Origin of the sequence: Pectinatus cerevisiiphilus (assembly GCF_004341685.1) — a bacterium.
GTDB lineage: Bacteria > Bacillota > Negativicutes > Selenomonadales > Selenomonadaceae > Pectinatus > Pectinatus cerevisiiphilus.
The window spans coordinates 1-57671 of record NZ_SMAA01000009.1; the positions used below are offsets into that span (position 1 = coordinate 1).

A 57671-nucleotide genomic window follows, 5' to 3' on the forward strand; every position below is an offset into this window, starting at 1 on the left:
TAAGCTGGCAGGCTTATTTACAGGTTAGCACATTAGGGTTCACCGCTTAAGCTCTCTGGAACCACGCGACTATCGCGTGGTTTTCTTTTATACAAAAAAAAACGACTGTCCTTTTAGACAGCCGTCTCTAAGCTATTCTTTAAAACGCTGGAACTATAGCACCTTTATATTTTTCTTCAATAAAGTTCTTAATCTTTTCTGATTGCAGTGCTGCTACAAGTTTTTTAATTTCAGGGCGATTTTCATCACCTTTTCTTACTGCAATTATGTTCACATATGGTGATGAGGAATCTTCAATCACCAGTGCGTCTTTGGTAGGCACCAAATCTGCCTGAACAGCAAAATTCGTATTAATTACTGCTGCATCAACATCATCAAGCGAACGAGGCAACTGTGCCGCTTCAATTTCCTGAATTTTAATATTCTTAGGATTATCAACAATATCCTGCACTGTAGCCTTTACGCCTATGCCATCTTTAAGCTTTATAAGGTTAGCCTGCTGTAATAAGAGCAATGCGCGGCCGCCGTTGGTAGGATCATTAGGAATAGCGATCTGGGCGCCGTCTTTGATTTCATCTAAATTTTTTATCTTATGTGAATAAAGTCCCATCGGTTCAATGTGTATTCCGCCTGCATTGACCAGTTCCATGCCATGTTCAGCATTAAAGTTTTCTAAATATGGTTCATGTTGGAAAAAGTTTGCATCCAATTCCTTATCATTAAGTGCCATATTAGGTTGTACATAATCATTAAATTCTGTGATCTGGAGATCAATGCCTTCTTTAGCAAGATCATCTTTTACCTGTTCCAGTATTTCTTCGTGCGGTACAGGAGTCGCGCCAACTTTCAAGACAGTTTTTTCTCCACTGCCCGAAGATGACGAACTATCTGCTGATTGATTAGTATTTGCTCCGCAGCCCGAAAAAACCAGCAACATCATAACAAAAGTAGATAACACAAATAGTATTTTCTTCACACAAAGTCCTCCCTCTATTAATTATAAGTATTTTGCTATCCATTGTACTCCATAATATACCATTTCGCAATATTATTTTTTATTCAACCGCATTGCTATCCGATTGCCAATAAACTGTACAAGTTGTACTACTACAATTAATATCACTACGGTCGCAAGCATGATATCAGGACGAAACCGCTGGTACCCATACCGTATCGCCAAATCCCCAATACCGCCGCCACCGATTGTTCCGGCCATCGCCGAAGCACCAATAAGGCCAATGATGACAGTAGTCAGCTGCGATACAATACTGGACAAAGCCTCCGGTAAAAGGACATGCCGGATTATCTGCAACGGAGTGGCACCAAGGGACTGGGCTGCCTCAATTAATCCGTATGGGACTTCCTTGATAGAATTTTCTACCTGCCGACCGATAAAGGGTATCGCTGCCAGCGTAAGCGGAACCATTGCTGCCGTTGTCCCTATGGAAGTGCCTACAATTATACGTGTAAAAGGTATTATTGCTACTAGCAAAATAATAAATGGTACTGAACGTACTGCATTGACTATACCTGCCAATACCCTATTAAATGCCACACATTCAAGTATTTGTCCCTTAGCCGTCGTAACGAGTAAAACTCCTAATGGTATGCCGATCAAAGCTGCTATGACCATCGATACTGAAACCATATATATTGTTTGTCCCAACGCTTCAAACAAGCGCAGTATCATTTCTTCTGACATAACCGATCACCTCTACTTTTAGTTCTTGTTTTTCCAGCCATTTTCTTGCCATTTCCACTTTCTCTGCACTGCCCTTCAGTCCTATTATCATCCTGCCATAAGGAATCGCCTGGATTTGGTCCAAATCACCAAACAATATACTCGCATCTATGTCTGGTGCATTTTTTATAAGCTGCATAATTACAGGTTCATCTGCCGATTCGCCAATAAAAGTCAAGCGCAGTAAAAGATGTCCTCCCTCAATAGGTTCTTTGGAAACAGGCTGCTGCCTAAAAGCACTCGGCAATTCGTCACTGAGCAGAACACTTATAAATTCACGTGTTATTGCTTGCTGAGGATTTATAAAGACATCTATGACAGGTCCTTTTTCAGCGATCACGCCATGATCAATGACAGCTACTTTCGTACATATATCCTTTATCACTTTCATTTCATGGGTGATTATAACAACAGTTATTTGTAACTCCCTATTTATCTTTTTTATAAGATTAAGTATTGCCTGTGTTGTCTGCGGGTCAAGTGCCGATGTAGCTTCATCACACAACAGGATAGACGGTCCACTTGCCAATGCCCGTGCTATGCCGACGCGCTGCTTTTGTCCGCCAGAGAGCTGCGCAGGATATTGCTGCGCCTTTTGTTCCAGACCAACCAGTTTAAGTAAAGGCATAACTTTTTCCCTAATGGTTTTCTTATCTGTTCCTGCCAGCTTTAATGGAAATGCGACATTTTCATATACGGTAGACGAAGAAAGCAGATTAAATTGTTGAAATATCATACCAATCTTTTTACGCACCGCACGCAGCTGTTTTTCATTCATTTTTGTCAAGTCTTGCCCATCAATTTCCACTGTCCCCTCGGTAGGACGTTCGAGCATATTAATACACCTGACTAAAGTTGACTTTCCTGCACCTGAAAGACCGATAATGCCATAGATCTCTCCCCGGTCAATAGTTAAGCTTACATCTTTAAGTGCTTGTAATGGTCCTGACGAAGTCTCATATATTTTCTTTATATGGGAAAGTTTTATCATTTATTTACACTTTCCTTTCTCAAAATAAATGTATTTGTAATATACATTGTTTATCATAAAAAAAACTTGCTGTCAATGCAACGCCTTATTTCCACCCGCAATTAATCCATAAACGGAATATATGAAAGCCAGCGTCACATTACAGATAGAAGCATTGACTTTAAAGATGATACAACGTAAAATAAATAAAGTTGACCGTAATTATTTTTTAATAAGGATGGAATTATAATGGGAATTTTTTCTCGCTTTTTCAATAAGCGTAACAACAAACAACCGGCACCTATAAAAAATACTGTGCCAGAAGAAAAAAAGACGATAAGAAAAGCTTTCGGCGTATATTGCCATGGTCATCACAACACCAGCGGCAAAATGCTGTGCCCTAAATGCAATGCGCTGCTCATGACAGCCATGACCAAGATTCAGCGTTGTCCATATGGTATAACCAAACCGCTTTGCCATATATGTGAAACACCTTGTTTCGGACAGAAACAGACTATAGCCTTCCGCAAGATAATGAAGAATTCACGAAAAGGCATGTTCCTGCGACACCCCATCATGTTTATCAAGCAAAAGTTGAAAGAATGGGGCTTTGCCTATATGAAACAGAAACAGTCCCAGAAGAAATAAATAAACCGCAGTATCAGCGAAGTATTGCCGATGCTGCGGTTTATTTATTTTTCAATCCTTTTTCGTTATATCTTTACCGAACCACTTCTCTGAAATCTGAGCCATTGTACCATCTTTTTTCATTTCATCTAAAACTTTTTGTACTTCATCCCGCAAGGACTTATTATCCATAGCAAAACCTATACCAAAACTAGTGACATCACCTATGACAATATCACGTGCTTCAAATTTATCAGGATGCTTATTCATATAATACCGGCCGGTTATTTCATCCCCTACAATAGCATCGATACGTCCATTTTCTAAATCCATAAAGGCTGCTATATAGTCAGGATATGCTTTTACTTCTTTAAGGGAATCCTTCAATGCCTGATCCTTATTTAAATTTTCTTCACCGGTAGAACCGCTTTGCGTGCCAACGGTTTTACCTTGTAAATCAGCTAAGGTATTAATGGATGAACCCTTTGTAACAAATAAAATCTGCCGGTTATCCATATACGGATCGCTGAAAAGCATGTTCTTTTTACGGTCTTCTGTTATATCCAAACCGTTCCAAAGCACATCAACACGGCCGCTTTTCAGTTCTGCTTCTTTACTCGACCAATCAATCGGTTTAAATTCAACTTCTCTATTCAAACGTTTAGCAGCTTCTTTTGCCAAATCAACATCAAAGCCTGTTATTTCATTGTTTTCATCCCTAAATCCCATAGGTGGGTAGTTATCATCAAGGCCGACAACGATCTTTCCCCCTTTATCAGAGCTGGAAGAAGATGAAGCGGCTTGGTTCTGGTCTTGCCCGCAGCCAGCCAAAAAAACGGCAGCAAGCATAACGGACAAACACGCCAGTACAATTTTTTTCATTAAAAGTGCCTCCTAAAATATATAAAATACTTGATTTATAAAGTTTTACGCGTAATAATTATATTATAATTTACGTTTTACTTTATTGCAATAAAAAATTACAAAGTGAAACTACGAAAGGAAAGAGAAAATATAAAAAATTTTTTATTTACGCTTGTCCTTGTGGCTTTCTTGCTCGTAACGCCGCTTGCGCATGCTCAATTTATGCAAAATTATGATGAACTGCACGAAGCTTATGCCGTCAGCAGTTGTCTGCATCCTGGCACCCCTTCTATTTCTCTCTACATACAGAAAATTTTCCCGATGGACGGTTCGCCCGTTTTTTACACATTCGCAGCTTATGACAATACTTGGCGAAATCTTTTTACAGTGGATTCATCCGTTACTTTTCTCATTGACGGGCAGTCTTTTTCTCCAAACGCAAGGCTATTTTCACGTCAGCTAAGAACTTTCCCCACTGTCCATAATGCTTCCCGAGTCGAATTTATCTTATCCGACGCACTGATTGCAGGCCTTTCTTATGCACAGGAGGTTTCCATTATTTCCGCTGATGGAAAAATTAATTACAAGCTTCCCCCAGAAGAAATAGACGAACTAAAAAATATCATAAACCAAAATCATTATTGAAGTTAATGCGGTTTCGTTTCTATTCCGCACCAACTTTATTCCAACTATAAAATCTAGTCTTTCAGGAGTAAATTTATGCACAGTATACTTAACACGATCACTTTAATGCTAGAAGGAACCGAAACTACACTACAGATATTTCTTATTACACTCGTTCTTTCCATTCCCATAGGCATGCTGGTTTCTTTAGCCAGGCTTTCACCATTAAAGCCGCTCAGCTGGCTTATGGAAATATACATCTGGATAATGCGTGGTACCCCACTGATGCTGCAATTATTATTCGTTTATTTCGCACTGCCAATGGCCGGCATAAAATTATCTGATATCGCCGCTGCACTGCTGGCCTTTACTTTAAATTACGCGGCATATTTTGCCGAAATATTCCGTGCCGGAATACAATCGATAAACCGCGGCCAATATGAAGCTGCCAAAACATTAGGAATGAGCTACCAACAGACAATGCGCCGCATAATACTACCACAAGTATTACGACGTGTCCTGCCGCCGATAAGCAATGAAACCATCAATTTGGTCAAGGACACCTCACTTATCTATATTTTAGCAATGAACGATTTGCTGCGCGTTGCAAGAACCATCGTCCAGCGTGAATTTGACATGACACCGTTTATGGTTGCTGCCGTCTTCTATCTTATAATGACATTCGTTCTGACATGGATTTTTAAACGCCTTGAAGCACATTACGGGAAATATGAGGTCTGATAAATGGAAAACAATACCACTATGATTCAAATGGATAATATATATAAAAGTTTTAACACTGTTCCCGTTTTAAAGGGAATCAGCTTAGAGGTAAAAAAAAGTGAGGTACTTGCCGTTATCGGTCCCTCAGGATCTGGAAAATCAACATTACTGCGTTGTCTAAATACACTTGAAACAATTGATGACGGTACTATCAAAATAAAAGACGAATACTTGGCAAAAAGTGTAGACCATAAAGCTGTATATGTCGATAAAAAAGCGCAAAAACGCATTTTGGGACATATGTGCATGGTTTTTCAACAATTTAATTTATTTCCGCATATGACCGTTCTTGAAAATCTCTTAGAGGCTCCTATCCATGTAAAAAAAATGGCAAAGACTGAAGTACTTCCCATTGCCGAAGAACTTTTACGCAAAATAGGCTTATTTGCCAAAAAAGATGCTTTTCCCAGCCGTCTTTCCGGTGGGCAGCAACAACGTGTCGCTATTGCCAGAGCACTTTGCATGTCTCCTGATATCATGCTTTTTGACGAACCCACATCAGCACTTGATCCAGAATTAACCGTGGGTGTTTTAAACACCATGCGGCAACTGGCTGAAGAACAAATGACAATGATCGTGGTAACGCATGAAATGGGATTTGCCCATGACGCTGCCAACAATGTCATCTTTATGGCAGATGGAAATATAATTGAAAAGGCTCCTCCGCAGGATTTTTTCAATAATCCACAGGAAGAACGAACCAAATCATTTTTAAAAAATATGCTTAAATAATTCTAGTTAAATATCTAAAAAAAACAGACCGGCTATCATATCAACTGATAGCCGGCCTGTTCTTTTTTCCACAATTGTCACTTACCATTTCCATAAGCCGCAATTATTTCCTTCACTTTTTCTTTTGTTGTTTTTTCTACAACTGCTGGTGCTGGTTTTTTATTTGCCGCAATTCCTGCTGCCTTAAGTTCTTCAGGCCTGATTTGGTCATGCTGCCGCTGCATTAACTCAGCTTTATGTGTCGTTGCATAATCAATGATAGTGTCATAAAAAATCTTATCCAAATTTTTATTTGACATCTTATCAAGGCTATCAACATTATCCTCCGCAACAGTCGCCAGAGGACTCCACCAAATATCCAAATATTCAGCTTGCACATAAGTTACCGTACGCGCACTAAGATCAATGTGCACTACTCCTGCAAATCCCCAGAGATTATTAAACTCACTAATATCTCCGTCGTTCCAGCGTCTCTTTTCTGTTACATCCTGTATTTCTATCCAATCGTACTGTTGCAAAACAGGCACTTCCAAAACATTTGTATCTGCCCAGCCGTCACTACCGATTGCATATTTCATTTCCGCCTTATTAAAATAGTAACCTATTCTTGGGGATGACTGTACCCACTGATATACATCACTTGGTATATCCTGCGCTGCTGCTGTCGGCAAGCTCACTGTCAACAACAAAACTGCTGCTGCAAAAAAGACAATTATTCTATGCACTTTCTTTATCAACCTCCTAAAGGTAACATGCTGATATTATACCATATCATTTATTTGGAAACAAAGCCCCAAAAATCCCTTACCGCAACAGATGCCAGCTTTATCTATGATTACCCTCCAAAACCAAAACTAACAGCGTTAATCTTTACTATTCCGGCAAAGGTTTCAATAAAAGAACTAAATATAAATAGATTTTTCCCCAAGACTTATAGAGGTTTATCCTCGAAGTTTTAAACCAATTTGATCGATTTATTGGCTTGTTACCATATTTCAGCTTGCCTAATTATTCCTCTTTTAGTACAATTAAGAAGTTATAAGATATGTATTATTACTTATCTTTATTATTTTTAGGAGGTTGATTTTTAATGTCTTTGAATGACAAATTCAAATTCACCGAGCGTAATACGACTTTGAATACTGAAATCATCGCTGGTATTACTACTTTCGTAACAATGTCTTACATTGTTATTGTAAACCCAAGTGTCCTGAGCAAAGCCGGTATGGATTTCAACGGTGTATTCATCGCAACGATTTTAGCTGCTATAATCGGTACGCTAATAATGGGCCTCATCGCAAATTACCCTATCGCCATCGCTCCTGGTCTTGGTCTCAATGCCTATTTTGCATTTGTGATAGTTCTTGGTATGGGCATTCCATGGCAATCCGCATTAGGCAGTGTTTTTATATCTTCAGTTGTCTTTCTGCTATTGTCTCTCACTAGTTTCCGACAAGCACTGATAGAAGCCATCCCCCGTTCCTTAAAAGCCGGCATAAGCGGCGGTATTGGTCTTTTCATCGCTTTTATCGGCATGCAGAACTCCCATATAGTTGCCCCTTCTCCTGCAACTATCATAACCCTAGGCAACTTTGCCGAACCAGTCGCCTATATGACTATTATCGGTCTTATTATTACGATCATACTGCTTGTAAATGACGTTCCCGCAGCAATTTTTCTAGGAATGTTGATAACAGCCATAGTTTCTTTCCTCATGGGCTATGTAACATTGCCTGATTCCATTTTCAGCCTTCCTACAGGTTTTGACAATACTTTTATGCACCTTGATATCGCTGGTGCATTTACGCCAAATCTATTTGCAATAATCTTTACCTTCTTCCTAGTAACCTTATTTGACACCACTGGTACCATGATTGGTGTAGCCGAACAGGCTGGTTTAATTAAAAACAACAAATTCCCGAATGTCAGAAGTGCTTTATTGGCAGATGCTTTTGCCAGTACTTTTGGTTCACTGCTGGGCACATCACCGACTTCTGCTTACATAGAATCAGGCGCAGGCGTAGCAGCAGGGGGACGTACTGGGTTTACTTCTGTAGTCGTCGCTATTTTATTCTTCTTTATGCTTTTTCTCGCACCTATCGCCCAAGTATTGGCAGCCGTTCCAGCAATAACTTCACCTGCTTTGATCATCGTTGGTTTTCTAATGATGGGTAGTCTCAACCAGGTCGATTGGAACAATATTGAAGAATCTTTACCTGCTTTTTTTGTCTTATTTTGGATGCCTTTATCCTACAGCATAACTAACGGTGTAGGCGCTGGCCTTATTCTTTATCCGCTCATAAAAATTTTCCGCGGTAAAATACGTGAGGTACATCCTTTACTATATGTATTTATGGTATTATTTATAATACAATTCATTATGATGAATCATTGACATCAGTAAGGAGGATTTGATTTCATTGTTTACATCAAAGAAAATCCTGCCTATCCTTTTTTTAGCGGCAGGATCATTTTCAATCATTCCTACAAGCAGCTGCTTTGCCAGTAAGTTTGCTGCTCCCCAGCATGACAGTAAAGCAAATACTGTTGTGACTATCAACGCTGACCAAGCGCACGTACAACAGACGCACATACAACAACCTCAACAGGCGTCCGATCAACAAACTGTTTCTGGAAGAATCCAAAAGATCTTGGATGATTACAACAAAAAAGATACAGCTACGGCTCCTGTTAATCCTATCCTGCCAAATAATGGTCTGGCCGGTTCTTATTCCATTCTTGGCAGTGCAGTGGCGACCCCTGAACAATGCGTTAGATATTTGTTGCGTGAAAACCCTAAACCTGAAATTACAGTCTCACCGCAGGAATTGGTTTCTTATTATTACCAAGAGGGCAGCAAAGAAGGCGTACGTCCTGATATAGCCTTTGCGCAAGCGATTGTAGAAACTGGCTTTTTCCGCTACGGCGGTACAGTTACTCCCGACCAAAACAATTACTGTGGTCTGGGAACAACTAACACGGTTGTCAAAGGTGCCTATTTCGCAACTCCAGAACTAGGTGTCAGAGCGCATATCCAACATTTATTGGCCTATGCGTCCGATATGCCACCACAGGCGCCTATTGTTGATCCCCGCTATTCATTGGTTAGATCCATCTATCAGCAACATACTCTGACCTCATGGCAGGACCTAAACGGCCGATGGGCTGTTCCAGGTGATACATATGGACAAAATATTCTTAGGATATACAATGCCATATTAAATTCCTAAAAGTTAATTTAATTAACTGATCAATAGCCCTGATAAAAACACCGCCAATACAAAAATATTATTGGCGGTATTTTTATGCTATAATAAGTGCTTGTGATACGGATACGTTCTTTTTCCTTCTTCTTACTTCATTTTCCATATGTTGTGCTTTCATTGACACAAAGATCTATATATAGTATAATTTCTTTCGTATTAAGTCACATTTTTTATCGCAGCCAGACACTTTCTAAATGTTTAATACCCCATTTGCAATCGAAATAAAATGAACGGGAGTAAAAAATGACTACTACAATTTCAATTAAAAAACGTACAGGCGACATCGTTGATTTTGATGCCCAAAAAATTTTCAATGCAATAAAAAAAGCCAATTTAGAATCTATCGATGATACCTTTTCGCAAGAAAAATTGCATAGCCTGACACAAAAAGTCATAGACGCTATAACTGCTTTTGCAATTCCTTCTGTCGAACAAATCCAAGACGCTGTAGAACGCGTATTGATCGCTGATAATTCGGCCAGTACAGCAAAAGCGTACATATTATATCGCGCCGAACATACTAAAATACGTGAAGCAAAAGTAAATTTGATGGATATTTATCGTGAACTTACCTTTAAGCAAGCTAAAGATGCTGATTTAAAAAGAGAAAATGCCAACATAGATGCCGATACAGCCATGGGCACTATGCTTAAATATGGTTCCGAAGGATCAAAATACTTTATTGATAACTATATTCTCCCAAAAGATATAGCCGTTGCCCATGTTGATGGAGATATACACATCCACGACATGGATTTTTATATGCTTACCGAAACCTGCTGCCAAATCGACTTGCTGAAATTATTTCACAATGGTTTTTCCACAGGACATGGAGCACTGCGTGAACCTAATGACATTCGCTCTTATGCTGCTCTTGCCTGCATTGCTATCCAGGCAAACCAAAATGAAATGCATGGTGGCCAGGCTGTTCCCAATTTTGAATATTCCATGGCACCCGGTGTAGGCAAGACTTTTATAAAACAATATTATAAAGCATTAACCCAATACCTCATCATAACTTTGGATGAAACTGAAGATGATTCACGGGCACTCGTCCAGAAAATAAAACAAGCCGTCCAGCCGAAGATTACAATGGCTTCTGCTGATGCTTTCGGCAATCATTTAATAAAGTTTTTTAATGACTATCATCAAGAAGCTTTATTTGCTCCCATTCCTCTCGATATAATCAAGGCAGCACACAGTTATGCCGTAAAGACGGCCATTTCCGAAACTGACGCCGCGACTTATCAGGCAATGGAAGCATTTATCCACAATTTGAATACAATGAATTCGCGCGCCGGTGCCCAAGTACCGTTCAGCTCAATAAATTATGGTACAGATACTTCGCTTGAAGGCCGCATGGTAATGAAAAATCTACTTCTTGCTACTGAAGCAGGCTTAGGCAATAACGAAACACCTATTTTCCCTGTGCAGATATTTAAAGTAAAAGAAGATGTAAATTATAACCCACAGGACCCCAATTACGATATTTTCCAATTGGCCATAAAAACTTCTGCCAAAAGGTTATTCCCTAATTTTAGTTTTCTTGATGCCCCTTTCAATAAACAATATTATAAAAAGGGAGATTATAATACAGAAGTGGCCTATATGGGCTGTCGTACACGTGTAATGTCCAATGTCTACGATCCGCAGCATGAAACTACCTGCGGACGTGGTAATCTAAGCTTTACCAGTATCAATCTACCCCGTCTTGGCATTGAAGCACACGGTGACATTGATAAGTTTTATCACGATCTCGATGCAATGATTGATCTTGTCATCAGACAGTTACTGCACAGATTTAAAATTCAATCTGCCAAATGCGGCCGTAACTATCCGTTCCTTATCGGTGAACATATCTGGCTTGATTCAGAAAAGATATCTCCCGATGATACAATCGGCGATATCTTAAAGCATGGCACTTTGACTATTGGTTTCATAGGTCTTGCCGAAACACTTAAAGCTCTGATAGGTAAACACCACGGTGAAAGCGAAGAAGCACAAAAGCTCGGTTTGGCAATCATTGGCCATATGCGGCAACGCATGGATGAAGAATCAGAACGCACACACCTCAACTTCTCGCTCATCGCCACTCCTGCAGAAGGCCTGAGCGGTCGTTTTGTAAAAATAGATGCTAAAAGATATGGCCGTATTCCCGGCGTAACAGACCGTGAATACTACACCAATTCTTTTCATATTCCCGTTTATTATCCGATAAGCGCTTATAAAAAAATTCAACTGGAAGGTCCTTACCACGAACTTACTAATGGTGGACACATCAGTTATATTGAAATGGACGGTGATCCGCTCAAAAACTTAAAAGCCTTTGAATCCATTATCCGCTGTATGCATGATAATGGTATAGGTTATGGTTCCGTAAACCATCCTGTCGACCGCGACCCTGTCTGCGGTTATACCGGCATAATAGATAATGTATGCCCAAAATGCGGACGCACTGAGGAAGAACATCTGCATCACATGGTCATCCCTCGTGCCAATTGTTTTTGCTGCTAAGCATATAGACAATTATAGTATGTTTAACATTTTATAAAACCAGTAAAAACAGGTTACCACTTATGAACTGGAAAAAGCAAAAGCAATACAACCTCACTAAAATAATAATTTAACAAAAACAAAGGAAGTGCCCACAATGTTAATAAAAGGTATAGAAATTAATGTAAACGGCGTAAACGATATTTCCGAAAAAGAAATAGTAAGCTACATTGACCGCATAGAAAATGAATCTGCCAAAAGATTGAAATCGCTCTCTATAACTGATGGAGGAAATGGTAATATAGCGCTTGACTATAAACTCCGCCCCGCCAAATTTGAACGTATCCGCCGCATTACCGGTTACCTTGTTGGCACTACAGACCGTTTCAATAATGCAAAACGCGCAGAGGAGCATGATCGTGTAAAACATGGTCTCAATTAAAATTGCTGGCACTGTCGATGATTCAATAGTAGATGGGGAAGGTTACCGTTTTACCATTTTTACACAAGGTTGTCCCCATAACTGCCCCGGCTGCCATAATCCCAATACCCATGCAGCTGACGGTGGTGTAACTGTTGACATTGATACCTTATTTGCCAAAATATGCCAAAATCCACTGTTATCTGGTGTTACATTCAGTGGCGGTGAACCTTTTTTGCAGGCAGGCGCACTTGCTGCCCTCGCCGAAAAAATTCACACGCGACCACTTCTTGATATAACCACTTACACAGGTTATACCTTAGAACAACTTACAGCGATGCATGACAGTGATGTCACACACTTGCTGGCAGCTACCGATATTCTCATAGACGGTCCATTTTTACAGGAAAAACGCGACCTGTCATTGATATTTCGTGGCAGCAGCAACCAACGTATTATTGATATGAATGCGACAAGAGAAAAAGGCTGTATTGTCCTAAAAAACTTTGATTAAACATTTATACTCCCCGACAGGAAACAGAGCAGAAACCATCTGCCTTGTTCCCTGTCTTTTTAATTTATTACTTCCGCATAGCTGCCGCTGTACGGCTTTTTGCTGACCCTTATCTGCTTATCTATACGCTGTTTCAGTTCTCCCACATGGGAGATTATGCCTACTAGTTTATTTCCTTCAGCAAGTGAATTGAGTACACTAATAGCATATTCCAAGGACTCTTCATCCAAAGAACCAAAACCTTCATCGACAAACATCGTATCAAGCTGAATACCACCTGCCGATGACTGAATTTCATCAGCTAAGCCCAATGCTAAAGATAACGACGCCTTAAAAGATTCCCCGCCTGACAAAGTTTTTACACTGCGCCGGCTACCATTATAGTGATCAATGACATCCAACTCCAATCCACTCTGACTTCGTAAATCCTGCCCAGCCACTTTCCGTACCAGTTCATACTGCCCTGCACTCATAACCATAAACCTGCTATTAGCGCGTTCTATTATTCTATCGAAATATTTCATCTGAATATATGTTTCCAAAGTAATCTTACTCTTACCACTCTGCATACCGCTTACAGTCTGCGCCAAATCAAGCTGCCAGATATATTTTGCTGTCAAATCTTCATAAATATCCTTCTGCTTAGTAATATCTGCCAAAGCCTTCCCATTAGCAGCCATTCTTATATTAAACACCATCAGCTGTTCTGCTAAATCTGTTTTTTTAGCTAAAAGTCTATCATGTTCTTCCTGTAATTGGGGCAAATCGCCATTACTGCTATTTGCCAATTGCTTATTTAAAGCAGCTAATTTTGCTTTTTCGTTATTTATTAAATTTTCTTTTTCCAAAAAATTTTTCTGTGCTATATCAACATTTTTTACCAGAGAAGCTGCATAACTTTCTTGCGCTTTTAATGCCTGTACGGCTTCTTGCTTATTAGCATAAAGAAGCAATTTTACCTTTTCCGCTTTTTTCCCTTTAATATTTTCTATATTAGCAGATAACACCGCTATTTCCTGTTGCCAAGCTCTTACTTTCTCACCGCTGTCTTCATATTCCTGCTCCAATGCAGGTACTTCTTTATCCAACTTTTCTTTTAAAACAATCTTTTTTTGCAGCTCCAGCAATTTTTGTTGAAGAGCTTTTTTCTCCTCAGCCAATCTTGTGCATAATGCTGCTGTTTTTGCTTTTATTTCACCACGTTCGCAATTTTTGAACAGGTATTGGGCTTTTTCCAATACCTGTTTTTCTATTGCACCCAACTGCCCTTTTAGATCACCCGCCTGCACACTTAGCCTGCTCACTTGTTCATCCAGCCGCTGCCGTCTTTTCTTTATTTCTTCCACTTGCGCTTTTGTTGGCGCCTTTGCTAATAGAACCGCCGGATGTGGATGCTGCTTTGAACCACATACAGGGCACGGCACATTATCTTCCAATGAAGCGGCTATAATTCCAGCTTGCTCATCCAGATACATTCTTTCCATTTTGTCAGCTTCAGCATGTACAAGCAGCTGGGCGGCCTGTTCTTTTTTATATGTATCACGTGCTTTTTTATATTTGAGCAGGATGGCATTATAGTCCTCCGTCTTTACCGCTAAGTCCTGCAAATCTTCAAACTGTTTTTGCAAGACATCTTCCTGGCGTTTACATTCTTCTTTTTGCACCAAAACATTCTGTAAAAGAGTTTGTTGCTTTTTACCCTCTACAATTTTTTCTTTAAGTTTTTTTACCTTTTCCGCTGCATTTTGAGTTTCTTTAGAAAGTATATTAATGCGGGTATTGGCCTTCTTCTCTTCCTGTAAAATATTTTCAAATTCATCATATGCGGGTAAATTATCCTTTATACCTGTTACAACTTCTATTATTTTGGCATATTCATTATCATATTTTTGTTTTATTTGTTCATAATTATCTCTTAAAGACCGTACCAACGATGTATTCTTTTGTATATTTCCCTGACATAAAATCGCTTCTTTACGCATTTTCTCCAAAGAAGCAGCATATCCCAATTTTGTGTTATTTTCGGCTAGCCCTTTATCATTAACATCGATTTCTTTATGTAATTTTTTTAAAAGTTCCTGATCTTCATTCATATAAGCACCCATAGCTGCGATAAAATCGGCTATGATAGGTATGACCGGTAATTCTCTATCGGCTTGCAACTGTATATTTTTCTTATCGTGCTCGATATTTCTTTTTACTGTTTCAAGCTTTTTGGCAGTTTCCTCAGACTCCTTCTTCAGCCTGTCCTGAAGTTTACGGTATAAGCCTGTATTAAAGATCTTGCGGAATATATCACTGCGTTCCTTTGTAGGCGAAAGCAGCAGGCGCAAAAAATCTCCCTGGGCAATCATAGCGATCTGGGTAAATTGTTCCCTATCAAGCCCGATTAATTCCGTCACCGCCTGTGTAACTTCCTTCAACCCGCTTATTATTTCCCCATCCGGCAGGTTTAATACTGCCGCAGGTTTTTCCAGCACCATTTTACTGCCTCGTTTGGCAGGTCGTTCATACTCTGGATTACGCTGTAATCTATAATCCTTGTTTCTATAGTGGAAAATCAATTCCACATAAGTTTCTGTTCCAGCGGTCGCATATTTACTGCGGAACATATTACTTTCACGTACGGAACCGCTGGCTTCACCGTATAAAGCATAGACTAACGCATCAAAAATAGTTGTTTTTCCGGCGCCTGTATCTCCACTTATAAGATAAATCCCTTTTTCTCCCAATTTACTAAAATCAATTTCTACCACTCCGGCATAAGGACCAAAAGCTGACAATATAAGTTTTTTAGGTCTCATCAGTGTTCCTCCCAAATCTGCCTTATCAAGTTTTCCGCAAAATGTTGCTGCTCGTCACTAAAGGTTTTATTATTCTGTAAAAAATAGAAATCTTTCAACATATCAATGGGTTGTTTATGTTCTTGCGTATCCGCTGTGATAATATTATTTGTCTGTGTCCTTTTATTATCATAATTTATTTTCATTATATTCGGATAAATAACCCGCAATTTATTTATTGCATCCGGTATTTCATTCTCATCGGTCAACGTGATTGCTAAATAATCCTGTGTATTGGTTGTTTCATAATTTTTCCGCAAAGTCAGTTCAGCATAAGTCCCGCGCAATTGGCGCATATCGTGCAATGGATGTAAATTTTTGAATTGAATATCTATATTATTTTTTTCTTTAAGCTCCACAATCGTGAGTACTTTTTGATGATTGCATTCAGAAAATGAATATTTTAACGGTGTTCCGGCATAGCGTATCTTTGCGCTTCCTATTTTTTGCGGCCTGTGGATATGTCCTAAAGCAGCATAATCAAACGGCGCAAATATTTCTGCTGAAATATTATCGAGTCCGCCTATACTGAGTTCTTCAGAATCGCTTGTCTGCGCGCCTGTCACAAATTGATGCGCAATTATCACATTTCGTTGTTCGCAGTCAATATGCATTTTTGCTACGGCAATTCTAATAGCGTCATCATACGTCTGAATATTTTCCTCTGGCCATATTTTTCTCGCGTATATTGGTTTTAAAAATGGCAACATATATATATTCACCATACCGTACCGATCATGGATTTTCACGGGCAGCTCTTTTCCCGTAAATACAGAGGTTATATACACGCCGCTCTTCATCAGCAATTCAGTGCCAAAAGACAAGCGCTCTGCGGAATCATGATTGCCGCTTATGATGAATACAGACACATGCATCGCTGCCAACTCAGTGAGAAATTTATCTAAAAGCCGTACCGCTTCAACTGGGGGGAGCGGTGTATCATAGATATCACCAGCAATAAAAACCGCATCCACTTTCTCTTTTTCTAAAAGCGCAATAATTTCCGCCAGCACATATTTTTGCTCTTCAATCATAGAGAAATTATTTATTCGTTTACCAATATGCAAATCAGCCAAATGCGCAAATTTCATAAAAACCTCCATAAAAAAATTCTCATTTCAGCCGCAAGCCCAGCTAAAATGAGAATTTACTTCTTCGCCAAGTAATACGACATCATTCCTTGGACTATATTATATCATGAATTAAAAGGTCTTCTATAGAAGAAAGGGCGGTGGTTTTCATAGCCCATCTCGCGATAGTTCAACACCGCTTCTGTTCCTCCTACGAATAAAATACCACCAGGCTTCAACGCTTTAAAAAATTCCTTATAAAGCTTATCCTTCGCTTCTTCTGTAAAATATATAACAACATTACGGCACAAAATAAGATCAAACCCTGTTTCAAAAGGATCTTTTAATAAATTATGCCGACGAAATTCAATTTTTGCTTTTATAGCTGCACTAACGGCATATTTACCATCATCTGTTTTAGTAAAATACCGCTGCTTGCGGCCGATAGCAATAGCTTTTAATTCATTATCCGTGTAGATACCTTCTTTAGCCTTAGCCAGAATATCGACATCCAGGTCAGAAGCTAAAATGCGGTGACGCGTTCCCGGTGTTTTCTCATCCAATATCATTGCAATGGAATAAGGTTCCGCCCCTATAGAACATCCTGCGCTCCATATATTGAGCTTTGGACTTTTTTGCAATAATTCCGGAATAATGACACTCTCAAGTTCTGAAAACTTTTCCGGTGTACGAAAAAATTCAGACACATTTATCGTCAAATACTCTATGAAAGAGGCAAACTCATCTTTATCCTTGACGGCGAAATCAAAATATGTTGAAAAAGTTTGGTAGCCTTTGCGCATAACGAGATTATTAATTCTTCGTTTCATTTGTGCTTCTTTATATAAATCGAGATCAATTCCTGTTTTATTCTTCAGTTTTTGTTTAAAAATGCTCCAATCTTGTTCATTCACTTGAGTGATATCTTCCTCTCGGTTATTTTTCAGCGTATATATTGGCATTCCCCATGTTTCGTCGATCTGTAAAGCCTTGTTTTTTTTCTGCGCATCCATGCGTATTCATCCTCATATCATATACATTATAAAGCTGCTATCATTTTATCATAAAACAGGCATTAAGAATAGAATGATATTTCCACTTTTAGCGAAAAATTTATTTATCTCCAACTATATAGCTGCTACCGTCTTATTTTAAATGGACATTCTTCCACAAAATCATTATTCCTTTTGATAATGGCTGAAACTGCCAATAGAAATATCTGGAAATTCCCCTTTCAATCCACCAAAAAACATTTTTGTACCCAATGGTGGTGTAAACTGGGGCATAACTTTTGCAAATTCATCTGGATCTATATTTAAATTGCGCACTTGAATCATATCCACTGGCGCCATACGCAAGAATTTCCGCCATGCGGCTGACTCTGTTTTACTGTCATTAAAGCCCGGAAAATAAAGCATATTCAGGGAAATATAAACACCCTTGCGCTTGGCATATTGTATCGAAGCAATAACATCTGCCAATTCATAATTACAACGGTAATAGGCCTTATAATTTTCAGGCACCGCACTTATTATGCTCACACGCATACTATCAAGACCAGCATCCGCCAATCTTGCTATTCCTTCTGTAAAACCTGCATTTGTATTTATGTTTATCTGCCCTTTGTCTGTATGGGCTCTTATCATTTTTAAAGCCGGAACCAGATTATCAACCGCTAGGGAAGGTTCACCTTCACACCCTTGGCCAAAGCTTATGATCGCATCAGCTGCCCTGGAAAGATGATATGTACCAATTTGTGCTATAGTTTCCGGCGACGGGCTGAACTTTATCCTACTTTGCGGTGAAGGACAGCATTCTGCCGCTTGCAAAGATATACAACCAAGACATGCCGCATTACAAACAGGTGATACAGGAATACCTGCTTCCCATCTTCCGTAAAAAAGATTCTGTGCTGTACAACAATGCCATTGCAACGAACAATTTGCCAAATGATCTACAAGAATATTATCAGGCATGTCCTTTTTGACCCTATCAATCAGCATAGGTAAATTGTCTGTATTATAACGAGCTGGGTCCCATTTATCATTTTTATCTGTATAAACAGCAGCCGCATACATTTCGTCTTTATACAAGGCAACAGCTGTATAACCATATAAAGGCAGTACTTTCGCATTTTCGCTTTTCTGGAACGCGGGCATATAAAGCCTTGTGTATCCAGCAGGCAACAACGCTGCTACAGCCTGTCCCGAAATCGGCATGGTTTCGCCATTTTTCTGTCCTAACGGCATACGATCTGGCAAATACATAAGATCAGCACTTTCCGGCAGCGGCAATAAATCTTTAGTTCGCAATACCACGTTTTCATTGCCCGTTCTTCCCATAGCGCTTATCCCCGGTGCATCAAAGATCTCTCCCGCCTCGTCAGCATAAAGAAGTGTTATCTTTGCTTTATTCATTATTAGCTGCCTTTCCCGTCGCCAGTTTCGTCAATGCTTTTTTTGCTTTGCGTGGATTATATTTATTCATTGCCTTATCAACAGACTCTGTAATGATACATTCTACTGCCGGAATTAGAGTTTCAATAGCACTTTCGACAGCTTTCTGCGCATCAGCAGAAAACGGGGAAAGTACATGGTCATTTACTTTCCAGTTTGGCAAGGGTCGACCAATACCTATGCGGACATGGATAAATTCATTACTTTTTATACATGCTATTATTGACTTTATCCCATTATGTCCGCCAGAACTTCCTTTGACACGTATTCTGATCATCCCTGCTGGCAGATCCATATCATCATGCACAACAATAAGATCCGTTGGTTTTAATTTATACCAGTTCATCGCCGGTGCCACTGCGTTTCCACTCAAATTCATAAACGTTGACGGTTTCAACAAAAGCACCTTTTCCTGCCCGACCATTGTTTGTGCCGCACAGCCATTAAACTTTTCCTGCCAGTTATTAACTGCCAATTTTTTTGCTAACGCATCAACAAACATAAAACCAACATTATGTTTGGTCTTTTCATATTCTTTTCCTGGATTGCCAAGACCGGTAATTATTTTCATCGTGATATCCTCCTGTTAACCATTTTACCACTGCCATAAATTCACAAGCATCACGTTTTTACCAATAGCTGCTCCATCGATTCAGTAACATCAAAAATAGATATATAGAAAAAGCTGCACCGATGCAATTCAGCAACTGTAAACAGCCGTATTTTAAGCCAACATTTATTTTTATTTTTTCTTTTTAAAACTACTATCATATCCGCTGGCGTATTTTCCAACAAAACCTTTTTTATATTCTGCTTTATCTTTTCCCTATCGACATTGTCTAAAAGTTCAATTATATCAATGTCTGCATCCTGCCCCAGACCATTGTGCCGTATTATATACCCATATTCTTCATTTGCCTGTTGCAAATGGAGCTCATCATTTTTATAAGAATATATCGCCAAAGCTCCTATTATTTTTCCTAAGAGCTGGCTGCCTAGAACGTTTTCATGAAACAGTCCATCTATGTCTGTCGGCATATATTTTTCATCTGTTAAATACTTGCCCATCGGATAATCAATTATCTCTGATTTATCTATAAGTTTTTCAAAAGCCTTTTCTTCCATAGCCCGATAATAGAAAAATCCTTGTGCGTAGGTGCAGCCTATTTTGCGCAGGAAATCAACCTGTTCCTGTTTTTCTACCCCTTCCGTTATAATGAGCATATTAAGCCAGCGTCCCATATATACCACTGATTGAATGATATCCTTGCTCTTTTTATCTTCAGTTTCTAAAAAGCGCATATCTATTTTCAGTACGTTTGCCTTAATATCTTTTAGTATATTCAAAGATGAATAGCCGCTGCCAAAATCATCTATCTGGACGATAAATCCATAATCCATTAATCTTGCTGATAAATTAATTATTTCTTCAGTTTTATCAATATAAGCACTTTCCGTAATTTCCAATTCCAAGAAATGTGGGTCTATTTCATACTTTTCTACAAGTCTTGTCAAAAATGAATAAACATCCATATTAGTTATATCAGTACGGGAAATATTAACCGATAAAGGTACTACATTCGCACCCATTTCAATACGTTTTTTTAGCCAAATTACAGTTTCTTCCCATATATAACTGTCTAGTTTTTCAATAAAACCATTTTTTTCAAACAAGGGAATAAACACCCCTGGCATCACAATACCCTTACGCGGATGCAGCCAGCGGATAAGAACTTCCGCGCCAACTATTTTCCCATTATTCATATTGCATTTAGGTTGGAAATACAGTTTAAATTCACCATTACTCAACGCTTCCTCAGCAATACTCAGCAGAGCCTGCTCTTCCAACATTTTTTCTCTTATAGTGTCATCAAAAAGTGCCACATGCCGAAAATAATTACGCTTTATCGAGCGCAATGCCAAAATAGCCCAATCACACAAAAAACTAACGGCCGTATTCTCTTTGACACGACAGATGCCAACAGCCGGAACTATTTTCATTGGCACAGGAGCATTAGTGAAAATACTGAACACATTGTCCAGAAACTTTTGTTGTTGTTTATCCTGTAAACATACCGCAAATATGTCACCACCAATACGGCCGATGACAGCTTCGTCCGTCAGGCTTTCCTGCAAATAATGCGCTATGTACCATAGAATAAAGTCACCTGTTTCATTACCATACAAAGCATTAACAAAACTAAACTTTTCTATATCTATACAGATGATTATATAATCACCTGTTTTCTTATCTTGTAATAATTCTGCTGCTTTTTTATAAAAAGTCATCTTATTATAAATCTGCGTTAATGCATCATTGTCTCTATATGACTCCAATTTTTCTTTAAGTATTTTTATTTGTGCGTGAAAATCCGCAATTTCATCTGGCATCTTACATACTCCCTTCTCTTCAATGCTTTTACCGCATCCCTGCATAATTTTTTATCTTATCAGCGCAGTATTTATAATAACGAGCTTAACGCAGAAATAATACAAACTATTTTACACTTTTTCCAGTATAAACAACAACTATATTGTCTTACCAGCGGAAAAAAATAAAAGTTTCCATTTATCAGATGAAAACTTTTATTCTTCCTACATATCAAATCTATTTAGCCTAGCAAAAGGAAATATGCAAAAACAATAACACCTAATATTATTCTGTACCAGCCGAAAGCCTTAAAATCATTTTTCTTTATATATAGTAACAAGAATTTTATAGATGCAATAGAAACTAAGAAAGCAACAACCATACCTACAAGCAAAATAACGACTTCATCGGTAGAATAATTAAAACCAAACTTGACCATCTTTAGAAGACTGGCTCCAAACATAACTGGAATAGCCAGAAAGAAAGTGAACTCAGCAGCCACATATCTGGAGGTGCCAAGAATGATACCACCCAAGATAGTAGCGCCTGACCGTGATGTTCCTGGCACTAATGACAGGACTTGAAAAACACCTATAATAAAAGCTGTTTTATAATCCAATGTCTCTAGTGTATTTATACGCGGCTCCCTGCGTTTATTGTAATTTTCTACTACAATAAATAATACTCCATATAAAATCAATGTAAACGCGACTACATGGGCATTCATAAAATGCTCTTCCATATATTTATTGAAAAGTAACCCAATAACACATGCCGGAATACAGGCAATGACTACTTTTGACCATAAGCAAAAGGTCTGTCTTTTTTCAATTGCAGTCTTACTTGCAGCAAATGGATTAAGTTTTGTAAAATTCAATACAACTACTGCCATAATTGCACCCAATTGGATAACTACCAAAAACACATCCATAAACTTCTGATCCACTGCCATTTTTATAAACTCATTGACAAGGATCATATGACCTGTACTACTTACCGGCAGCCATTCGGTAAGGCCTTCAACAACCCCCATAAGAGCCGCTTCCATTATTATCACTAAATCCAAATATCGTGTCCTCCTAAAACGTCAATTTTAAGCTAACTGAAAAGCTCGTATCTGCTAGCTTAAAAAACTTGTATCTGCAAATTACTCCACACAATGCAGATTGATATAATTAAACCTTTGTCTGTACAGCATCAGCTATATCAAATAATTTACTTACTGAGGTCTGTGTATAAATGCGTGTAATAGCTTCTCCGATAGCCGGTGCCATCGACAAGGATATTATTTTACTGGAATGTTTATCTTTTGGTAGAGGAATGGTATTTGTAATCACTAATTCGTCTATAGGTGAATCATCAATGCGTTGAATGGCCGGATCACTTAAAATACCATGCGTACAACAAGCATGTATTGATTTCACACCGCGTGCCTTCAATGCCTTAGCCCCTTCACACAAAGAGCCGGCTGTGTCTACTATATCGTCAATAATCACAGCATTTTTATCTTTTACTTCACCTATCAGGCTCATTACTTCAGCCTTTCCAGGCATTGGCCGTCTTTTTTCAATGATAGCAATAGGTGCTTCTAAACGGTCTGCAAGACTGCGGGCACGTGTTACTCCGCCCAGATCCGGAGAAACGACTACTATATCTTGCAGATTTTTAGCGCTGATATATTTGGCCAAAATAGGAGCGGCAGCCAAATGGTCAACAGGAATATCAAAAAAGCCCTGAATCTGTCCTGCATGCAAATCAACGGTAACTACTCTATTTACACCGGCAGTAGTCATGAGATCAGCAACTAATTTAGCAGAAATGGGTTCACGCCCACGTGTTTTTCTATCTTGGCGGGCATATGCATAATATGGTACGACTGCTGTTATGTTACGGGCTGACGCTCTTTTGCAGGCATCAACCATTATAAGTAATTCCATAAGACTGTCATTCACAGGCTGGCTGGTAGGCTGAATAATGAATACATCCTTGCCACGGATACTTTCGCTGATCATCACCTGTGTTTCTCCATTGTTAAAATGCCCCACAAACGCATGACATAACTCCACACCAATATAATCTACTACCTCTTGTGCCAGCTGTGGATTAGCATTACCGGTAAGAATACATAGTTTGTCTGTGTCCAAAATCATCAATTTTCCTCCTGCATTATATATGCATAAATAAATTTTTATTATTAAAGATATATTTTTATATCTTAATAAACGAAAGTTTTCCGTTGTGACAAAATCTTACTCTCCATTAAATCAGCCTATATATTTTTTAAAATGAGTGCCAAGGTTTCAGCCAATTTATCAACCCTGTACTCACTCTTATCATTTATTTCTTTTATCCCGCCATTTGGCGATATTGGTCTGCCGTGCCCTGCCTACAGCTAATTCACCAGCGGGCACATCCTTCGTAATCGTGGAGCCTGCACCTATATAGGAATTTTCTCCCACTTTCACAGGTGCGACCAGATTAGAATTACAGCCGACAAAAGCATTATCTTCTATTGTTGTTCTATATTTTTTACTGCCATCGTAATTAACGGTGATACAACCACAGCCCATATTGACACCTGCTCCTACATCACTATCACCGATATAACTCAAATGGGGCAGCTTTGTTCCCTTGCCTACATTAGAATTTTTAACTTCAACAAAATTACCAATATGTGCTTTATCGGCGATTTTGGTATTCGGGCGTAAATGTACATATGGTCCCATTGTAACAGCTGTGCCGATCTCACATTCATGTGCGTAAGAAAAAGAAATTACTGATCTATCGCCTATAGTCGTGTCGCAAAAACGGCTGCACGGCCCTATTTCACACTCAGTACCAACGACAGAATTTCCCTGTATCCATGTAGACGGATAAATAATAGTGTCACGGCCAATCTTTACATCACTATCAATATATGTTGTATCAGGGTCCATGATAGTCACACCTGCGGCCATAAGCTGCCTATTTTTACGCTGATGTAGTATTTTTTCAGCTTGGGCAAGTTGTTCACGTGAATTTATCCCCAATGTTGCCTTATAATTTTCAGCAATAACTGCTGCCACTTTTTTGCCATCGGCATGAATTATTTCCAGTACATCAGGTAAATAGTATTCTCCTTGGGCATTGTCACGGCCAATTTTCCCCAAAGCTGCAAAAAGCTCGCCAGCATTAAAGCAATATATTCCTGTATTCACTTCAGTAACAGCTTTTTCCGAAATACTTGCATCTTTATGCTCAACTATCTTCTTAAATTCTCCACTGAAGGTTCTTATTATCCGACCATAGCCTGACGGGTCCGGCATAACAGCAGTCATTACAGAAGCATGTGCCTGTTCTTCTGTATGTTTTTCATAAAAATGGCGCAGAATATCAGCCGTAAGCAACGGTGTATCACCGCACAGAACCATCACTGTATCCTTCTTATCAATCATCGGTTCTGCCTGCAAAACAGCATGGCCGGTGCCAAGCTGTTCTTCTTGGATAACTACCTGTGCACCGTTTCCTATAACTTGCTGTACCTTTTCACGGCCAAACCCGATAACAATGACATTGTTCTTTGCCCCGGCTCCTTTTGCCGCATCAAGGACATGTTGCAGCATCGTTTTTCCGCCAACCCGATGCAGTACCTTCGGCAATGCCGATTTCATACGTGTTCCTTTACCAGCGGCCAGTATTATGGTAGAAAAATTTTCCGTACTCAACTATTTTCACTTTTCCCTTCTATATTTCCGTCATTTCCATCCTCATTTTCATCTTCAATTTCCATATTTTGCTTTATATCCTTCATGCTCTTCAATAGTGTCTGTTCTGATTTTTCCATATGTTTTTCTGCAGCCTTTTGAGCATCCGCAACATTTCCTTGTGCAATAGTATCAACTATCTGCCGATGCTCTTCCAATGTCTCCCGCAGACGTCCAGGATAAGACATAGATTTTGTGCGAAAACTCGTTAACTGTTCCCGCAAATTGGAGATTATACCAACCAACCGATTATTTCTGCTGGCTTTGTATAACAAATCATGGAATTTAGTATCAACTTCAACAATCTTATTCATATCATTTTCTTCAATATATTCACCGATTTGTACTAAGAGTCGTTGAAGTTCTTCAAGCTCATCTTCTGATATTCTCTCTGCCGCCAAACCACTTGCCAAAGAATCTAACGCTGTGCGTATTTCAAAAACTTCATTGACATCGCGGATGGATAAATTTGCCACATAAGTACCGCGGCGCGGCATCATGATCACATAACCTTCCAGCTCCAATTTTCTAATGGCTTCCCGCACCGGTGTGCGGCTGACACCAAGCTGTTCCGCCAAATGGATTTCCATAAGGCGCTGCCCCGGCTTTAATATCCCTGTCCTAATAGCATTCCTCAAAGTTTCAAAAACAACCTCACGCAATGGCTGGTAACTGTCCAGCTTTATCGGCATGAGTTTTTTATTGTTACCCATAATACTTCCCCCTACTTCCTTGCACTCGCAGGTACTGCCTCGTATACTTCCAGTTCTGCATAATCATTACGCATCCTGTCAGCAACCTTCCTGGCAACCTGTATATTTTCGCAAACAGCGAAAATACTCGGCCCGCTTCCTGACATCAACGCTGCCTTAGCACCATACCGGCAAAGTTTTTCTTTATATGCAGCCAGTTGGGGATATGCACCAATGGTTACACTTTCCAAAACATTCCCTAATGAACCACAAACCCCGTTAAGGTTTTTATCTTCCAGCTCTCGTAGCATCAATCTGTTATTCGGATGCTTTTTCACACGCTGTGCCTGATAATTCTTATATACCCACGCTGTAGAAACACCAAGCTGTGGTTTTATAAGAACAAAGGCACATCCCGCGGGCAATGAAGCCACCGGTGCCAGCTTTTCACCTCTGCCCTTAGCCAGCATCGTCCCTCCCCTTACACAAAAAGGGACATCCGACCCCAGCTTCGCTGCCAGAGTACAAAGTGTCTCCACCGATAGACCACACCCGAACAAATCATTCATGCCACACAATACAGCAGCCGCATCCGTGCTTCCGCCCGCAAGACCAGCTGCAACAGGAATATTTTTTTCCAAGGATATTTTTACGCCGCAATCTATATTATAGGTTCGCAAAAACAAATCAGCCGCTTTATAAATGAGGTTGTCTTTTTTATTTAATACTCCCTTTACAACACAATCAAGTATTATATCGCAAATATCTATTTTTTCAATTGTAAGTTTATCACTAAGGTTTATCGACTGCATGACCATCTCAACTTCATGATAGCCATCATCCCTTTTCCCAAGAACATCAAGCGTAAGATTGATTTTCCCGTTTGCCATAATTGTAATCAAAATTTCCCACTCATCTCATATAATAAAGTGTCTTTTTCAGGTAAAACTTTTCTATCATAAAAATTTCCCCTCACACCTGCGTAAAGCTCTATTAGCAATTATTAAAGAAAATACAATAAGATTGTAACAATTTTTTATTCAAACAGCAATAGTTTGCGTCTTTCTTCTTGACATTATTAGTAATAAATCGCATAATTGAGGTGAAATTAATAGTTTTATATATTAAATTTATTGTTCATAATTATATTAAATTTACAAATTCAATATAATTTTATCAGTGGTCTCGCTAAATTTTGTATTTACAATACATATTCGCAAATTTATCGAAACCACTGATTTTATTATCATCGAAGGAGTTATTCTTTATGTCCCTCCATCCCATCATACATACGAAGGCAAACAACAACGCCACAAAATATCCCCGTCTCATATTATCCACATCCATAATTGCCTCACTATTCCTACTTTACATTTATTTTGCGCCATTGGCAGGTGCTCCTTTACCTGCAATCATAAATCCACATTATGATCAATGTGCTTTTTTGACCGCCCGTTTCTTCATTATCATATTAATATTACTCATCAATTACCAATATTACATAAATAGCAGCAAAGGGCCTAATAACTTTTGGAATTATGACATATTGATCTGTGCCAGTACTATAATACTATTCTTCCTTAGTATCACTACGGCGGTTCCCATATTTATGGGTTCTAATCTTCCCACAAATGCTTTTTGGGGAGAAACAGCCGCTCTTATTATCACGTTCGCTGTTGCATTGAAAACTTATACACTGCATCTCCTGCAAAAATCAGCTGACTCTCTTGACCAGTTCGTCTCCCTTCCTGCTTTCACTACGGTTCTTGATCTTGATACCGACGAAGAAAAACAGCTTCCCTGCTCAGCCTTGCAAAAAGACGATATTGTCATAATAAAAGACAAGCAAATCATTCCTGCTGATGGAAATATTTTTTGGGGAAATGGTAGTATTGACGAATCCTGTCTTACAGGGAAAAAAGAGAAAGCAGATAAAGCCTCAGGTGACAAGGTTTTTATGGGAACAATCAATACCAAGGGAACATTCCATTATCGTGTATCAGCGTCACAGGATAATTCTGTATTTACCCAGCTTCTTAATATAAAAAACACTTCGACAACTGTAAACACCGCGACGGATCTGTTCGCGCTAAAAATATCAAAATACTTTACTATATTTACTTTACTTATGGCCGTTTGCACGCTTATTCTTTCTATTTATCTCCAAAAATCTCCTGCTTTCATTTTTTCCCTTTTGGCCGCTATTTTCGTGACCGGCCTGCTTCACTCTTTTATCAGTTGTACACGCATACAATTTTTAACAACACTCAATAAATTTGCCCGCGCTGGTATTTTTTTTAAAACCCCCGCCACAATTGAACAGGCCCGCCACATTGATACAGTCATTCTTGGTAAAACAGGAATACTAACAGAAGGACATCCCGTTGTTACCGCGCTCCAAGCAGAAGGTATAACGCCAAAAGTCCTTTTGGCACTGGCCGCAAGTGCAGAAAAAGATTTTGATGTTCCTTTAGCAAGGGCATTAGTCACCTCTTCTATAAAAAACCAAGCGCATTTACAACGTATTTCCTCAGCACAACTGCTAACCGGAAAAGGGGTTGAAGCTCTCATCAACGGTGATATCATTCGTGTGGGAAAAGCTTCATGGTTAGAAGACGAAGGTGTCAAAATCAGCAATGAGCTGCAAATGAAAGCATTCCAGATTGCCCAAGAAGGTGGTACACCTATTTTTATTGCTTTAAGAAAATATTGTCATGGTGTTTTAACACTGCTTGATCCTTTAAAATATCGTTGCAAAGCTGCGCTCGCACTTCTTCAGCACATGAAAATCAACACGATTCTTTTTACCAGCGATAATAAAAATACCGCCAAAACGATTGCCAAAGATTTGTCAATCGATCAATATAGAGCCGAGTTACTGCCCACTGATAAGGCACGGGAAATTGATTTGCTGCACACCCATGGACTTACCATTGCAGCCGTTGGCAATGCCGACAATGATTTACCTATGCTGCATGCGGCAGATATAGGTGTATATCTAAATAACGACATCCAAGCCAATGTTGTCACTGCGGCTGATGTTATCATCCCTGCCAACTCCCTGTATGAAGTAGGCGAAATGATCAGTTATTGCCAGTACATAATGAAAAAAATACACCGCAGTTTTTTATTTTCTGGACTCTGCTTATTTTTCATTCTCGTTGGTATCCTAATCTCTCCACTTTACTTTGCGCAAGCTGCCTTTCTTCCTATAGCAGCCGCTGTTTTAGCGGGAGGTTTAAGCTTTTTGCAGATTAACTTTTCCCACCACTCACGAAAATTCTAAACCATGTATTATTTGGCAATAAAAATTGGCAAAGGTTTACTGTATATTACAATTTATTTCAGGAGGTCCTTATCATGTTAAAAATGTATATTGATGGTATGAAAGATGAACATTGCGCTTCTCTTATCAGAGCTGCCTTAGGTGACCTTGAGGGAATGCATGAAATACGGGAAGTCAACTGCTACAAACATTATGCCCTTATCAGTTGCAATACCGATGAAAATATTTTGCGTGACGCAATCGAAAATGAAGGTTATAATGTAAGCAAAATAGAAAAATGCGACTAACAAAAATCTTAGCAAAAGGACTTCATCTATGAAAAAAACACTATTATTTCTTTTTTTTCTGCTTCTTTTCATGCCCCTTACCACACATGCTGAAATACGCCAAACAGAAAATGGTACAGTTACTGCCAGAGAAAGTGCCTTCACATATCTCCAGCCCGTATCTGCCAATGATACACAGCCTCCCGCAGAAAATAATAATACTGCCAACAAAAAAAACAGCTCCACCGTTAAACCAGAAAACCTATTTACTGTTTATGTAAAAACAACACGTTTTTATGATCGCCACAAAAATCATTTCCGCGAATTAGATGAACTTTCCCTTACTTCGCATAACCAAGGAACTGATTTACTGTTCGATAAAGATTTACCGCCCAAAATCGAATATACCAAAGACGGTATAACCCAAACGCTTCCCTTGAAAAAAATTTCCTACAACAACCAGTATTTTATATCTTTTAAAATCAAGCATGATTCGCTGACACCGCTTTATACTGCTGATAAAGTAGAGATTGTATTTCCGGTAATAACTAATGGCAGTCATATACGCCACGTTAAGGATAAAAAAACAGGTAAGGAAAAAACTTTTTATAGTAAACAATCTTTAAAAGAAGATTCTACAGTCATCGAAAAGCGTTATACACTACCACCTGAAATCATAAATGAATGGCAACAGGTCCTGACTGCCGACCTAGCTCCTGGTACTATAAAAGATACCCTGTCATAAAACCAAATGGTTAGTATATATTTTATTCATCTGGAAGGTTTAAAACAAAGCAAAAGGAATCATGCAGCAATATTATACTATTGTGTGCATGATTCCTTTTGTTTTATTATAATTTCGGCATATTTTTAACTTTTGCCGCCACTTCCAAAACTTTCTCCACGGGACTTCCCAATGATGCTTCCACTGCTGCTATGACTGCCCCTTCTAAAACAGGCGCATCTGCTACATAAATACCTTTCTTATTTAATTTTCTTTCATTTTTAATCATATCAGCACAAATTATCGCACTTCCCAAATCTACAAACAGGACTACCCCATCATCTTTATCTGCCGCTTCAATAGCAGCTTCTACTTTATCAAGGTCAATTCCCAGCCGCCCGTCTTCACTGCCACCCGCAGCAGTAATTGGCTGGCCAGGCTTTCCCATCTCAGCAGCAATTTCTCTAATTCCCTCCGCCGCTTTTAAGCTATGCGATACTATTACAATTCCTACCATTCATATCCATCCTCATTTTATAAAATATATGTACTGTTTATTGGGATTTTTTACGGTGATGATTCATCATTTGCTCATATATACAAAATAATCAATATTATTTTAAATGATTGATTTTTCTCCATTATACCACAGTCAGCCCTGATATAAAGTATATTTTTACTCTTAGCCTGCCATTATAAATACCTACAATAACCACAAAAGAGTAAAGTCATTGTTAATATATATTATATCTGATAAAATAATACATATATTACATTAGGGGGTAAATAAAATGAAATTCAAGTTTGTACATAACAATCTCAATGTTTTAGATTTAAAAAAATCAATGGCGTTTTACGAAAAGGCACTCGGTCTTAAAGAGGTTCACCGGAAAGAAACCCCAGATTTCACACTCGTGTATTTGAGTGATGGGCAAACTCCCCATGAATTAGAACTAACTTGGCTTAAAGCCCGTAAAGAAAAATATAATCTAGGTGACAATGAAGTACATTTGGCTTTTACAGTTGACGATTTTGCAGCAGCACATAAAATGCATGAAGAAATGGGCTGTATCTGCTACGAAAATAAAAAAATGGGCATTTATTTTATAAGTGACCCTGATGGCTATTGGTTGGAAGTTCTTCCCCAAAAATAATAACAAATTGATTCAACATAATTTAGTGGAAAATGGAAAAGAGAGCATCATAATGGAACACAGCTGTTTTGCACAAGCAATCAAAGAATTTAATGTACCAGCGGCTGCTTTATCACAAGTTGCTGCCTGTGTACGCTATGATATTGAACAAGGTCTTATCGATGGATTTAGTTCTCTAAAAATGCTTAAATCTTATATAGGCCTTCCTGCGGGGAACGAATCTGGTGAATACCTAGCCCTTGATTTTGGTGGTACCAATCTGCGCGCTGCTTTGGTACAGCTAAAAGGCAACGGCAATTTCAACATTCTGAAAAAAGTCGCCAAACCACTGAAATTTTCAGGTCTTTATGACTTCACCGGCCCAGATTCAACCAGCAGCGACTTATTTGACTTTATTGCTACTGTCATTGATGAGGCAATCGACGGTGATAGGAAGAAAAAATATTATTTAGGCCATACTTTTTCTTTCCCATCTAGCCAGACTAACATCTACAACGCAAAATTAATAACATGGACAAAAGAATTTGCTACCAAGGGTGTCGTTGGTGAAACAGTCAATGACCTGCTCAAACAGGCATTGGCAAGACAAGGTGTTGTCAATGTAGAACCTGTAGCTGTCATCAACGATACTGTTGCTGTATTGCTGGCCGCAGCCTACCAATCAACCAATACGTATATAGGCTCTATTTACGCAACAGGACATAATACATGCTATTTTGAAACTGATACCAGTAAAATAGAAAAACCAATGATAATAAATTTGGAAATAGGTGGCTTTAATAAACTATCTATCAACAAATATGATAAAAAATTGGACAGTGTCTCTGAACATCCCTATGAACAACGCTTGGAAAAAATGGTTTCAGGCCGTTATCTGGGGGAATTGTTCGCATTTTGTGTACAAGACATATTTAAACTGCCTGCAAAGCCGTCCTTTACCAGTGTAGACCTCTCTCATATTTTAGAAGATGCCGATCCCGGTCTTTCCTCTACCATTAAACTTTTTCATACACACACTGGCATCACTTTGACAAAAGATGATGCTGTTTCTCTACAAGAATTGGCAACCGCAATAATGAACCGGTCAGCTCGTCTTACCGCTGCAACTTACTGCGGAATTTTATGGCATATATTTCCCAAAGCTATCCCCGCCCACAAAATTTTCATTGATGGTTCTCTTTTTGAAAAAGTTCCCAGCGCAGCACGTAATATGCAACAAGCACTCAGTGAAGTGTTAGGTGAAAATGCTGCCAAGATCAGTCTAGAGCTGGAAAACGGCGGCTCAATTTTAGGTGCAGCCGTAGCAGCGGCTATGAGTAAATAAAATCAATGAGGTCAGTAAAATGAAACAAGATTTACACCTTAGCATAAAACAGAAAATGGTCATGACTCCTAAAATGCAGCAAGCTGTCAAAATCTTGCAAATGTCATCACAGGAGCTGCATGAAATAATTGAGCAGGAATATAATGACAATCCTACCCTTGAATTTGCTGAGCCTGCATCTGATGCTGCTACCGATACACCAGAAAAATTAAATACGGAAGACATTAAACATCTCGCAGAATTTCTCGAAGGAGGAACTCCTGTCCACCATTCTGGAACAGCGGGCGATGGCTATGATTTTAAACGGTTGCCCGCTCCCGGAAAGGGGCTTGCCGATAATCTTTACGAAGAAGCAGGCATGACATTTAATGATGAGGAAGAACACCGTATTGCCAATTATATAATAGGCTGCATTGATGAACGAGGCTATCTTACAGTATCCGTTGAAGAAATAGCCTCGCTCATAAACGCAGCCCCCCAATTGGTAAATAAGGTCTTACAGGTTATCCAAACCTTTGAACCTGCCGGTATAGGTGCACGTAATCTTGCGGAATGTTTGCGGCTGCAAGCTTGCAGTCTGGGACTTTACGAAGGCCTCATTGCCGTTATCATTGATAAATATCTTCACAATCTTGCCAAAAATCAATTGAAGCTGATAGCGGAAAAGGAAAATTGTTCTATTGTCGATGTCCAAAACGCTGTTAACGTCATCAAAACACTTGATCCCAAACCTGGTGCGGCATATAGCAATGAAGAAATAGAACACATTATCCCCGATGTGACAGTACGGAAAATTGATAATAAATATATTGTTTTTGTAAATGAATATACTGTGCCCAGTCTGCGGATCAGCGATCTTTACCGCAATACCCATAACATGGATCAACAAACTAAAAAATACGTAGAACAGCGTGTCAACTCAGCTATATGGCTGATTAACAGCATAACCCAGCGCAGGCAGACCCTTTACAATGTCGTGACACAAATTGTCAACCACCAAAAACCTTTTTTTGATAAAGGTTTATCTTACTTACGTCCCTTATCAATGAAGACAATAGCAGAAACATTGCATATCCATGAATCGACAGTGAGCCGCGCTATCGCCAACAAATATATGGAAACACCACACGGTATTATCAGTATAAGAAAATTTTTTGCAGCCAATGTTGTCTCTACACCTACAGGTGAAGAATTAATAGCTGTACAGATAAAGCAAATTATAAAAGACCTTATCGAAAACGAAGACAACGCAAAACCGCTAAGTGACCAGAAAATATGCGATCTTTTAAAACAACGTACTATAAATATATCCCGTCGAACAGTGATGAAATATAGAGAACAACTCGGTTATCAGTCATCAACCAATCGAAAACAATATAAGTAGTTGCTTTTCTTCAAAGTGCTTTTTTATTATTCATAAAAACCTATCTAAACAACATATTATTTTATCGATAGATGAATAATTATCTTACCGCATGCATATTTGTTTGTAAATAATTCGTTGATTAAAATGATAGTGGAGGATGCTATGAGTACTTCTTGCAAATTTAAAATAGGACAAACTATAACACATGCGGAATTAATAAATGAATTTCGGTGCGGAAATATGGGCGGAATGCGTCGTTCAAGAGCAACTAACTCGTTGATAATAATATCAGACCATACAAAAAAATTATACAAGGATGAGTGGTTCGATAATATTTTACATTATACAGGTATGGGGAAAAATGGTGATCAAGATTTATTTTTTATGCAAAATAAAACTCTAGCTCAATCCAACACAAATGGTGTCGTCGTTCATCTATTTGAAGTCTTAGTTCCTACTAAATACATATACCGCGGTGTTGTAGCTTTAGCAGATAAACCTTATCAACAAATACAAAATGGTGCTGATGGTATTCCCAGAAAAGTATGGATTTTTCCCTTAAAATTACAAACGCAATAAAATAGTTTTATATTAAATGTTGACATAAACAAAAACTTAAAAATTCTATACTAAATGTTGGGGTAAGCAAAAATTCAAGCTTACTCCAACATTATTTTTTTGCAAAAAAAGAGCATAAAACAAAAAAATCCGTTACAATTAAAGTTCCTACACTAAAAAGAAAGGATTGATGTTTTATGCTCAAAGAGAATTATACTATAGAATTATTAAATTTAAAAGGATTTAACGTAATAAGGACAGCTGGCAAGGTAATTACTATTTGTCTACCGGTCAAACCACATATATGCCCACAGTGTAAGAATGAAACAAGGAAGATACATGATTATAGGTTACAAAAAGTTAAACATTTGCCTGTAGCACATACAAGCTACACTATTTTAATAAAAAAACGTCGTTATAAGTGTCCTCACTGTAATAAGCGGTTTTATGAGAATAATAGCTTATTGTCTAAATATAAGTCCATAAAGGATCCATACAAAATTTTATGCTATTAGTATATCACGTTAAGCAGGTAAATGTGTCCGTGATATTACTCATGCTGCTAAAATAATTGGGAATGGCTGCCCAAACGATACAAAAGAAGAACAAGTACATCTTCTCTTATTTCATAAACGAGGAGCCAATCTGGATCAATATGGCATTCCCGGCAATCTTTGTATGTTCCACCTAAATTATGGTCTCTGTATTTTTCATCCAATTGTTTTCCTTTGGCTAATTGCTCAATGACAGAGAACAGCACATCTATATCTTTGTTCTGCTTCTTTGCTAATTTCAAATCTTTCTTAAATTGAGTGGTGAATTTTACTTCGTACTTCATTTTTCAAGGGCTACACGCAAATCTGTCATATTAGTATACCCTTTTACTTTTTTATCAGTGGCGATTCGGTTGCCTTCTTCAATAGCAGACCTAGTTATTGCATTAGGAACGTCAAGAGTGAGACGGAAGGGAATGCCATTTTCTCGTATCGTTGTTTTTAAGAAGATGTTTACCGCTGTCGTCATATTCATTCCCAATGCATTGAATATTTTCTCAGCCTGATTTTTTACTTCCTTATCCGTCCGGATATTCAAATTTGTATTTACCATATTCAACACCCCCATTTCTGTCTTAAATGTAGCATTATTCTTTGCTGATGTCAACACAATATTAACACAGCGACACAACAAACACACGAATAAAAAATATATTCAAGGAAACGTTCAGACTGTATAATGGTTAATTGTAAAATGAAATTGAACAGATAAAAATCCATAGTGACCTCGTGTTATGATTTAGGTGTCTAATCAAAAATATAACCTGAGGTAATCACTATGGACTACAACAATCATAACACGACATTACGTACAAATAAACACTTAAATTTAGAAGAACGTTTTTATATTGAAAAAGGTTGCTTGCTGGAGATAGTATAACCTCTATAGCCAGTGATCTAGGCCGCTCCAGAACTACAATTTACAACGAAATTAAACGAGGCAGTGTAGTTCAAATTAAGCAAAATAAAGCAGGTCTTACGTATTTAGCCGATACAGGGCAAACTGTGTATAAAAGGAATCGCCAAGGATCTTTTAATACGTTGCGAGCAGGTTTTATTGAGCCTTTTTTATCGCAGATTATATGTAGCGTTACGCTGTCCTTCAGCAAAAGCTGCTAATGTAAAGAATACATTGGCAGATTGGCTTGGGTCTTTTTCTAAAAACTCAAGTTTAGCTGCTTTATGCAAAACTATTACTTCTGACAATGGTCAAGAGTTTGCAAAAATATCTGAGCTTGAGCGTAGCGGATTGGATATATTCTTTGCCCATCCATATTCAGCTTGGGAACGTGGTTCTAATGAAAGACATAATGGGTTGATTCGTCGTTTTATACCTAAGGGTGTTCCTGTTAAAACCATTACTGAAGATACCTTAAAACGTGCCATTTATTGGTGTAACAATTTACCTCGTAAATTATTGGGATATAAAACTCCTCAAGAAGTATTTTTAGAAGAAGTTGGGCAGTTAGTGGATTTACAAACTGTTCAATTTGATATTACAATTTAAGAAAAGATAAAAGATGCAAGGCAAGAGAAAAAGTATAAGACACGCCTAACGAAATAGTTCACTTTTGACAAAAGCCTAATTAATCCATACTAAACATCCAATAATCACTTTTAGTTAATCATAAAAATACAATTAAAATATTTAAAGCACGCTAACAAATTAGTTAAATAAGAATACTAAATGTAAGCGAGCAATCAAATGATATATAGCAATAATGCCGCTAATCTTGTATTCTAAATTACAAGGACTAGCAGTATTTCACATGTATGATTATTGACTACAGTTGTTTTTTATTTCGTCACTCCACGGCAGATAATTTTCTATCAGCACAAAATTATGAATAATCGGCTGGTTAGGCAGATTTTTAAATATATACCAAAGATATTTATAGATATCTATTTTATTTGCCTTACATGTTTCTATTATTCTGTACCATAATAATAAAAATTTTGATGGTTATTGCATTTTGAGTAGCAAATTTGATATGATTTTGTCATGAGGACTCTTCTCCTTTGGGATGTATATTATTCGTGGCAAAACTATTGTACCAGAAGAACTAACAGGGTCTCAACTTTCATTTGACTTTACAATGCGAATAAATAATTAAGGAGAATTTTATTTTGAAAAATAATATAGAAACTGTGACGGAAGAAACACTGTTCCATATTTTAAACTTTTTCGAACATATGAAAGTACCTTATTGGTTAGACGGTGGCTGGGGCGTAGATGTCTTAACCGGTCAGCAAAACCGAAAACATAGAGATATTGATATAGATTTCGATGCTAAATATACGGAATCTGTTATTTCAAAATTAAAGGAAATTGGCTATATCGTCAATGTTGACTGGATGCCTTCCCGTATGGAACTTAAACATGATAAATATGGATATTTAGATATCCACCCTATTGATTTTAATGCAGATGGTTCTATCACTCAAGCAGATCCACAAGGGGGAAAGTATATTTTCCAGAAAGAATGGTTTACTTCAACAGAATATAAAGACCGAGAAATACCCTGTATCTCAAAAGAAGCGCAGCTACTGTTTCATTCAGGTTACGAATTGAGTGATAAGGACCATATTGATATTGATAATTTGAACTCCATTCAATAAATTCCCTAAAATAAAATATATTTTAGAGGTTTTGCAGAAAAAGTATAGCATTTGCATATAAGCTATGAAGGCGATAATGCAAAACTTTATTTTAGGGATTATCTTATTGAGAATGTAACCATTGCTAAAAAATATGAGTATAACCGAGATGCGTATACAGATACAAAAACAAATTTCATTGTAAAATATACGAAACAAGCCAAAGTGTTATATAAGAATAGGTATCACTAGTATTAATATCACTACTATTTGAAAAATATTTTGAAATTTAAAACATTATTGTAGTAAACACACTACTAAGTTAAATAACAATTTGATAATATTAGTAAACAGGAACAGGATACTTTACAATACTGGTTGTAGAGCATCTTGTTCCTGTTTAATTATAATATTTTTATCAACATGTAATTTTATAAATAAACATCATACTTGACCTGTGCTTAGTAAAGAAATTTTTTTTAACATGTTATTCGATTGAAAGTACGTTTTTCATACACTCTTATCCAAGTAAATACAGCATTAGTGTTTTGAATGTACAATCCACTATCTATTTCGAACTATATTACTCATTTTGAGATGAAAGCTGATAAATTCTGCTTTTGTCATTTTTAGATAATAATAAATCCATAATTTTAACCATTAACAATATAGCAGGGACATCTAATGCATATCGCAGTAACATAAAATTCCATCCCATTATAGATGCCTCAAACAAGGATATGGGAATCTTTGTAGCAGACCAAGCACCGATAAAAATAATAATATTTGTGAATTTAGCCCCTTTACGCATCAGCACTTCAGTAAAAGGGAATGCCATATAACCGGGACCAGCAGCAACTGAGCCAATAAAAAATGCAATGAAAATGCCACGAATTCCAGAATTTTTTCCCATGAATTTCATCATAGTTTCTCTATCAACCCAAATATCTAAAAAACCGAGTAAAATAAAAATTGGTGGCATAATAAGTAACATTTCTCCCAAACTTCCAAAGCTCTCAACCAGTGCAGCCTTACCACGCGCTGGATCTATAAGGTATAGAATGAAATAAATTATCAAAACAGCAATTAAAAGCTTGTAGCGCGAAAGTAAATGTTTCATTGTAGCAACGCCTCCATAGTAAATGCAATTATTAAAGAAAAAAATATAGCTAATACATTACGAATATACGCCGATTTTTTCCCAAAGTATTGTATTTCCAATGGTAAAGTAAGCACACCAACCATTACAGAAGTTGAAATGAACATAATAATCTGCAACATACCCGCACCATTTTCTAATAAAGTACGGGCTAAAGGAAATGTAACAAACCCAAGGATAACCGTACATGAACCTACAATCGCGGCAAGCAATGTACCATGCCAACCAGATTCACTGCCTAAAAGATAAGCAATTGTTTGTGGTGTTAAAAATGAAAGAATGAGCCCAATACAAAAAACAATTAACAAGAAAATGGGCAAAATATTTTCAAAAGAGTGCCAACCTTTTAATAAAGATTGCTTAGTTTTTGTACGATCTTTGTAGCTTGACCAAATAATTATCAAACCAGCCAACAAATAAAAAATAAGAGTAATCATAATATCCCCCCAATAAATGTTTTAAACATCTTAGTGTTCTTTACAGTATAATATAAAATGCTTTTTCATTTATGTCAAGAAAGATTGACGTAATAATGGTTAAAGCAGTATACTGTTTTTAACATTTAGGAGAGATGCAATTATGAACATTGGTAAAGTCCAACAACATAGACACTTACCTGCTTTTATTTTATTGGAATTGGCACATGGTAATGCGCATGGAGGTGCTATTTATAATGCCTTGATTAATAATATACCTGATTTTCAATGTGACACAGCTGCAATTTATCGTACCTTAAATCAATTAAATAAAGATGGTGCCGTCACTTTCTCTTGGGATACAAGTCATGCTGGTCCCGCCCGAAAGATTTACAGCATCACACCAATAGGATATGAGCAGTTAACATTATGGAAATCGGACATAGAGCAAAGAATAAAAAAATTACAATTCTTCTTGCATACATACGAAACGACATTTGAAGATAAACGCGCAAAGAAAAGATAATAGAAAGCTTTCCCTTAGAATTATATTGTTGCAGACTCAAGATACATGAGACAACCGTATCAATGTCAAAACTACTATTTCACTAAAATAAATTAAAACAGTTCCAGATAAATTCCAATGGCTTTGACTAAAAAAATGATAGGAAATAACTAACCACCTCTATTACAAGTCTTGGAGGATAGCTATTATATGAAAAAGGTAATAGTAATTGGATGTCCCGGTGCAGGAAAAAGCGAATTTGCCCGCAGATTAAAAAATACTACACAGCTTCCACTTTATTATTTAGATATGTTATGGCATAAAGCTGACAAAACTAATTTTACACAAGATGAATTTGATATAAAACTAATTAATATATTGAAACAAGACAAGTGGATAATTGACGGGAATTATCTTCGTACACTAGAAATAAGATTAAAAGAATGCGATACTGTATTTTTATTAGACTATTCACTTGCTACCTGCCTTTCAGGTGCGAATTCTCGTATAGGTAAAAAACGTGAAGATATGCCTTGGATAGAAACTGAATTTGATGGAGAATTTAAACAATGGATTATGAATTTTCCAGTAAAACAATTACCACAGATTTATAACTTATTAAGAAAATACAAGCAAAAAAATATCAATATATTCAAATCAAGAGAAGACGCAGACAACTATTTGCATTTGCTAAAGAAATAATCACTTCACACCAATTTTAAACATAATATAATTTGACATTACAATATAAAAATGATATTATTGCTACAATTTATATTCATTTCGGTGCTAATCAGAAAGCTGAAGGCATAAAATTCTTAAACGAATTTTATGCCTTTTTGTTTTATAAATATGATTTAGAATTATTTACTCACTATTGATATTAAAATCGACTTAAACTTTTTACCTCTGTACCATTTATACGTCCCTTTAGATAATTGATTTTATATTCCACAATTCTTTGATAATTTTCTAATTCTTTCAACTGTCCTTCAATAACATTTTTTTGAGCTTGAAAAAGTGCAAGCCTTTTTTTGAGAGTCGCATCTCCCTGCATACACCAATCCATATAAGTTCGAATTTGTTTTAAAGGCATTCCTGTGTTTTTTAAACATTGTAAAACAGTAATCCACTCATAATCTGTCTCATTAAACAAACGATTCCCATTTGCCGAACGTTCAATGAAGGGAAGTAATCCTTCTCTATCATAATAACGTAATGTATGTATAGAAATGCCTGTTTTTTTAGAAGCCTGCGCAATTGTATCGTGCATATTTTTTCTCCCGCCTAATAACGATCAATATTCAATATAATTTATAGGTATAAATATACACCATGTCAATAATTATTTATAGAACACCTATGTTTTTTAAAAATTTTTCTTGCGCTTGAGTATACTCAAGGCCTTACAGTAATATTACAAAATTATAGGAGGTAAAACATGAAAAATTTTGAGTATTATGCCCCTACACGGGTCGTTTTTGGGAAAGAGACAGAGAAACAAGTTGGTTCATTAATTCATTCACTTGGCTGCCAAAAAGCACTTGTACTTTTTGGGGGAAATAGTGCACAACGTTCTGGTTTATTAGAACAGATATATGGCTCATTGTCTGAATTTGGTATCTCCTTTATTACTTTGGGCGGAGTTGTCCCTAATCCAGTATTATCTAAAGTATATGAAGGCATCAAAATTTGCAGAAATGAACGAGTCGATTTTATTCTAGCCGTTGGTGGAGGCAGTGTTATTGATACTGCTAAAGCAATTGGCTACGGTGTAACAAATGAAGGTGATGTTTGGCATTTTTATAATGGGAAAAGAAAGCCTTCCTCTTGTTTGCCAATTGGTACGATTTTAACAATAGCTGGCTCTGGAAGTGAAATGAGCTATTGTTCGATTATTACTAATGAAGACGGAAATTTAAAAAGGGCATGTAATTCTGATTTGGGAAGATGCAAATTTGTCATTATGAACCCCGAGCTCACTTACACATTACCAAAATGGCAGACAGCCTGTGGTTGTACAGATATTCTCATGCACTCTATGGAACGATATTTTTCTTCTGAACCATCAATGGAAGTTACAGATAAAATCAGCGAAAGTATTATGCGTACCGTAATTCATAATTCTAAAATTTTAATGAAAGACCCCAAAAACTATAAAGCACGTGCTGAAATTATGTGGACAGCGAGTTTATCCCACAATGACTTAACAGGTTGCGGTGCTGCAAGTGATTGGGCAACACACCAACTAGAGCATGAATTAAGCGGTATGTTCAATATTTCGCATGGCGCGGGCTTAGCTGCGCTATGGGGAAGCTGGGCACGCTATGTATTAAAAACCAATCCGAACAGATTTATGCAATTTGCCTCCCAAGTCCTAAATATCCCATGTAATTTTTTTGCACCCGAAAAAACAGCACTTGAAGGAATTGAAACATTAGAAGAATTTTTTATTTCTCTTGGTATGCCTGTCAAAATAAGCAATTTAAAGATAGCATTAACAGAATCACAAATTGAAGAACTCGCACAAAACTGTAGTTTTAAAAACCAAAGAACAATAGGAAATTTTAAGGTGCTTTATAAAGAAGACATGAAAAAAATATATAGAATGGCTTCATAATAAAAAAGATATTTTTTATTATAGTAACTTAATTCAATTTATGAACGGCAGAAAATCTAAACTACATCTGATTTTCTGCCGTTATGCATTTATAAAGACCAATAGATGTAAAATATCCATAAATTTTTAAAAGTACCTTGACTTAAAGTGCGCTTTAAGTGATATTTTAGGTATGTGAGGAGGTGCTTCGTATGGCAGACATTGAAATAAGCGATATGGCAAAATTAATGAACTTAAATTCAAGTACTCTAAGGTACTACGAAAGCATTGGCCTAATTACAGATATAAAAAGGAATGCTTCAGGGAAAAGAGTATACAGTGAAAGGGACATAAAATGGATAGAAATGATAGGCAGACTTAGAGAAACCGGAATGAATATAAACAAAATGAAAAAATATGCTCAACTGCGGAAAATGGGTGATTCAACTATTACAGAAAGAAAAAATATTATGCAGGAACACTTAAATTTCATTGAAAATAAAATTGAAGAATTGGCAAAGTCACGTGATTACGTTGCCAAAAAGGTAGAAATTTATACTAAAATGGAGGAAAAAATAAATGGAAAATAGATTAAAACGAGGATTGGCAAAATTACAGGAAGTGGACGGGAAATCCGGTGATGCTGTAGTAAATAGTATGAACACTATATTTCCAGATTTGGTTAAATATATGATCGAATATACTTTTGGTGATATATATTCAAGGGATATACTGGATCTAAAAGCAAAAGAAATGGCCGTAGTTGCCGCATTAACCGCACTGGGAAATGCAAGGCCACAATTGAACGTCCATATAAACGGAGCACTAAATGTTGGCTGTTCAATTAATGAAATTAAAGAAATAATACTTCAAATGTCCGCATATGCTGGTTTTCCAGCAAGTATAAACGCGATGAACGAATTAAAGGATGTATTAAAAGAACGTGAAGAACAAGGCATCAACGACTGTATTGGCAAGGAACCAACCAGTAGCGTTTTACCTGCGGAAAGATATGAAGTTGGCCTAAAGGAACTTTCTGAGCTGGACAGCCAGCAAGCGGAACTACTTAAAGAAGCTTATAAGGATATTGCACCAGAACTTGTCCAGTTCATAATATGTGGACAAGCGGATATCATGGCAAGAGATAATCTAAATAAAAAATTTAGGGAACTTTCCACTATTTCAGCTTTAACAGCGCTGGGAACTGCCGGTCCACAATTAAAATTCCACATCAGTGCAGGTCTCAACATAGGTTTAACGGCTGAGGATATTAAGGAAATTATGCTTCTAATTTCCGTCTATGCAGGCTTCCCACAAGCCATAAACGGAACAAACATTTTAAAAGAAGTTCTAACAGAAAGATCTGCTAAAGAAAAGGTAAAAGCTGAGTAACACTATAAAAATTTTATAATTTCCAATTTGCATTTCCAAACTAAAAAACAAGTGCTTATCCCCATTTTCAATAGGAATAAGCACTTGTTTTTTGTAAGTAGTAATTGCAATTTTTATACCGGACTGCCCGTCCGAATATTTAAAACTGCGGAAAATTGCGCTGGCTGCAAAATCAGATCCATGCTGCCATGCCCAAAAGACTTATGTACAAATATTTATTTATATTTTTCAATAAAAGAATCCAGTTGTTCAGCTGCTTTCGTGATATGCGCAAGTGTAGCTGTTATTTCTTCTGTAGAAGCCGCTTGTTCTTCACTGATTGCTCCCACAGTTTCTATTGACTTAAATATCGCCGCAACGGCATGATTCATTTCTTCCAAAATAGAATGTATCTGTTCAGTTGCTGTTTTAGATTGATCAGCAAGTTTGCGGACTTCTTCAGCAACAACAGCAAAACCTCTGCCATGTTCACCTGCTCTAGCCGCTTCAATAGCTGCATTAAGTCCCAGTAAATTGGTTTGTTGGGCAATGTTATTAATAAATTCAATTACTTTTGCCGTTTCGCCGCTTTTTTGTTTTAGATTACCAGCTTCGGTTATTGAACCTTGGCCTGACTTTGCCAGTTCACCAGCACTATTTGCCACCTGTTCAATGGATTGATAGGCTGCCTGGGCTGATTTTACTACATCCTGCACTCCTTCTAACAGTTTAGCATTTTCTTTCATATCAATGCCACTGCCTATCGTGCCGATGACCTCACCCTTTAGCCCAGAAATAGGCACAAAAGTTGTTTTAATAGGAACCCCATATACATTAGCTTCCGTATCTTCCTGAACAGCAGCTTTGTTCCTTATACTCTTTTCTATAGACGTCGTAATGGGTTTTCCAGTTTCGATATTAATATCAACTTTTTTCCCTTTTTCGTATGCTATATATTTTTCGCAATCAGTGAGGGCAACGACCATATCCTCACGGACAATTTGTTTTATATACGGCATAACCACTTTAAACGCGTTCAAAATATCCTCATTGGTTTTTATGTTATCTGGATAATTCATTATACTGTACTCCTCCCTGAGTCAAAATAATTCTAAAATATCAATTATTGAACGATATAATCCTTTTCTGATTGTAGTTTATCGATGCCTAAAAGTCAACATAACCAGCAACGCAAATCGGGCTTAAATTTAATCTTTGTAAAAAAGTGATTTTATTCACAAATGTACTTGTTATTTTATTCACAATTGTTTATAATAACTTTGTGACAAAAGGTACGTATTTATCGTGCTATACTATCATCCATAATTGTAGTTAATCATATTTAATTCTAGGAGTGGGAAAATATGTCAGAAAAAAGACCTCATGTAGTAATCATTGGCGCCGGATTCGGGGGAATTAAGGCTGCCTTGTTACTCGCTCGGGAAAATGTTGATGTAACATTGATTGACCGCAATAATTTTCATTTATTTCAACCATTGCTCTATCAGATATCTACTTCAATGTTATCAATTGATGAAATTGCTTATCCGACAAGAGCATTTTTCCGCAAGTACAAAAATGTCCGTTTTATGCTGGCACACGTACAAGGGTTTGATGTAGAAAACAAGGAAGTAATTACCCCTTACAAACGCGTAAAATACGATTATCTCGTTCTTGCCGCAGGCTCAACTACCAACTACTTCGGCATGAATAAGTTATCCTATTCCACGTATGGTATGAAAACCTTGCGCGAAGCTATCCATATCCGCAATCATGTTCTTCACATGTTTGAACGTGCCGAACGCGAAACCGATCCAGAAATCCGCAAAAGAATGCTTACCTTTGTTTGCGTTGGCGGCGGCCCTACGGGGATTGAAGAAGCCGGCTCTTTGTCAGAACTAGTTTATATCGCCATGAAAGATGAATATCATGGTCTTGACCTAAATGATGTTTCCATCATCTTGATCGAAGCTACCGACAAAGTATTGCCAATGATGCCAGAAGACCTTCGCAAGGAAACGGTACGAGTCCTCCGTTCCAAAAAAGTGGATGTACGCCTCAATACCCAGGTTGTTGACTGTGACGAAAACACCCTTACATTGAAAGACGGTACCACTATTGCCACTAACACTGTAATCTGGGCTGCCGGTGTAAAAGCAGTACCTGTCATCGAAAAATTAGGTTCTGAAGTAGACCGTGCCGGAAGAGTTATTGTCAAAAAGACTTTGCAGGTTCCTGACCATCCAGAAATTTTTGCAATAGGTGACTGTGCCCATTTAGAACAAAACGGACGTCCTTTAGCGACTATTGCCCCTGTTGCCACCCAAGGTTCAGTTGTTTGTGTAGAAAATATCAAGAAACTTATAAAAGGGCAAACCGATTTAAAAGAATTTGTCTACCATGATGTAGGCAGCATGGCAACAATTGGCCGCGGACAGGCTGTCATGTTCAAAGGCAGTTTAAAAATGAAAGGCTTTTTTGCTTGGTGTGCATGGATGCTTATTCACTTGATGCGACTAGCAGGCACCCATACCAACATCACTGTAGCTTTGAAATGGGGTTGGAATCTATTATCAGGTATACGCTTAGGCCGTATTATTACCAATATCCCAGACAATCGCAACGAACAATGAATTCTCTCTTCACTACATATAAGAAGTACCAAATCATGCAATATGGTTTGGTACTTTTTATATATAGCACATTTTTTTAAATTTTTCTTAGCCCAAAATAATTTATGGTATAATAATGTTTGATATTTTCTTTTATCATTTCCATACCAACTTTCAAAAATTCTTTAAAGGATGTGCGTTACATTTGTTTAAAGCCATACTAATATCTTGCGTTACCACCTTGCTTGCCTTACAGTTTTCCTATACATATGCAGCTGTTCCTACTCCCACGAAAGCTGTACAAGAGCAGGAAAAAATAGAAAAAATCAGCCTCGTGTGGCCGCCCATTGCCAGTGCCGTCCAATACGAACTAAATATTATCGATCCAGTTACCATGCAGCAGGTACTAAATATAAAACCTATATATGCCGCAGGTTATGAGCTTGATGCAAAGTCTTTACCTGAAAACCCTGGCAAATTTCTATGGCAGGTACGCGGTTTAGATTATGATGGCCAACCCGTAAATAATTACAGCCAGCCCGAGCCTTTAAACAAAGCTTCCATTAACGCCAACAGTCCCATTACCACTACCCAATTTGAGCAAATGGCTTATACCCCTCTTTATCCCGTATACTCATGGATACCATACTTACGTGCCGCCAAATATACTGTTCGTATCTATTACGGTGAAGATGATAATAGTTTAACACCTGCTAAACTTATTAATGAATATCAAGTTGATGGCCACGATTCATTCGATTTTTATGATCCGGCTTCCTATACACAAGCCGGCCAATACTATTGGACGGTACAAGCACGTGATATTAATAACCTTCCCATAAGTCGTTGGTCAGCACCTGTCAAATTTTATGTCACTACACAAAATATAACAACAGCTGCATTAGGAGACAGTATTACCCACGGCGGTGGTGCCATCAGCACACCTCCCGGTTATACATTATATGACTGGCAGACTTATTCTTCCGTACCGGTTTTAAACCTCGGTTACAGCGGTGACACAACAGCTGCTATGCTGCAGCGTTTTGCCAAAGATGTATTACCCTTTCATCCGCGCATTTTAGTTATAATGGGTGGTGTAAATGATGTCCGTACCGGTGTCAGCGCAGAAGAATCCATCCAGAACCTTTCTGCAATACGGGATTTATGCATAAAAAATCATATAATCCCCGTCATGGTCACAGCCAGCCCTATCTGTCCGCAAAAAATGCAAGAAACTATTGATATCACCCCCGCGCCTGACTGGCAGGAACAGTTATCCTTACTCAACCATTGGATATTGTCCTATCCTGGTTCGATAGACACATATTTACTTCTTTCTGACAACCAAGGCTTACTTAAAAGCAATTTGACGACTGACGGTCTTCATCCTGACGCCACCGGAAAAAGAATAATCGGGGAAACCATTGCTGCTTCACTACGCCAAAGCTATCCAAACATCTTTACGCAGCAATAAGCATTCTCTTTTTAAAGGTATAGATAAATGAAAAATAATACTGATTTCGAAAATATTGAAAAAGCGATCAGCGCGATTGATAAATTGTGCAGCCATTGCTCTATATGTACCCCTGACTGCCACGTGGCCATAGCCAGACGTGCCATGGAATCACTTCGCTATGACCTGCAACAATTTTACAATAACGAAGAAAAATGACTCTTTAATAAAAATCGCTTAAAATTTTATACCGACCTAATAAATGTTAAAACTTTTTTAGCAGGACAGTATAATAATTGTAAGCGATTTTATTATCTTTACAAGAAATTATTAAATAGCTATAATTTAAATATGGATAAACTACACATGCCTACGCTTCGGGTCTTAAATATTTTTGAAGCGATATACAATAGTAAAAAAGGTCTTACTTTGACTGAAATTTCGCATAATACGGGTATAGCAAAAGGAACACTTCATCCGATTATTACAACACTTGTAAAAAAGGAGTACCTCGAAAATACCGGAACGGTCATCTCAATCGGTAAAAGTGCTTTCAAATTAGGTTATGCCTATGCCCATTCGCTCAGTTATTTATATATTCTCAAACCCCATATGCGTGAAATCGTCATTGCCTGTGATGAAATATGCCAACTCGGCGTTCTGGATGGAAACGACGTGCTTTATATTGAAAAAACCGAACCTAAACAGGCAATCCGCATCGAATCATCTGCCGGAAAAACCATCAAGGCTTACGCAACTGCATTGGGAAGGTGTCTGCTCAGTGACCTGTCTAGCAAAGAAATCGCAGCATTATATCCAGAAGGTCTTTCTGCGTATACTGCGAACACTGTTACTGACAAAAACACACTCCTAAAAATTTTGTCCGCAGTCAGACAGAAAGGTTATGCCCACGAAGTTGGGGAAACAAACATTGATATCGAATGCATTGCAGTTCCAATAAAAATAAAAAATAAAATCTATGCTGCCATTAGTGTAAGCCTGCCTATTTTCCGCTCCAACCCTGAAAAAATAATGCATATAATAAATGTTCTACAATTTCATCAAAGGGCTATTGAGACAGAAATTTCAGCATTGCCTGATGGCATAAAACTATTCTCCGATTAATAGCCAATTTAAAAACCAACTTATATAAACACCTTGCTAAACTCTAACCAGAGCATGCAAGGTGTTTTTGTATAGTTAACAGAAAATTTATATTAGAATCATTTGTTTAAATATTAGCTTGACGGCTGTTTATAGTTTTGTTATACTTTTCTTGTAAGTATATACAAACTATATTAATATATGCAAACGAAGAGGAAGATTCTAATGAAAGCAATCCATGTAAATAAACTGGACAATGTCGCTACAGCCTTGGCATCCTTACACAAGGGTGATACTGTTCTAGGTACGCTTCTCCTTCAAGATATACCACAAGGCCATAAGTTTGCTATTAAAGACATTGCCCAGGGTAATCCAGTTATAAAATATGCGTCACATATTGGTATTGCCATTTGTGCTATAAAAGCAGGCCAATGGGTTCATATCCACAACCTTGAAGGTGAACGCGGGCGAGGCGATACAGATTCATCAGTAAGAGAAATTAAGCAAAGTTCCCATCCTTCTTTAAATATTGCACACAGCAATAAAAAATACGCACTTATGGGCTTTCGTAGAAGTGATGGCAGCTTTGGTCTACGCAACCACATTCTCGTCATTCCTAGTGTACATTGTGCAAACAATGTGGCCGCCCGCATAGCCAATACAGTCATTTACAGTAATACAGCCACTTCACCAGAAACCAACGTTGTTTATGTGACACATCAGCACGGTTGCAGTGAATTATCATATGATGCCTTGCAGACGAAATCGGTAATCGTCGGTACAGCTGCGAACCCGAATGTATACGGTGTATTAGTGGTCGGTCTCGGTTGCGAAGGTGTGCAAGCAGATGTTGTCGCCAAAGAGATCCAGAAACGTTCTCCGTATAAAAAAGTACAATACCTTATAATCCAAAAGGCAGGAGGTGTCAATGCTACTATCAGACAAGGAACAAAAATCGTAAAGGAAATGCTCGCAGAAGCTCTCCAAGAAAAAAAGGCTGCCGGCTCCCTAGCAGATATTGTTTTAGGTACCGAATGCGGTGGCAGCGACAGTTTTTCTGGCTTAAGTGCTAATCCCAGTCTTGGCACAGTTTCTGATATCGTCATTGAACAAGGCGGCAGCGTCATTCTTGCAGAAACCACCGAATTAATTGGGGCAGAACATCTTTTGGCTGAACGCGCCAAAAATCCAATAATAAAACAGCAAATTCTTGATACCGTTAAAAATTTTGAAGAAGCTGTTATTCATGCACATGCTGATATCCGTGGTGCTAATCCAAGCCCAGGAAATATCGAAGGGGGGCTCAGCAGTATTGAAGAAAAATCATTGGGCTGTATTTATAAAGCAGGCAACCAGCCAGTAATAGCTGTTAAACAATATGCCGAACAAATAACTGACAAAGGTCTCACTCTTATGAATACACCAGGAAATGATATTGAACAATTAAGCGGCATGGTCGCTGGTGGATGTAATGTTTGTGTGTTCACGACAGGACGGGGAACGCCTACCGGCAGTCCCATTACTCCGACCATAAAGGTATCTTCTAACTCCGAAATATTTAAAAACATGAATGATACTATAGATTTAAATGCCGGCGCCATTATCGAAGGAGAAAAAAATGTTCAGCAAATGGGCGAAGAAATTTTAGATTTTATTGTATCGGTAAGCAATGGAAAAATGACAAAAGCCGAAATAAACCAACAAAACGATTTTTCTATCTGGCGGCTTGCGACCACAGTTTAAAACAAACATAAAATAACTTTAGGAGGGATTTCTATGGATTTACAACTAAATAAAAAAGTTGTCTTGATTACAGGCGGTGGAAAAGGGATTGGCAGTGGTATTACTCTTGAATTAGCAAAAGAAGGTGCTATCCCCATAATTTTATCACGTTCTAGTATTTTACCTGCCTTCAAGGAACGTTTAGAAAAACATACTGATAATTATGAATTTATCCAAATTGATTTAAACGAAGCAGACAAAATAAAACCTATAGTAGATGATATCGCCAAAAGGTATGGCAGCATATATGGCATTGTCAATAATGCTGGTGCAAATGACAACAAAGATTTAGAAACCACTTCATGGCAAGAATTTGAAAAAAGCCTGCACGGTAATTTAACCCATTATTATGAACTCGTCCACGCATCAGTTAAGTATCTAAAAGCCAGCCGCGGTTCAATTCTTAATATCACCTCCAAAACAGCCTTTACCGGCCAAGGAAAAACGAGTGCTTACGCCGCTGCCAAAGGAGCTATCCTCGGTCTGACACGTGAATGGGCTTCCGCCCTTTTTAAGGATCATGTAAGAAGTAATGCCATAGTTGTCAGCGAATGTTGGACACCACTTTATGCCAAATGGATTAAAACTTTTGCTGATCCTGAAGCACGTAAAAAAATAATTACTGATAAAATTCCCTATGAACATCGTTTTACTACAATAGAAGAAATTGCCGCTACAGCAGTTTTTGTATTATCTCCTATATCTTCACATACTACAGCCCAATGGATATTTGTCGATGGTGGGTACGTCCATCTTGATCGAGCTTTAACTTAAGAAAGGAAAAGGACATGAGAAATAATGCAAATACTAAAATCATAAAAATTGCTTTTTGCCTGGTTACTATCTTATTTTTCCTATGGGGATTAAGTTACGGATTACTCGATGTTATGAATAAGAACTTCCAAAATCAATTAGGTATTACTAAAGCTACCTCCGGACTGCTTCAAGCAGCTTATTTTGGCGGTTATTTCATATTTGCCACACCAGCATCATTAATAGCCAAAAAGTACGGATTTAAAGGCGGTATTATAATGGGATTATTTTTGTATGCTGTAGGAGCCTTATTAATTATTCCTGCAAGTAATGTACACAATTTTCTCATGTTTCTCGGTGCCTTTTTCATCCTTGCCTGCGGTCTTGCCAGCTTGGAAACAAATGCCAATCCTTATATAACTAAGCTGGGGCATGATAAAGATGCTGCTTTTCGTATTAATGTAGCCCAAAGTTTTAATGGTGTCGGTCAATTTATCGGCCCTATTATAGGTGGCAGTTTATTTCTTTCCATTACCAATGGCTCTGATATAATATCCAATATGCAGAATGTACAAATGGTTTACGTCGGCATAGCTGCCATTGTCATATGCCTGCTCCTAATTTTTCTATTAGTAAAGTTACCAGAAGGTTCAGAGATTTCTAACGGTGAAGATAAAGCTCAAGGCAACGGTTCCTATGGACAGCTTTTTAGCTATCGTCATTTTTGCTTCGGCGTATTAGCCCAATTTTTCTATATAGCCGCGCAAGTAGGCGCGGGTGCCTTTTTCATAAACTATAGCGTTGAACACTGGCATGCCTTATCAGACACCAGAGCTTCTTATTTCTTTGGCATAGCTTTGATTGCCTTCATGGTCGGTAGAATTATAACTACTCCATTGATGAAAAAATTTAGTGCCAATAAAATTCTGGGAATATATTCCATTATCAATGTTTTCCTAATGCTGCTCCTTAACGTTACTTCAGGCAGTATAAGCGTAGTGTTACTAATTGCTTCTTTTTTCTTCATGTCCATCAGCTTCCCTACAATTTTTGCTTTAAGCATAGTACACATACCAGAAAATCTTGTAAAAACAGCTTCAAGCATCCTTATTATGAGCATTGGCGGCGGTGCGATTATGCCTTTCTTCATGGGACATGTAGCTGATAACTTCGGCATAGCTGCTGGCTATTTACTTTTAGCACCATGTTATTTGTTTGTCGCCTGGTATAGCTTTAAAGGATGCAAACCAAAAATGGTAGCTCATTAAATATCACTAATCTAAAACATGATTGGAGGAAAAAATGTTAGAAATCTTTGACAGTCATTTTCATATCTGGGATCTAAATGTTCTGAACTTGCCTTGGCTCAAATCATGCCCTGCAATAAACAAAAGTTACGCGATGGATGATCTTTGCAAGGCATATGCTGAACATCATGACGTAATCTTTAAAGGTGGGGTTTATGTAGAAGTAGACTGTGATGACACTAAAAAAGAAGATGACTATATTTGCCAATTAAACCATCCATTGATACTTGCTAAAATAGCACATGCCCAGCTCCACAAAAGTATGCGGCTTCCTCTCGGCATCGTAGGTGTCAGGGAACCCCTTCATGTAAAACAAGCATCACCGGGGCGGTGTCTTGAAAAAGATTTTATTGAAGGCTTAGAAATCCTAGCGGAAAATAAGCTTCTTTTTGAAAGCTGTAACCGCACAGAAGAATTGTCCGACCTATATAAATCCCTATCCACTGTGCCCCAAGTAACAGCTGTGATTAACCATTGCGGCAATGTAACAAAACTCACTGCCGGCTATAAAAGGGATATGGAAAATTTGGCAAAGCTGCCAAACATCTATTGTAAATTATCTGGTATCCCCACACAAAATAAAATATTTGTGCGTGAACTACTCGATTTTCTGACAAGTACTTTCGCTCCGTCACAATTACTGTATGCATCAAATTTTCCAGTTATTTCGCTCTATTCATCTTTCAATGAACATTTAAATCTATTGCGCGAGTACTTTCATGATGATGCAGATTTCTTCAGTAAAAATGCTAAAAAACTATATAAAATAAATAAGCCACAAATTATTGCCAATGTAATACGACTCCGTCCCGATAAAGCTGCCTATTACAAAAAACTACATGCCGCCCCATATCCCGGTGTAAATAAAATGATTAAAGAATGTGGCATAAGCAAATACAAAATTTTCAACCGTGATGACCTGCTTTTCTCTATCATGGAATATTGCGGTGACGATTACAAATATGACATGGCAAAAATGGAACATGACCCGGAAACTTTACGTTGGTGGAAGGAAACTGATCCCTGTCAAACGCGCATAGAAGGCGCAACTAAAGACGAATGGTGGGCCGACATGGATCTCGTATATGATTTAAACAGAAAAATTTAAAAGGAGAATGAATTTCATGGAATGTAAATATATTTGCCCCATTTTAACATCAATAGATAAGCAAGGTAATGTACTTTATGAAGATATGCATAAGCTGTATGACAATCTTATCGAAGCGGGAATAGATGGTGTTTTAAGCGGTGGTAGTGCAGGCGAATTTTACGCATTCACCTATGATGAAGTAAAAGCCCTTATCCTCGATGCCATAAAGTACATCAACCACCGCGGTATTGTTCTCGCCGGTACTGGGCGCATGGCAAAATCTGAAACAATCAGCCTTTCCAACATAGCCTTGGAGGCAGGCGCAGATGCGGCAATTATCGTAGGTCCTTATTATAGTGCTTGCAGCCAAACGGATATATTTAATTATTATGACAGTGTCCTTACACAAATTCATGGCAATGTATTCATTTATAATTTTGCTGACCGTACTGGCTACGATATATCCAGTGATACCATTCTCCGCTTATTAGCAACACACAAAAATCTTGTTGGCGTAAAAGATACACATCCAGTCTTACGCCATACCCAGAAATACATCATAGATATTAAAAGTAAATATCCTAACTTTGCTATTTTCACCGGTTATGACAATAACTGCATCCCTTCTGTTATCTCCGGCGGCAATGGTTGTATCGGCGCAATCTCTAATGTTTATCCCAAGCTTTGTCATGAAATCGCCACAGCATTACGTCAGGAAGATTTGGGACAAATAAAAAATTTGCAGCACCAGATAGACAAATATATGAGTTTTTACGAAATATATCCTACCTTTAACCCCATCATGAAATGGGCACTGAAGGAAATGCATAAACCAATACAGGAATATTGTAAAGAGCCACTTTCTGCGCTGCCGGACAAGATCAAAGAAAAGTTAAGCCCAGCAGCAGATATCTTATGGCGTAAATAAATATTTTATGAAGGCAGATAAAATTCAAGGATATTCCCTTCATCTAAAGCTCTCATTGACAAGTATTATTTTATCTGCTAGACTAAAAATGCTTGCGATGAACAGTATTATTCGATTTTAAAATAAAGCGAGGCGTGACAGTGAAAGGCGCTGCCAAAATCGGAGGGCAGACTGCGAGCATAAACTTAATTGCAGATTAAAAAGCGGGCATATTGCCAATCAGGGTGGAACCGCGGATTATAAACAAATCCGTCCCTGTGATGTTTTAAAGCATCACAGGGACGGATTTTTATTTTATATATCAACGAATTTTCTCATGTCTGCTGTAAAAAATACTATTTTACTCAAGGAGGTTTTTATTTTGATGACATTTCAGGAAATTATCCTGACGTTACAAAAATTTTGGTCTGAGCAAGGCTGCATTCTAGCTCAGGCTTACGATGTAGAAAAGGGCGCAGGGACGATGAATCCTTCCACTTTTTTACGCGTATTGGGGCCTGAACCTTGGCATGTAGCATATGTTGAACCATCCCGCCGCCCTGCTGACGGACGTTATGGAGAAAATCCAAACAGGCTTTTCCAGCATCACCAGTTCCAAGTAATTATGAAGCCTTCACCGGATAATATCCAGGAACTTTATCTGGCCAGCCTTAAAAAGCTCAATATCAATCCTGAAGAACATGATATCCGTTTCGTCGAAGATAACTGGGAATCCCCCACACTCGGTGCCTGGGGACTCGGTTGGGAAGTCTGGTTAGACGGCATGGAAATCACCCAGTTCACCTATTTCCAACAAGTAGGCAGTGTTGATATAAAACCAGTAGCTTCAGAAATCACTTATGGTTTGGAACGTCTGGCAATGTATATCCAAGGGAAAGAAAATGTATTTGATCTCGTTTGGTCAGGCGCCTACACCTATGGTGATGTATTCAAACAAAATGAATTTGAACAATCAACCTACAATTTTGAATTATCGGATGCAGCGCTCCTTTTTGATCTATTCGACAAATACGAAAAAGAAGCCCTGCGTATAATCAAGCTTGGTTTTGTCCATCCTGCCTATGATTATGTGCTGAAATGCTCGCACACCTTTAACCTGCTTGATGCCCGTGGTGCCATCAGTGTATCAGAACGCACAGCTTTCATTGGCCGTGTAAGAAACCTTTCCCGGTTATGTGCCAAATGTTATTTAAAACAGAGAAAAGATCTTGGTTATCCGATGTTAAAACGAGGTGACAAATAATGAGCAAAGATTTATTGTTGGAAATAGGCACTGAAGAAATCCCTGCCCATTTTATGCCTGCTATTCTCAAACAGCTGAAAGAAAAAGCTGAAGCAAAGTTTTCTGAACTGCATATTGATTTTGCTGAAGTAAAAACATATGGGACACCACGCCGTATTGCCCTTTTCATAAAAGAGCTGGCGAAAAAACAAGCTGACATTTCTACAGAACACAAAGGTCCCTCTATAAAAATTGCTTTTGATGCTGATAATAAACCGACAAAGGCGGCTATCGGTTTTGCCCGCGGCAAAAATATAGCGGTTGACCAGCTCACGGTCAAAGACGGTTACGTCTATGCGGCTGTACATGAACAAGGCCAACGTACAGTTGAACTGCTGCCCAGCATTCTGCCGCAATTGATTGAAGACCTCAGTTTCCCTAAAAATATGCGCTGGGGCAATCTTGATTTTCGTTTTGTCCGTCCTATCCGCTGGATTGTAGCTCTTTTGGGTGATGAAATCATCCCCTTTACAATAGCGAACGTACATTCCGGCAACAAAACACGCGGCCATAGATTTTTAAGTGATGGAACGCATGTAATAGAAAACGCTTCAGATTATAAAAAAGCGATGAAAAAATTATTTATCGTTGTCGACCAAAATAAACGGCGTGACATGATCAAGGAACAAATCAATGCCCTTGCCGCCAAAAACAATGGCCATGCCCAGATAACGGAAGATCTTTTAGAAGAAGTAACCTATCTGGTTGAATACCCTACTGCATTATGCGGCAAATTCGAAGAAAAATATCTCAAACTGCCTAAGGAAGCAGTCATCACTCCTATGCGTGAACATCAACGCTATTTCCCTGTTATTGATGATGCCGGCAACCTGCTGCCGCTGTTTATTACCATCCGCAACGGCGGTGATAAAGCACTGTCCACTGTCCAGCATGGTAATGAACGCGTACTAAGGGCCCGTCTTGCTGACGCGCAATTTTTCTTTGACGAAGATCGGAAAAAGAAACTTGTCGACTATCTGGAAAAATTAAAAACTGTAGTATTTCAGGAAGGCCTTGGCAGTGTTTATGATAAAGCGCTGCGCTTGCAAAAGCTTACCGAATATCTAGCTGCTGTATGCGAAATAGCCCCTTCTGTAGAAAGATCTGCCAAACGGGCAGCACTGCTTGCCAAAGCCGATCTCGTTACCGCTATGGTATGCGAATTTACCGAACTGCAAGGTATAATGGGACGCGAATATGCACTGCTTGACGGCGAAGATGAAAGTGTCGCCAAAGCAATAGACGAACATTATATGCCGCGTTTTGCCGG

59 protein-coding genes (1 of these 59 running past the window's edge) are annotated in these 57671 nt (G+C 38.0%); 36 read left to right on the plus strand and 23 right to left on the minus strand.

Annotated elements, in window-relative coordinates; all coding sequences use genetic code 11:
* Window positions 1–139: 139 nt before the first annotated feature.
* The 3 genes from EDC37_RS07005 to EDC37_RS07015 form a co-directional block, all read right to left on the minus strand.
* Window positions 140–976 carry a MetQ/NlpA family ABC transporter substrate-binding protein gene (locus EDC37_RS07005; RefSeq protein ID WP_279388546.1) on the minus strand — a complete coding sequence of 279 codons (837 nt, stop codon included), beginning with the start codon at window positions 974–976 and terminating at the stop codon, window positions 140–142.
* Between the two features lie 72 nt (window positions 977–1048).
* Window positions 1049–1702 carry a methionine ABC transporter permease gene (locus EDC37_RS07010; RefSeq protein WP_132549540.1) on the minus strand — a complete coding sequence of 218 codons (654 nt, stop codon included), beginning with the start codon at window positions 1700–1702 and terminating at the stop codon, window positions 1049–1051.
* Window positions 1671–2732 carry a methionine ABC transporter ATP-binding protein gene (locus EDC37_RS07015; RefSeq protein WP_132549543.1) on the minus strand — a complete coding sequence of 354 codons (1062 nt, stop codon included), beginning with the start codon at window positions 2730–2732 and terminating at the stop codon, window positions 1671–1673. Before EDC37_RS07015 ends, EDC37_RS07010 begins: the two co-directional genes overlap by 32 nt.
* A gap of 228 nt (window positions 2733–2960) precedes the next feature.
* Here EDC37_RS07015 and EDC37_RS07020 point away from each other — a divergent pair, with 228 nt between their 5' ends.
* On the plus strand, window positions 2961–3359 hold the full coding sequence (locus EDC37_RS07020) for a nitrous oxide-stimulated promoter family protein (RefSeq protein ID WP_132549546.1): 399 nt from the start codon (window positions 2961–2963) through the stop codon (window positions 3357–3359).
* Window positions 3360–3410: 51 nt separating this feature from the next.
* On the opposite strand, the gene EDC37_RS07025 is transcribed toward EDC37_RS07020, so the two are convergent.
* Complete coding sequence (locus EDC37_RS07025; protein ID WP_132549549.1) at window positions 3411–4220, minus strand: amino acid ABC transporter substrate-binding protein; 810 nt, start codon at window positions 4218–4220, stop codon at window positions 3411–3413.
* A 105-nt stretch (window positions 4221–4325) separates the two neighbouring features.
* Between EDC37_RS07025 and EDC37_RS07030 the strand changes: the two genes are divergently transcribed.
* From EDC37_RS07030 to EDC37_RS07040, 3 genes are all read left to right on the plus strand, one after another.
* Window positions 4326–4847 carry a hypothetical protein gene (locus tag EDC37_RS07030; protein ID WP_132549552.1) on the plus strand — a complete coding sequence of 174 codons (522 nt, stop codon included), beginning with the start codon at window positions 4326–4328 and terminating at the stop codon, window positions 4845–4847.
* A 75-nt stretch (window positions 4848–4922) separates the two neighbouring features.
* Complete coding sequence (locus tag EDC37_RS07035; RefSeq protein ID WP_132549555.1) at window positions 4923–5567, plus strand: amino acid ABC transporter permease; 645 nt, start codon at window positions 4923–4925, stop codon at window positions 5565–5567.
* A 3-nt stretch (window positions 5568–5570) separates the two neighbouring features.
* Window positions 5571–6341 (plus strand): amino acid ABC transporter ATP-binding protein, encoded by a 771-nt coding sequence (locus EDC37_RS07040; RefSeq protein ID WP_132549558.1) that lies wholly within the window; start codon window positions 5571–5573, stop codon window positions 6339–6341.
* A 77-nt stretch (window positions 6342–6418) separates the two neighbouring features.
* On the opposite strand, the gene EDC37_RS07045 is transcribed toward EDC37_RS07040, so the two are convergent.
* A complete protein-coding gene (locus EDC37_RS07045) occupies window positions 6419–7066 on the minus strand; it encodes a hypothetical protein (protein WP_132549561.1) in 648 nt (215 codons plus the stop codon).
* A gap of 365 nt (window positions 7067–7431) precedes the next feature.
* Here EDC37_RS07045 and EDC37_RS07050 point away from each other — a divergent pair, with 365 nt between their 5' ends.
* The 5 genes from EDC37_RS07050 (at window position 7432) to nrdG (ending at window position 13035) form a co-directional block, all read left to right on the plus strand.
* Window positions 7432–8736: an NCS2 family permease gene (locus EDC37_RS07050; RefSeq protein ID WP_132549564.1), complete on the plus strand. Its 1305-nt coding sequence runs from the start codon at window positions 7432–7434 to the stop codon at window positions 8734–8736.
* Between the two features lie 25 nt (window positions 8737–8761).
* The gene (locus EDC37_RS07055) at window positions 8762–9571 is read left to right on the plus strand and encodes a glucosaminidase domain-containing protein (protein ID WP_231040134.1); all 810 of its coding nucleotides are present in this window, start codon (window positions 8762–8764) and stop codon (window positions 9569–9571) included.
* A gap of 279 nt (window positions 9572–9850) precedes the next feature.
* Window positions 9851–12121: an anaerobic ribonucleoside triphosphate reductase gene (locus EDC37_RS07060; RefSeq protein WP_132549567.1), complete on the plus strand. Its 2271-nt coding sequence runs from the start codon at window positions 9851–9853 to the stop codon at window positions 12119–12121.
* Between the two features lie 136 nt (window positions 12122–12257).
* Window positions 12258–12542 (plus strand): anaerobic ribonucleoside-triphosphate reductase, encoded by a 285-nt coding sequence (gene nrdD, locus EDC37_RS07065; protein WP_132549570.1) that lies wholly within the window; start codon window positions 12258–12260, stop codon window positions 12540–12542.
* On the plus strand, window positions 12529–13035 hold the full coding sequence (gene nrdG, locus EDC37_RS07070) for an anaerobic ribonucleoside-triphosphate reductase activating protein (protein WP_132549573.1): 507 nt from the start codon (window positions 12529–12531) through the stop codon (window positions 13033–13035). The genes nrdD and nrdG overlap by 14 nt, the downstream gene beginning before the upstream one ends.
* 59 nt (window positions 13036–13094) lie before the next feature.
* Here the strand turns inward: nrdG and EDC37_RS07075 are convergent, their stop codons facing one another.
* The 11 genes from EDC37_RS07075 to ispE all read right to left on the minus strand — a co-directional run bounded on the left by EDC37_RS07075 (window position 13095) and on the right by ispE (window position 27112).
* Window positions 13095–15839 (minus strand): AAA family ATPase, encoded by a 2745-nt coding sequence (locus tag EDC37_RS07075; RefSeq protein ID WP_132549576.1) that lies wholly within the window; start codon window positions 15837–15839, stop codon window positions 13095–13097.
* Window positions 15839–16969, minus strand: a complete 1131-nt coding sequence (locus EDC37_RS07080; protein WP_132549579.1) for an exonuclease SbcCD subunit D — start codon at window positions 16967–16969, stop codon at window positions 15839–15841. Before EDC37_RS07080 ends, EDC37_RS07075 begins: the two co-directional genes overlap by 1 nt.
* 104 nt (window positions 16970–17073) lie before the next feature.
* On the minus strand, window positions 17074–17910 hold the full coding sequence (locus EDC37_RS07085; protein WP_132549823.1) for a CheR family methyltransferase: 837 nt from the start codon (window positions 17908–17910) through the stop codon (window positions 17074–17076).
* A 216-nt stretch (window positions 17911–18126) separates the two neighbouring features.
* Window positions 18127–19365 (minus strand): radical SAM family protein, encoded by a 1239-nt coding sequence (locus EDC37_RS07090; protein ID WP_132549582.1) that lies wholly within the window; start codon window positions 19363–19365, stop codon window positions 18127–18129.
* Window positions 19358–19975, minus strand: coding sequence for an aminoacyl-tRNA hydrolase (pth, locus tag EDC37_RS07095; protein WP_132549585.1), 618 nt, complete (start codon window positions 19973–19975; stop codon window positions 19358–19360). Before pth ends, EDC37_RS07090 begins: the two co-directional genes overlap by 8 nt.
* Window positions 19976–20025: 50 nt before the next feature.
* Window positions 20026–21795 (minus strand): GGDEF domain-containing phosphodiesterase, encoded by a 1770-nt coding sequence (locus EDC37_RS07100; RefSeq protein ID WP_165874477.1) that lies wholly within the window; start codon window positions 21793–21795, stop codon window positions 20026–20028.
* Window positions 21796–22016: 221 nt separating this feature from the next.
* The gene (locus EDC37_RS07105; protein WP_231040135.1) at window positions 22017–22841 is read right to left on the minus strand and encodes an undecaprenyl-diphosphate phosphatase; all 825 of its coding nucleotides are present in this window, start codon (window positions 22839–22841) and stop codon (window positions 22017–22019) included.
* A gap of 109 nt (window positions 22842–22950) precedes the next feature.
* A complete protein-coding gene (locus EDC37_RS07110) occupies window positions 22951–23925 on the minus strand; it encodes a ribose-phosphate diphosphokinase (protein ID WP_132549591.1) in 975 nt (324 codons plus the stop codon).
* A 183-nt stretch (window positions 23926–24108) separates the two neighbouring features.
* Window positions 24109–25479: a bifunctional UDP-N-acetylglucosamine diphosphorylase/glucosamine-1-phosphate N-acetyltransferase GlmU gene (gene glmU, locus EDC37_RS07115; protein WP_269140954.1), complete on the minus strand. Its 1371-nt coding sequence runs from the start codon at window positions 25477–25479 to the stop codon at window positions 24109–24111.
* Window positions 25476–26231: a GntR family transcriptional regulator gene (locus EDC37_RS07120; protein WP_132549594.1), complete on the minus strand. Its 756-nt coding sequence runs from the start codon at window positions 26229–26231 to the stop codon at window positions 25476–25478. The genes glmU and EDC37_RS07120 overlap by 4 nt, the downstream gene beginning before the upstream one ends.
* 11 nt (window positions 26232–26242) lie before the next feature.
* Entirely contained in the window at window positions 26243–27112 is an 870-nt protein-coding gene (gene ispE, locus EDC37_RS07125; RefSeq protein ID WP_132549597.1) for a 4-(cytidine 5'-diphospho)-2-C-methyl-D-erythritol kinase, read from the minus strand.
* Between the two features lie 707 nt (window positions 27113–27819).
* Here ispE and EDC37_RS07130 point away from each other — a divergent pair.
* The 3 genes from EDC37_RS07130 (at window position 27820) to EDC37_RS07140 (ending at window position 30507) form a co-directional block, all read left to right on the plus strand.
* Window positions 27820–29496, plus strand: a complete 1677-nt coding sequence (locus EDC37_RS07130) for a heavy metal translocating P-type ATPase (protein WP_165874478.1) — start codon at window positions 27820–27822, stop codon at window positions 29494–29496.
* Between the two features lie 74 nt (window positions 29497–29570).
* Window positions 29571–29783, plus strand: coding sequence for a heavy-metal-associated domain-containing protein (locus EDC37_RS07135; protein WP_132549603.1), 213 nt, complete (start codon window positions 29571–29573; stop codon window positions 29781–29783).
* 28 nt (window positions 29784–29811) lie between these two features.
* The gene (locus EDC37_RS07140; RefSeq protein ID WP_132549606.1) at window positions 29812–30507 is read left to right on the plus strand and encodes a hypothetical protein; all 696 of its coding nucleotides are present in this window, start codon (window positions 29812–29814) and stop codon (window positions 30505–30507) included.
* 106 nt (window positions 30508–30613) lie between these two features.
* Here EDC37_RS07140 and dhaM read toward each other — a convergent pair whose 3' ends face one another.
* Window positions 30614–31003, minus strand: coding sequence for a dihydroxyacetone kinase phosphoryl donor subunit DhaM (gene dhaM, locus EDC37_RS07145; protein ID WP_132549609.1), 390 nt, complete (start codon window positions 31001–31003; stop codon window positions 30614–30616).
* A 274-nt stretch (window positions 31004–31277) separates the two neighbouring features.
* On the opposite strand from dhaM, the gene EDC37_RS07150 reads away from it, so the two are divergent.
* The 5 genes from EDC37_RS07150 to EDC37_RS12665 all read left to right on the plus strand — a co-directional run bounded on the left by EDC37_RS07150 (window position 31278) and on the right by EDC37_RS12665 (window position 35403).
* Window positions 31278–31640 (plus strand): VOC family protein, encoded by a 363-nt coding sequence (locus tag EDC37_RS07150; RefSeq protein ID WP_132549612.1) that lies wholly within the window; start codon window positions 31278–31280, stop codon window positions 31638–31640.
* A 52-nt stretch (window positions 31641–31692) separates the two neighbouring features.
* On the plus strand, window positions 31693–32964 hold the full coding sequence (locus EDC37_RS07155; RefSeq protein WP_132549615.1) for a hexokinase family protein: 1272 nt from the start codon (window positions 31693–31695) through the stop codon (window positions 32962–32964).
* Window positions 32965–32983: 19 nt separating this feature from the next.
* Window positions 32984–34348 carry an RNA polymerase factor sigma-54 gene (gene rpoN, locus EDC37_RS07160; RefSeq protein WP_132549618.1) on the plus strand — a complete coding sequence of 455 codons (1365 nt, stop codon included), beginning with the start codon at window positions 32984–32986 and terminating at the stop codon, window positions 34346–34348.
* A 144-nt stretch (window positions 34349–34492) separates the two neighbouring features.
* Window positions 34493–34909 (plus strand): SRA domain-containing endonuclease, encoded by a 417-nt coding sequence (locus EDC37_RS07165; RefSeq protein WP_132549621.1) that lies wholly within the window; start codon window positions 34493–34495, stop codon window positions 34907–34909.
* A 176-nt stretch (window positions 34910–35085) separates the two neighbouring features.
* Window positions 35086–35403 carry a transposase family protein gene (locus tag EDC37_RS12665; protein WP_132549624.1) on the plus strand — a complete coding sequence of 106 codons (318 nt, stop codon included), beginning with the start codon at window positions 35086–35088 and terminating at the stop codon, window positions 35401–35403.
* A 47-nt stretch (window positions 35404–35450) separates the two neighbouring features.
* Here EDC37_RS12665 and EDC37_RS07175 read toward each other — a convergent pair whose 3' ends face one another.
* On the minus strand, window positions 35451–35726 hold the full coding sequence (locus EDC37_RS07175; protein ID WP_132549627.1) for a type II toxin-antitoxin system YafQ family toxin: 276 nt from the start codon (window positions 35724–35726) through the stop codon (window positions 35451–35453).
* The gene (locus EDC37_RS07180; protein WP_132549630.1) at window positions 35723–35995 is read right to left on the minus strand and encodes a type II toxin-antitoxin system RelB/DinJ family antitoxin; all 273 of its coding nucleotides are present in this window, start codon (window positions 35993–35995) and stop codon (window positions 35723–35725) included. The genes EDC37_RS07175 and EDC37_RS07180 overlap by 4 nt, the downstream gene beginning before the upstream one ends.
* A 305-nt stretch (window positions 35996–36300) precedes the next feature.
* On the opposite strand from EDC37_RS07180, the gene EDC37_RS12670 reads away from it, so the two are divergent.
* The 3 genes from EDC37_RS12670 to EDC37_RS07195 all read left to right on the plus strand — a co-directional run bounded on the left by EDC37_RS12670 (window position 36301) and on the right by EDC37_RS07195 (window position 38061).
* Window positions 36301–36561, plus strand: coding sequence for a helix-turn-helix domain-containing protein (locus EDC37_RS12670; RefSeq protein ID WP_196589948.1), 261 nt, complete (start codon window positions 36301–36303; stop codon window positions 36559–36561).
* On the plus strand, window positions 36500–36949 hold the full coding sequence (locus tag EDC37_RS12365) for an IS30 family transposase (RefSeq protein WP_196589949.1): 450 nt from the start codon (window positions 36500–36502) through the stop codon (window positions 36947–36949). The genes EDC37_RS12670 and EDC37_RS12365 overlap by 62 nt, the downstream gene beginning before the upstream one ends.
* A 620-nt stretch (window positions 36950–37569) precedes the next feature.
* On the plus strand, window positions 37570–38061 hold the full coding sequence (locus EDC37_RS07195) for a nucleotidyltransferase domain-containing protein (protein ID WP_132549633.1): 492 nt from the start codon (window positions 37570–37572) through the stop codon (window positions 38059–38061).
* A 562-nt stretch (window positions 38062–38623) separates the two neighbouring features.
* On the opposite strand, the gene EDC37_RS07200 is transcribed toward EDC37_RS07195, so the two are convergent.
* Both EDC37_RS07200 and EDC37_RS07205 read right to left on the minus strand, forming a co-directional pair.
* The gene (locus tag EDC37_RS07200; RefSeq protein ID WP_132549636.1) at window positions 38624–39160 is read right to left on the minus strand and encodes a permease; all 537 of its coding nucleotides are present in this window, start codon (window positions 39158–39160) and stop codon (window positions 38624–38626) included.
* On the minus strand, window positions 39157–39636 hold the full coding sequence (locus EDC37_RS07205) for a permease (RefSeq protein WP_132549639.1): 480 nt from the start codon (window positions 39634–39636) through the stop codon (window positions 39157–39159). The genes EDC37_RS07200 and EDC37_RS07205 overlap by 4 nt, the downstream gene beginning before the upstream one ends.
* Window positions 39637–39778: 142 nt before the next feature.
* Between EDC37_RS07205 and EDC37_RS07210 the strand changes: the two genes are divergently transcribed.
* Window positions 39779–40141, plus strand: a complete 363-nt coding sequence (locus tag EDC37_RS07210) for a helix-turn-helix transcriptional regulator (RefSeq protein ID WP_132549642.1) — start codon at window positions 39779–39781, stop codon at window positions 40139–40141.
* 189 nt (window positions 40142–40330) lie between these two features.
* A complete protein-coding gene (locus EDC37_RS07215; RefSeq protein ID WP_132549645.1) occupies window positions 40331–40822 on the plus strand; it encodes a P-loop NTPase family protein in 492 nt (163 codons plus the stop codon).
* A gap of 181 nt (window positions 40823–41003) precedes the next feature.
* Here the strand turns inward: EDC37_RS07215 and EDC37_RS07220 are convergent, their stop codons facing one another.
* The gene (locus tag EDC37_RS07220) at window positions 41004–41393 is read right to left on the minus strand and encodes a MerR family transcriptional regulator (protein ID WP_132549648.1); all 390 of its coding nucleotides are present in this window, start codon (window positions 41391–41393) and stop codon (window positions 41004–41006) included.
* 168 nt (window positions 41394–41561) lie between these two features.
* On the opposite strand from EDC37_RS07220, the gene EDC37_RS07225 reads away from it, so the two are divergent.
* The 3 genes from EDC37_RS07225 (at window position 41562) to EDC37_RS07235 (ending at window position 44111) form a co-directional block, all read left to right on the plus strand.
* Window positions 41562–42740, plus strand: coding sequence for an iron-containing alcohol dehydrogenase (locus EDC37_RS07225; protein WP_132549651.1), 1179 nt, complete (start codon window positions 41562–41564; stop codon window positions 42738–42740).
* Between the two features lie 191 nt (window positions 42741–42931).
* Window positions 42932–43309: a MerR family transcriptional regulator gene (locus tag EDC37_RS07230; RefSeq protein ID WP_132549654.1), complete on the plus strand. Its 378-nt coding sequence runs from the start codon at window positions 42932–42934 to the stop codon at window positions 43307–43309.
* The gene (locus EDC37_RS07235; RefSeq protein ID WP_132549657.1) at window positions 43299–44111 is read left to right on the plus strand and encodes a carboxymuconolactone decarboxylase family protein; all 813 of its coding nucleotides are present in this window, start codon (window positions 43299–43301) and stop codon (window positions 44109–44111) included. Before EDC37_RS07230 ends, EDC37_RS07235 begins: the two co-directional genes overlap by 11 nt.
* 215 nt (window positions 44112–44326) lie before the next feature.
* Here the strand turns inward: EDC37_RS07235 and EDC37_RS12610 are convergent, their stop codons facing one another.
* Window positions 44327–45169 (minus strand): methyl-accepting chemotaxis protein, encoded by an 843-nt coding sequence (locus EDC37_RS12610; RefSeq protein WP_132549660.1) that lies wholly within the window; start codon window positions 45167–45169, stop codon window positions 44327–44329.
* 285 nt (window positions 45170–45454) lie between these two features.
* Here EDC37_RS12610 and EDC37_RS07245 point away from each other — a divergent pair, with 285 nt between their 5' ends.
* The 11 genes from EDC37_RS07245 to glyS form a co-directional block, all read left to right on the plus strand.
* Complete coding sequence (locus EDC37_RS07245; protein ID WP_132549663.1) at window positions 45455–46723, plus strand: NAD(P)/FAD-dependent oxidoreductase; 1269 nt, start codon at window positions 45455–45457, stop codon at window positions 46721–46723.
* 184 nt (window positions 46724–46907) lie between these two features.
* Entirely contained in the window at window positions 46908–48176 is a 1269-nt protein-coding gene (locus EDC37_RS07250) for an SGNH/GDSL hydrolase family protein (protein ID WP_165874479.1), read from the plus strand.
* A 27-nt stretch (window positions 48177–48203) separates the two neighbouring features.
* On the plus strand, window positions 48204–48374 hold the full coding sequence (locus EDC37_RS12275; RefSeq protein WP_165874480.1) for a hypothetical protein: 171 nt from the start codon (window positions 48204–48206) through the stop codon (window positions 48372–48374).
* Between the two features lie 147 nt (window positions 48375–48521).
* Complete coding sequence (locus EDC37_RS07255) at window positions 48522–49280, plus strand: IclR family transcriptional regulator (protein ID WP_196589950.1); 759 nt, start codon at window positions 48522–48524, stop codon at window positions 49278–49280.
* Window positions 49281–49484: 204 nt separating this feature from the next.
* Window positions 49485–51002 (plus strand): UxaA family hydrolase, encoded by a 1518-nt coding sequence (locus tag EDC37_RS07260; RefSeq protein ID WP_132549672.1) that lies wholly within the window; start codon window positions 49485–49487, stop codon window positions 51000–51002.
* A 33-nt stretch (window positions 51003–51035) separates the two neighbouring features.
* Entirely contained in the window at window positions 51036–51815 is a 780-nt protein-coding gene (locus EDC37_RS07265; protein ID WP_132549675.1) for an SDR family oxidoreductase, read from the plus strand.
* 14 nt (window positions 51816–51829) lie between these two features.
* Complete coding sequence (locus tag EDC37_RS07270) at window positions 51830–53062, plus strand: sugar MFS transporter (RefSeq protein ID WP_132549678.1); 1233 nt, start codon at window positions 51830–51832, stop codon at window positions 53060–53062.
* Between the two features lie 34 nt (window positions 53063–53096).
* Complete coding sequence (locus EDC37_RS07275; RefSeq protein WP_132549680.1) at window positions 53097–54209, plus strand: L-rhamnose mutarotase; 1113 nt, start codon at window positions 53097–53099, stop codon at window positions 54207–54209.
* A 16-nt stretch (window positions 54210–54225) separates the two neighbouring features.
* Window positions 54226–55119, plus strand: a complete 894-nt coding sequence (locus tag EDC37_RS07280) for a dihydrodipicolinate synthase family protein (RefSeq protein WP_132549683.1) — start codon at window positions 54226–54228, stop codon at window positions 55117–55119.
* A 364-nt stretch (window positions 55120–55483) separates the two neighbouring features.
* On the plus strand, window positions 55484–56362 hold the full coding sequence (gene glyQ / locus EDC37_RS07285) for a glycine--tRNA ligase subunit alpha (protein ID WP_132549835.1): 879 nt from the start codon (window positions 55484–55486) through the stop codon (window positions 56360–56362).
* Window positions 56362–57671, plus strand: partial view of a glycine--tRNA ligase subunit beta gene (glyS, locus tag EDC37_RS07290; protein WP_132549686.1) — the 5' portion only. It continues 736 nt past the right edge of the window; only the first 1310 of its 2046 coding nucleotides appear in the window; its start codon is at window positions 56362–56364; its stop codon lies off the right edge, out of view. Before glyQ ends, glyS begins: the two co-directional genes overlap by 1 nt.

Excerpts from the sequence above, each read along its gene's own strand:
- EDC37_RS07010 (WP_132549540.1), bottom strand. The coding sequence starts at position 1,702 with ATGTCAGAAGAAATGATACTGCGCTTGTTTGAAGCGTTGGGACAAACA.
- EDC37_RS07015 (WP_132549543.1), bottom strand. The coding sequence starts at position 2,732 with ATGATAAAACTTTCCCATATAAAGAAAATATATGAGACTTCGTCAGGA.
- EDC37_RS07020 (WP_132549546.1), top strand. The coding sequence starts at position 2,961 with ATGGGAATTTTTTCTCGCTTTTTCAATAAGCGTAACAACAAACAACCG.
- EDC37_RS07025 (WP_132549549.1), bottom strand. The coding sequence starts at position 4,220 with ATGAAAAAAATTGTACTGGCGTGTTTGTCCGTTATGCTTGCTGCCGTT.
- EDC37_RS07035 (WP_132549555.1), top strand. The coding sequence starts at position 4,923 with ATGCACAGTATACTTAACACGATCACTTTAATGCTAGAAGGAACCGAA.
- EDC37_RS07040 (WP_132549558.1), top strand. The coding sequence starts at position 5,571 with ATGGAAAACAATACCACTATGATTCAAATGGATAATATATATAAAAGT.
- EDC37_RS07050 (WP_132549564.1), top strand. The coding sequence starts at position 7,432 with ATGTCTTTGAATGACAAATTCAAATTCACCGAGCGTAATACGACTTTG.
- EDC37_RS07060 (WP_132549567.1), top strand. The coding sequence starts at position 9,851 with ATGACTACTACAATTTCAATTAAAAAACGTACAGGCGACATCGTTGAT.
- nrdD (WP_132549570.1), top strand. The coding sequence starts at position 12,258 with ATGTTAATAAAAGGTATAGAAATTAATGTAAACGGCGTAAACGATATT.
- nrdG (WP_132549573.1), top strand. The coding sequence starts at position 12,529 with ATGGTCTCAATTAAAATTGCTGGCACTGTCGATGATTCAATAGTAGAT.
- EDC37_RS07075 (WP_132549576.1), bottom strand. The coding sequence starts at position 15,839 with ATGAGACCTAAAAAACTTATATTGTCAGCTTTTGGTCCTTATGCCGGA.
- EDC37_RS07080 (WP_132549579.1), bottom strand. The coding sequence starts at position 16,969 with ATGAAATTTGCGCATTTGGCTGATTTGCATATTGGTAAACGAATAAAT.
- EDC37_RS07085 (WP_132549823.1), bottom strand. The coding sequence starts at position 17,910 with ATGCCAATATATACGCTGAAAAATAACCGAGAGGAAGATATCACTCAA.
- EDC37_RS07090 (WP_132549582.1), bottom strand. The coding sequence starts at position 19,365 with ATGAATAAAGCAAAGATAACACTTCTTTATGCTGACGAGGCGGGAGAG.
- pth (WP_132549585.1), bottom strand. The coding sequence starts at position 19,975 with ATGAAAATAATTACCGGTCTTGGCAATCCAGGAAAAGAATATGAAAAG.
- EDC37_RS07100 (WP_165874477.1), bottom strand. The coding sequence starts at position 21,795 with ATGCCAGATGAAATTGCGGATTTTCACGCACAAATAAAAATACTTAAA.
- EDC37_RS07110 (WP_132549591.1), bottom strand. The coding sequence starts at position 23,925 with ATGATTTTGGACACAGACAAACTATGTATTCTTACCGGTAATGCTAAT.
- EDC37_RS07120 (WP_132549594.1), bottom strand. The coding sequence starts at position 26,231 with ATGGGTAACAATAAAAAACTCATGCCGATAAAGCTGGACAGTTACCAG.
- EDC37_RS07130 (WP_165874478.1), top strand. The coding sequence starts at position 27,820 with ATGGGTTCTAATCTTCCCACAAATGCTTTTTGGGGAGAAACAGCCGCT.
- EDC37_RS07135 (WP_132549603.1), top strand. The coding sequence starts at position 29,571 with ATGTTAAAAATGTATATTGATGGTATGAAAGATGAACATTGCGCTTCT.
- EDC37_RS07140 (WP_132549606.1), top strand. The coding sequence starts at position 29,812 with ATGAAAAAAACACTATTATTTCTTTTTTTTCTGCTTCTTTTCATGCCC.
- dhaM (WP_132549609.1), bottom strand. The coding sequence starts at position 31,003 with ATGGTAGGAATTGTAATAGTATCGCATAGCTTAAAAGCGGCGGAGGGA.
- EDC37_RS07150 (WP_132549612.1), top strand. The coding sequence starts at position 31,278 with ATGAAATTCAAGTTTGTACATAACAATCTCAATGTTTTAGATTTAAAA.
- EDC37_RS07155 (WP_132549615.1), top strand. The coding sequence starts at position 31,693 with ATGGAACACAGCTGTTTTGCACAAGCAATCAAAGAATTTAATGTACCA.
- rpoN (WP_132549618.1), top strand. The coding sequence starts at position 32,984 with ATGAAACAAGATTTACACCTTAGCATAAAACAGAAAATGGTCATGACT.
- EDC37_RS07165 (WP_132549621.1), top strand. The coding sequence starts at position 34,493 with ATGAGTACTTCTTGCAAATTTAAAATAGGACAAACTATAACACATGCG.
- EDC37_RS12665 (WP_132549624.1), top strand. The coding sequence starts at position 35,086 with ATGCTCAAAGAGAATTATACTATAGAATTATTAAATTTAAAAGGATTT.
- EDC37_RS07175 (WP_132549627.1), bottom strand. The coding sequence starts at position 35,726 with ATGAAGTACGAAGTAAAATTCACCACTCAATTTAAGAAAGATTTGAAA.
- EDC37_RS07180 (WP_132549630.1), bottom strand. The coding sequence starts at position 35,995 with ATGGTAAATACAAATTTGAATATCCGGACGGATAAGGAAGTAAAAAAT.
- EDC37_RS07200 (WP_132549636.1), bottom strand. The coding sequence starts at position 39,160 with ATGAAACATTTACTTTCGCGCTACAAGCTTTTAATTGCTGTTTTGATA.
- EDC37_RS07205 (WP_132549639.1), bottom strand. The coding sequence starts at position 39,636 with ATGATTACTCTTATTTTTTATTTGTTGGCTGGTTTGATAATTATTTGG.
- EDC37_RS07210 (WP_132549642.1), top strand. The coding sequence starts at position 39,779 with ATGAACATTGGTAAAGTCCAACAACATAGACACTTACCTGCTTTTATT.
- EDC37_RS07215 (WP_132549645.1), top strand. The coding sequence starts at position 40,331 with ATGAAAAAGGTAATAGTAATTGGATGTCCCGGTGCAGGAAAAAGCGAA.
- EDC37_RS07220 (WP_132549648.1), bottom strand. The coding sequence starts at position 41,393 with ATGCACGATACAATTGCGCAGGCTTCTAAAAAAACAGGCATTTCTATA.
- EDC37_RS07225 (WP_132549651.1), top strand. The coding sequence starts at position 41,562 with ATGAAAAATTTTGAGTATTATGCCCCTACACGGGTCGTTTTTGGGAAA.
- EDC37_RS07230 (WP_132549654.1), top strand. The coding sequence starts at position 42,932 with ATGGCAGACATTGAAATAAGCGATATGGCAAAATTAATGAACTTAAAT.
- EDC37_RS07235 (WP_132549657.1), top strand. The coding sequence starts at position 43,299 with ATGGAAAATAGATTAAAACGAGGATTGGCAAAATTACAGGAAGTGGAC.
- EDC37_RS12610 (WP_132549660.1), bottom strand. The coding sequence starts at position 45,169 with ATGAATTATCCAGATAACATAAAAACCAATGAGGATATTTTGAACGCG.
- EDC37_RS07245 (WP_132549663.1), top strand. The coding sequence starts at position 45,455 with ATGTCAGAAAAAAGACCTCATGTAGTAATCATTGGCGCCGGATTCGGG.
- EDC37_RS12275 (WP_165874480.1), top strand. The coding sequence starts at position 48,204 with ATGAAAAATAATACTGATTTCGAAAATATTGAAAAAGCGATCAGCGCG.
- EDC37_RS07255 (WP_196589950.1), top strand. The coding sequence starts at position 48,522 with ATGCCTACGCTTCGGGTCTTAAATATTTTTGAAGCGATATACAATAGT.
- EDC37_RS07260 (WP_132549672.1), top strand. The coding sequence starts at position 49,485 with ATGAAAGCAATCCATGTAAATAAACTGGACAATGTCGCTACAGCCTTG.
- EDC37_RS07265 (WP_132549675.1), top strand. The coding sequence starts at position 51,036 with ATGGATTTACAACTAAATAAAAAAGTTGTCTTGATTACAGGCGGTGGA.
- EDC37_RS07270 (WP_132549678.1), top strand. The coding sequence starts at position 51,830 with ATGAGAAATAATGCAAATACTAAAATCATAAAAATTGCTTTTTGCCTG.
- EDC37_RS07275 (WP_132549680.1), top strand. The coding sequence starts at position 53,097 with ATGTTAGAAATCTTTGACAGTCATTTTCATATCTGGGATCTAAATGTT.
- EDC37_RS07280 (WP_132549683.1), top strand. The coding sequence starts at position 54,226 with ATGGAATGTAAATATATTTGCCCCATTTTAACATCAATAGATAAGCAA.
- glyQ (WP_132549835.1), top strand. The coding sequence starts at position 55,484 with ATGACATTTCAGGAAATTATCCTGACGTTACAAAAATTTTGGTCTGAG.